The sequence below is a fragment of the Pelagimonas sp. KU-00592-HH genome (assembly GCF_040369695.1).
Lineage (GTDB): Bacteria > Pseudomonadota > Alphaproteobacteria > Rhodobacterales > Rhodobacteraceae > Shimia.
In genome coordinates this window covers 54,361-112,031 of record NZ_BAABWM010000004.1, presented here as the reverse complement: position 1 = coordinate 112,031, position 57,671 = coordinate 54,361, and the positions used below count along the sequence as shown (strand labels likewise).

Annotated in this window: 44 protein-coding genes and 2 pseudogenes (2 of these 46 only partly in view); 26 read left to right on the top strand and 20 right to left on the bottom strand. The window is 60.0% G+C overall.

Going from position 1 to position 57,671, the window contains the following annotated elements; genetic code table 11:
* Positions 1 to 4,083 carry the 3' portion of a beta strand repeat-containing protein gene (locus ABWV42_RS15875; protein ID WP_353341036.1) on the top strand. It extends 993 nt beyond the left edge of the window, so the window shows 4,083 of its 5,076 coding nt (coding positions 994-5,076); its start codon lies off the left edge, out of view; the stop codon is at positions 4,081 to 4,083.
* 65 nt (positions 4,084 to 4,148) lie between these two features.
* Here the strand turns inward: ABWV42_RS15875 and ABWV42_RS15870 are convergent, their stop codons facing one another.
* The 3 genes from ABWV42_RS15870 to ABWV42_RS15860 all read right to left on the bottom strand — a co-directional run bounded on the left by ABWV42_RS15870 (position 4,149) and on the right by ABWV42_RS15860 (position 8,418).
* The gene (locus ABWV42_RS15870; RefSeq protein WP_353341035.1) at positions 4,149 to 6,494 is read right to left on the bottom strand and encodes a calcium-binding protein; all 2,346 of its coding nucleotides are present in this window, start codon (positions 6,492 to 6,494) and stop codon (positions 4,149 to 4,151) included.
* Positions 6,495 to 6,616: 122 nt separating this feature from the next.
* The gene (locus ABWV42_RS15865; RefSeq protein ID WP_255109066.1) at positions 6,617 to 7,270 is read right to left on the bottom strand and encodes an ABC transporter ATP-binding protein; all 654 of its coding nucleotides are present in this window, start codon (positions 7,268 to 7,270) and stop codon (positions 6,617 to 6,619) included.
* A 17-nt stretch (positions 7,271 to 7,287) separates the two neighbouring features.
* Positions 7,288 to 8,418, bottom strand: a complete 1,131-nt coding sequence (locus tag ABWV42_RS15860; RefSeq protein ID WP_353341033.1) for a KpsE/RkpR family capsule polysaccharide export protein — start codon at positions 8,416 to 8,418, stop codon at positions 7,288 to 7,290.
* A gap of 309 nt (positions 8,419 to 8,727) precedes the next feature.
* On the opposite strand from ABWV42_RS15860, the gene ABWV42_RS15855 reads away from it, so the two are divergent.
* Positions 8,728 to 9,531, top strand: coding sequence for an ABC transporter permease (locus ABWV42_RS15855; protein ID WP_255109062.1), 804 nt, complete (start codon positions 8,728 to 8,730; stop codon positions 9,529 to 9,531).
* Here ABWV42_RS15855 and ABWV42_RS15850 read toward each other — a convergent pair.
* Positions 9,528 to 10,514, bottom strand: a complete 987-nt coding sequence (locus ABWV42_RS15850) for a glycosyltransferase (RefSeq protein ID WP_353341032.1) — start codon at positions 10,512 to 10,514, stop codon at positions 9,528 to 9,530. The genes ABWV42_RS15855 and ABWV42_RS15850 overlap by 4 nt on opposite strands.
* A gap of 132 nt (positions 10,515 to 10,646) precedes the next feature.
* On the opposite strand from ABWV42_RS15850, the gene rfbC reads away from it, so the two are divergent.
* The 8 genes from rfbC to ABWV42_RS15810 all read left to right on the top strand — a co-directional run bounded on the left by rfbC (position 10,647) and on the right by ABWV42_RS15810 (position 19,287).
* Positions 10,647 to 11,216, top strand: a complete 570-nt coding sequence (gene rfbC / locus ABWV42_RS15845; RefSeq protein WP_353341031.1) for a dTDP-4-dehydrorhamnose 3,5-epimerase — start codon at positions 10,647 to 10,649, stop codon at positions 11,214 to 11,216.
* A complete protein-coding gene (rfbB, locus tag ABWV42_RS15840; protein WP_353341030.1) occupies positions 11,213 to 12,250 on the top strand; it encodes a dTDP-glucose 4,6-dehydratase in 1,038 nt (345 codons plus the stop codon). The genes rfbC and rfbB overlap by 4 nt, the downstream gene beginning before the upstream one ends.
* 50 nt (positions 12,251 to 12,300) lie before the next feature.
* Positions 12,301 to 13,149, top strand: a complete 849-nt coding sequence (rfbD, locus tag ABWV42_RS15835; RefSeq protein WP_353341029.1) for a dTDP-4-dehydrorhamnose reductase — start codon at positions 12,301 to 12,303, stop codon at positions 13,147 to 13,149.
* A 3-nt stretch (positions 13,150 to 13,152) separates the two neighbouring features.
* Positions 13,153 to 14,025 carry a glucose-1-phosphate thymidylyltransferase RfbA gene (gene rfbA, locus ABWV42_RS15830; RefSeq protein ID WP_353341028.1) on the top strand — a complete coding sequence of 291 codons (873 nt, stop codon included), beginning with the start codon at positions 13,153 to 13,155 and terminating at the stop codon, positions 14,023 to 14,025.
* An 85-nt stretch (positions 14,026 to 14,110) separates the two neighbouring features.
* Positions 14,111 to 15,433 (top strand): UDP-glucose dehydrogenase family protein, encoded by a 1,323-nt coding sequence (locus tag ABWV42_RS15825; RefSeq protein WP_255109050.1) that lies wholly within the window; start codon positions 14,111 to 14,113, stop codon positions 15,431 to 15,433.
* 22 nt (positions 15,434 to 15,455) lie between these two features.
* Complete coding sequence (locus tag ABWV42_RS15820; RefSeq protein WP_353341026.1) at positions 15,456 to 16,265, top strand: NAD-dependent epimerase/dehydratase family protein; 810 nt, start codon at positions 15,456 to 15,458, stop codon at positions 16,263 to 16,265.
* Positions 16,262 to 16,879 (top strand): sugar transferase, encoded by a 618-nt coding sequence (locus tag ABWV42_RS15815; protein WP_353341025.1) that lies wholly within the window; start codon positions 16,262 to 16,264, stop codon positions 16,877 to 16,879. The genes ABWV42_RS15820 and ABWV42_RS15815 overlap by 4 nt, the downstream gene beginning before the upstream one ends.
* Positions 16,880 to 17,070: 191 nt before the next feature.
* Positions 17,071 to 19,287, top strand: a complete 2,217-nt coding sequence (locus ABWV42_RS15810; protein ID WP_353341024.1) for an NADP-dependent isocitrate dehydrogenase — start codon at positions 17,071 to 17,073, stop codon at positions 19,285 to 19,287.
* Positions 19,288 to 19,342: 55 nt separating this feature from the next.
* Here the strand turns inward: ABWV42_RS15810 and ABWV42_RS15805 are convergent, their stop codons facing one another.
* Both ABWV42_RS15805 and ABWV42_RS15800 read right to left on the bottom strand, forming a co-directional pair.
* The gene (locus ABWV42_RS15805; RefSeq protein ID WP_353341023.1) at positions 19,343 to 22,735 is read right to left on the bottom strand and encodes a translocation/assembly module TamB domain-containing protein; all 3,393 of its coding nucleotides are present in this window, start codon (positions 22,733 to 22,735) and stop codon (positions 19,343 to 19,345) included.
* Entirely contained in the window at positions 22,735 to 24,519 is a 1,785-nt protein-coding gene (locus tag ABWV42_RS15800; protein WP_353341022.1) for an autotransporter assembly complex protein TamA, read from the bottom strand. Before ABWV42_RS15800 ends, ABWV42_RS15805 begins: the two co-directional genes overlap by 1 nt.
* A gap of 215 nt (positions 24,520 to 24,734) precedes the next feature.
* On the opposite strand from ABWV42_RS15800, the gene ABWV42_RS15795 reads away from it, so the two are divergent.
* The 3 genes and pseudogenes from ABWV42_RS15795 to ABWV42_RS15785 all read left to right on the top strand — a co-directional run.
* Positions 24,735 to 25,448: a lysophospholipid acyltransferase family protein gene (locus tag ABWV42_RS15795; RefSeq protein WP_353341021.1), complete on the top strand. Its 714-nt coding sequence runs from the start codon at positions 24,735 to 24,737 to the stop codon at positions 25,446 to 25,448.
* An 82-nt stretch (positions 25,449 to 25,530) separates the two neighbouring features.
* A complete protein-coding gene (locus ABWV42_RS15790) occupies positions 25,531 to 26,352 on the top strand; it encodes a flagellar motor protein MotB (protein WP_353341020.1) in 822 nt (273 codons plus the stop codon).
* Positions 26,353 to 26,439: 87 nt separating this feature from the next.
* Positions 26,440 to 27,705 (top strand): annotated as a pseudogene (locus tag ABWV42_RS15785) (flagellar hook protein FlgE); the annotation flags it as partial.
* On the opposite strand, the pseudogene ABWV42_RS15780 reads toward ABWV42_RS15785, so the two are convergent.
* From ABWV42_RS15780 to ABWV42_RS15770, 3 genes and pseudogenes are all read right to left on the bottom strand, one after another.
* A pseudogene (locus ABWV42_RS15780) lies at positions 27,693 to 27,833 on the bottom strand (flagellin N-terminal helical domain-containing protein); the annotation flags it as partial. The pseudogenes ABWV42_RS15785 and ABWV42_RS15780 overlap by 13 nt on opposite strands.
* Before the next feature lie 200 nt (positions 27,834 to 28,033).
* Positions 28,034 to 28,393: a flagellar biosynthesis protein FlgN gene (locus ABWV42_RS15775; RefSeq protein ID WP_353341019.1), complete on the bottom strand. Its 360-nt coding sequence runs from the start codon at positions 28,391 to 28,393 to the stop codon at positions 28,034 to 28,036.
* Complete coding sequence (locus tag ABWV42_RS15770; RefSeq protein ID WP_353341018.1) at positions 28,380 to 28,661, bottom strand: rod-binding protein; 282 nt, start codon at positions 28,659 to 28,661, stop codon at positions 28,380 to 28,382. The genes ABWV42_RS15775 and ABWV42_RS15770 overlap by 14 nt, the downstream gene beginning before the upstream one ends.
* 112 nt (positions 28,662 to 28,773) lie before the next feature.
* Between ABWV42_RS15770 and ABWV42_RS15765 the strand changes: the two genes are divergently transcribed.
* From ABWV42_RS15765 to ABWV42_RS15755, 3 genes are all read left to right on the top strand, one after another.
* Positions 28,774 to 30,837 (top strand): flagellar hook-length control protein FliK, encoded by a 2,064-nt coding sequence (locus ABWV42_RS15765; RefSeq protein ID WP_353341017.1) that lies wholly within the window; start codon positions 28,774 to 28,776, stop codon positions 30,835 to 30,837.
* 9 nt (positions 30,838 to 30,846) lie between these two features.
* Positions 30,847 to 31,491 carry a flagellar hook capping FlgD N-terminal domain-containing protein gene (locus ABWV42_RS15760; RefSeq protein WP_353341016.1) on the top strand — a complete coding sequence of 215 codons (645 nt, stop codon included), beginning with the start codon at positions 30,847 to 30,849 and terminating at the stop codon, positions 31,489 to 31,491.
* 106 nt (positions 31,492 to 31,597) lie between these two features.
* Positions 31,598 to 32,434 carry a phosphotransferase gene (locus tag ABWV42_RS15755; RefSeq protein ID WP_353341015.1) on the top strand — a complete coding sequence of 279 codons (837 nt, stop codon included), beginning with the start codon at positions 31,598 to 31,600 and terminating at the stop codon, positions 32,432 to 32,434.
* On the opposite strand, the gene ABWV42_RS15750 is transcribed toward ABWV42_RS15755, so the two are convergent.
* From ABWV42_RS15750 to ABWV42_RS15730, 5 genes are all read right to left on the bottom strand, one after another.
* Positions 32,404 to 33,729, bottom strand: coding sequence for an NAD(P)/FAD-dependent oxidoreductase (locus tag ABWV42_RS15750; RefSeq protein WP_353341014.1), 1,326 nt, complete (start codon positions 33,727 to 33,729; stop codon positions 32,404 to 32,406). The genes ABWV42_RS15755 and ABWV42_RS15750 overlap by 31 nt on opposite strands.
* Positions 33,726 to 34,550, bottom strand: a complete 825-nt coding sequence (locus ABWV42_RS15745; protein ID WP_353341013.1) for an ABC transporter permease — start codon at positions 34,548 to 34,550, stop codon at positions 33,726 to 33,728. Before ABWV42_RS15745 ends, ABWV42_RS15750 begins: the two co-directional genes overlap by 4 nt.
* The gene (locus ABWV42_RS15740; protein ID WP_353341012.1) at positions 34,547 to 35,437 is read right to left on the bottom strand and encodes an ABC transporter permease subunit; all 891 of its coding nucleotides are present in this window, start codon (positions 35,435 to 35,437) and stop codon (positions 34,547 to 34,549) included. The genes ABWV42_RS15745 and ABWV42_RS15740 overlap by 4 nt, the downstream gene beginning before the upstream one ends.
* Positions 35,438 to 35,440: 3 nt before the next feature.
* Positions 35,441 to 36,565 carry an ABC transporter ATP-binding protein gene (locus ABWV42_RS15735; protein ID WP_353341011.1) on the bottom strand — a complete coding sequence of 375 codons (1,125 nt, stop codon included), beginning with the start codon at positions 36,563 to 36,565 and terminating at the stop codon, positions 35,441 to 35,443.
* Positions 36,566 to 36,633: 68 nt separating this feature from the next.
* A complete protein-coding gene (locus tag ABWV42_RS15730) occupies positions 36,634 to 37,719 on the bottom strand; it encodes a polyamine ABC transporter substrate-binding protein (protein WP_353341010.1) in 1,086 nt (361 codons plus the stop codon).
* Between the two features lie 150 nt (positions 37,720 to 37,869).
* Here ABWV42_RS15730 and ABWV42_RS15725 point away from each other — a divergent pair, with 150 nt between their 5' ends.
* The 6 genes from ABWV42_RS15725 to ABWV42_RS15700 all read left to right on the top strand — a co-directional run bounded on the left by ABWV42_RS15725 (position 37,870) and on the right by ABWV42_RS15700 (position 45,317).
* On the top strand, positions 37,870 to 38,577 hold the full coding sequence (locus ABWV42_RS15725; protein WP_353341009.1) for a GntR family transcriptional regulator: 708 nt from the start codon (positions 37,870 to 37,872) through the stop codon (positions 38,575 to 38,577).
* Positions 38,578 to 38,665: 88 nt separating this feature from the next.
* Complete coding sequence (locus tag ABWV42_RS15720; RefSeq protein ID WP_353341008.1) at positions 38,666 to 40,054, top strand: aspartate aminotransferase family protein; 1,389 nt, start codon at positions 38,666 to 38,668, stop codon at positions 40,052 to 40,054.
* A gap of 413 nt (positions 40,055 to 40,467) precedes the next feature.
* Positions 40,468 to 41,568 (top strand): ABC transporter ATP-binding protein, encoded by a 1,101-nt coding sequence (locus ABWV42_RS15715; RefSeq protein WP_353341007.1) that lies wholly within the window; start codon positions 40,468 to 40,470, stop codon positions 41,566 to 41,568.
* 92 nt (positions 41,569 to 41,660) lie between these two features.
* The gene (locus tag ABWV42_RS15710; RefSeq protein WP_353341006.1) at positions 41,661 to 42,737 is read left to right on the top strand and encodes an ABC transporter substrate-binding protein; all 1,077 of its coding nucleotides are present in this window, start codon (positions 41,661 to 41,663) and stop codon (positions 42,735 to 42,737) included.
* Between the two features lie 78 nt (positions 42,738 to 42,815).
* Complete coding sequence (locus ABWV42_RS15705) at positions 42,816 to 44,066, top strand: ABC transporter permease (protein ID WP_353341004.1); 1,251 nt, start codon at positions 42,816 to 42,818, stop codon at positions 44,064 to 44,066.
* A gap of 6 nt (positions 44,067 to 44,072) precedes the next feature.
* On the top strand, positions 44,073 to 45,317 hold the full coding sequence (locus ABWV42_RS15700; RefSeq protein ID WP_255109004.1) for an ABC transporter permease: 1,245 nt from the start codon (positions 44,073 to 44,075) through the stop codon (positions 45,315 to 45,317).
* An 86-nt stretch (positions 45,318 to 45,403) separates the two neighbouring features.
* On the opposite strand, the gene ABWV42_RS15695 is transcribed toward ABWV42_RS15700, so the two are convergent.
* Together ABWV42_RS15695 and ABWV42_RS15690 are read right to left on the bottom strand one after the other, a co-directional pair.
* Entirely contained in the window at positions 45,404 to 46,759 is a 1,356-nt protein-coding gene (locus ABWV42_RS15695) for a lytic murein transglycosylase (protein ID WP_353341003.1), read from the bottom strand.
* Between the two features lie 229 nt (positions 46,760 to 46,988).
* Positions 46,989 to 47,678 (bottom strand): helix-turn-helix transcriptional regulator, encoded by a 690-nt coding sequence (locus tag ABWV42_RS15690; RefSeq protein ID WP_353341002.1) that lies wholly within the window; start codon positions 47,676 to 47,678, stop codon positions 46,989 to 46,991.
* A gap of 90 nt (positions 47,679 to 47,768) precedes the next feature.
* Here ABWV42_RS15690 and ABWV42_RS15685 point away from each other — a divergent pair, with 90 nt between their 5' ends.
* Complete coding sequence (locus ABWV42_RS15685) at positions 47,769 to 48,491, top strand: glutathione S-transferase family protein (RefSeq protein WP_353341001.1); 723 nt, start codon at positions 47,769 to 47,771, stop codon at positions 48,489 to 48,491.
* Here ABWV42_RS15685 and rnr read toward each other — a convergent pair.
* From rnr to dapE, 3 genes are all read right to left on the bottom strand, one after another.
* Positions 48,488 to 50,737 (bottom strand): ribonuclease R, encoded by a 2,250-nt coding sequence (gene rnr / locus ABWV42_RS15680; protein ID WP_353341000.1) that lies wholly within the window; start codon positions 50,735 to 50,737, stop codon positions 48,488 to 48,490. The genes ABWV42_RS15685 and rnr overlap by 4 nt on opposite strands.
* Before the next feature lie 59 nt (positions 50,738 to 50,796).
* The gene (locus ABWV42_RS15675; protein WP_353340999.1) at positions 50,797 to 51,396 is read right to left on the bottom strand and encodes a TIGR04282 family arsenosugar biosynthesis glycosyltransferase; all 600 of its coding nucleotides are present in this window, start codon (positions 51,394 to 51,396) and stop codon (positions 50,797 to 50,799) included.
* 91 nt (positions 51,397 to 51,487) lie between these two features.
* Positions 51,488 to 52,633, bottom strand: a complete 1,146-nt coding sequence (dapE, locus tag ABWV42_RS15670) for a succinyl-diaminopimelate desuccinylase (protein WP_353340997.1) — start codon at positions 52,631 to 52,633, stop codon at positions 51,488 to 51,490.
* A 309-nt stretch (positions 52,634 to 52,942) separates the two neighbouring features.
* On the opposite strand from dapE, the gene ABWV42_RS15665 reads away from it, so the two are divergent.
* Together ABWV42_RS15665 and ABWV42_RS15660 are read left to right on the top strand one after the other, a co-directional pair.
* A complete protein-coding gene (locus ABWV42_RS15665) occupies positions 52,943 to 54,508 on the top strand; it encodes a Hint domain-containing protein (protein WP_353340995.1) in 1,566 nt (521 codons plus the stop codon).
* A 14-nt stretch (positions 54,509 to 54,522) separates the two neighbouring features.
* Entirely contained in the window at positions 54,523 to 55,608 is a 1,086-nt protein-coding gene (locus ABWV42_RS15660; protein ID WP_353340993.1) for a Hint domain-containing protein, read from the top strand.
* On the opposite strand, the gene ABWV42_RS15655 is transcribed toward ABWV42_RS15660, so the two are convergent.
* Positions 55,609 to 55,977, bottom strand: coding sequence for a DUF8846 family protein (locus ABWV42_RS15655; protein WP_353340991.1), 369 nt, complete (start codon positions 55,975 to 55,977; stop codon positions 55,609 to 55,611).
* A 419-nt stretch (positions 55,978 to 56,396) separates the two neighbouring features.
* Between ABWV42_RS15655 and ABWV42_RS15650 the strand changes: the two genes are divergently transcribed.
* On the top strand, positions 56,397 to 57,671 hold the 5' portion of the coding sequence (locus ABWV42_RS15650) for a choice-of-anchor L domain-containing protein (RefSeq protein WP_353340990.1). It continues 252 nt past the right edge of the window; the window shows 1,275 of its 1,527 coding nt (coding positions 1-1,275); its start codon is at positions 56,397 to 56,399; its stop codon lies beyond the right edge, outside the window.

The window sequence follows — 57,671 nt, the reverse complement described above, 5'->3', positions numbered from 1 at the left end:
GTGGGCTCAACAACCGGCGGTATTCTCAGGATCGGCTACAGCGGCTCTCAGGGGTCGGTTAATGCCAACCTCAACACTGGTGTGGTTTCTCACCAGGTGAACGGTTCCGCGGGTACCGATACCATTTCTGGCTCGGGCGCCCGGGTCGAACTCCAGGCGTCGGATTTCAATGACAGCATTCTTGGTAGTTCGGCGAACGAACGTTTCATCCTTCGTCGGGGGCAGGACACCCTGGATGGTGGCGGCGGCTTTGACCTTGTGCGCTATGACAGGAGCGGTGTTACCGCCGTCAACGTGGACCTTCAGGCCGGAACCGCGACCGGTAATTGGGGCGGTCAGGCATTCTCGCACCAGATTAGCAATGTCGAGTCGGTTCGCGGATCGCGCAATGATGACGATGCTCTGGCGGGCGACGGCAATGCCAACCAGCTTGACGGGCGTGGTGGCAATGACTTCCTGACCGGTCGTGGTGGTGATGACACGCTTATCGGCAACAGCGGCAACGACACGGTCCGTATCGACGATGACTTTGGCGATGCGACGATCACCGGAAGTGGCGGCAACATCACGATCTCTTCGGCAGATGGTACCGATGTGCTTTTCGATGTCGAGAAAGTGCTGTTCAACGATCTGCTTCTGGACACTGCAACCATGACCACATCGGTTCCTGCGGGTGGGGGCACTCCGGGTGACGATAGCCTGACGGGCACCTCGGGCGACGATTCAATCAACGGCCTTGCCGGCGATGACACGATTGATGGTGGCGCGGGCAACGATACGCTGCGTGGCGGTGAAGGTTATGACCGGCTGATCGGCGGCGACGGAAACGATTTCCTTGATCCGGGTACTAACGCTGAAGATTGGGATCACCTGCGGCCGGGAGCTGGCAACGACACGGTCGACTTTGCCAGCTTCGACAGCCAGTCGGGCGGTGGCATCTATCACCACGACCTGAATGCCGCGATTACGGCGAATGTGAATGGCGATGCAGGCACCGCTTCGATCAACAAGGGTGCAAATGGAACCACCAGCGTTCTGAACGTCACCAAACCGCTTGAGGCCTGGGGTTTCGAGATTGGTGGCACAGACTTTAACGATGTGTTCAACATTGCCTTGCACAGCAGCAACGGCAGCTGGCACGGGTTGTTTGGTGGCGCGGGTAACGACACGTTCAATGTGAATGACGGCGCGGGCACCATCCGGATTGCCTATAATGACAGCAATGGGGCTACGGGCATTGTAGCCGATCTTGGTGCGGGTACGATCCAGGACGGCCTTGGTGGCACAGACACGATCACCGGAAGCTTTTCGGAGCTACGGGGTTCGTATTTTGCCGATAGCATCCTTGGGTCAAATGCGAACGAGCGGTTCATTCTTGAGCGTGGCAATGACACGCTGGATGCCGGAGGCGGCTGGGACACCCTGCGCTATGACCGTTCGGGTGTTGAGAACCTGGTTGTTGATCTTTCGACCAACACCGTCACCGGTACCTGGCACGGGAATGCGTTCACGCACACGGTTTCCAACGTTGAAGAAGTACGCGGTGCGCGGTCGACGGGCAGCAGCCTGACCGGCGATGGCAACAACAACCATCTGCGTGGTGGCACCGGGAATGACACCTTTAACGGCGGTGACGGGAACGACACCATCGATGCGAATTCGGGCAGCAACACCGCCAATGGTGGTGCCGGTACGGATACCATGCGGTATTATGGCAATAGCAGTGACTTTACCGTCAATACCTCGGGTAACATGGTCACCGTGACCTCGGCACAGGGTACGGACATCCTGACAGACATCGAGTGGCTGGATTTCTGGGACACCGATATCTTTGTAGGCTCGTCCACGCCGACCAATGGCGCCGACAACCTTGTCGGGACGGGTAGCAATGACACCATTGATGCCCTTGACGGCAATGACACGGTTGACGGTCTTGGCGGGAATGACTCGCTGATCGGCGGCGCAGGCGATGACCAGTTGATGGGGAATACCGGCAATGACACCCTCCTGGGTGGCGATGGTAGCGATACGCTGGTAGGCGGCGGTGGTGCCGACTACCTCGATCCGGGTTCAAACACGAACTACGATACGCTTGAAACCGGCCTGGGCAACGATACCGTTGATTTTAGCAACGCCACCTCCGGCTTCTTTGATGTTGCTTTCTGGGATCTGGCGAACTCGATCAATGTGGCGATCGACGGCAATGCCAATACCGGCACAATCTCCAAAACCGGCGGTACTGTCACAACGCTCGTGGACGTGGCCAATGCCTTCGCACTTGATGGTCTGGGTATTTACGGCACGGACGCGAACGATACGTTCAACGTGACTGTTGCCAACAATGGCTGGATGTCGGTGCGTGGTGGTGACGGCGTTGACAGCTATAATATCGGTGCCTCGACGGATAGCACCCTGCGCCTCGATTTCCGCAATGACTCGGCCACGCAGGGTGTTCATATCAACCTGAACAACGGCAACATCTTCAATGATGGCTATGGCAATGCCGAGACCTTTAGTGGGACTGTTCAGGAAGTGCGCACCAACATGTCGGACGACAGCGTGCGCGGATCTTCAGGTGACGATCGCATTATCCTGATGGCGGGCAACGATACGGTGAATGGTGCGCTGGGCAATGATACTCTGCGCTATGACCGGAACGGTGTGACGGCTGTCAATGTCGATCTGGATAGCGGAACCGCGACCGGTGTCTGGCGTGGCAAGGCCTTTACCCACACGATCTCTAATGTAGAGAACGTTCTTGGGTCACGTAGTGACGACGATACCCTGATCGGCAGCAGCGTTGCCAACAGACTTGAAGGTCGCGGTGGCAATGACACGATCTCTGGCCTTGCTGGCAATGACACGCTGAAAGGTGAAGATGGCAACGACAGCCTGCTGGGCGGTGACGGTAACGACATCCTGATGGATGGTGACGGCAACGACATCGCGCGTGGCGGTACGGGCAATGACCTGTTCATCATGGGCAGCGGTGAAGACACCTTTGTCGGTGGCGGTGGATCGGACACTGTCTATGTCGATCTCTCGAACGCAACGCCGCAGTCGTTCCAAGTGGAAGCCAACCTGATAACCGGTGATGCCGGGGGCGTGGGGATTGCCGCAAACCGGGATGTCCTGAGCCAGATCGAAAACTATACGCTGGTTGGGAACTTCGACACCTTCCTGACGGGGAATGGCGTGGCCAACCACTTCATCACCGATGCCGGTGCTGACTCGATCAGCGGTGGAGCCGGCAATGACACCATCGAATCCGGCAAGGGCAAGGACACCATCAATGCTGGCGACGGCTTTGACAGTGTGGATGCTGGTGACGGTGCCGACCTTGTCAATCTTGGCAAGGGCAATGACATCTTCCAGGATACCGCGGTGACCGGCGTGGGGGGCCAAGACACTGTCAACGGTGGCGGTGGCAATGACACCATCAACGGCGGCGGCGGCAACGACCGTTTCAATGGCCAAGAAGGCAATGACTCGCTTCGTGGTGGCCTTAACAACGACACGCTGCTTGGAAGCAACGGCAACGACACCCTGAAAGGTGAGAAAGGCAACGACAGCCTGAATGGTGGCGGCGGCAAGGACAGCCTGCTTGGCGGCGGTGGTAAAGACACGCTGCAGGGGGGCAATGGCAATGACACTCTTTCCGGTGGTGATTTTGCCGACAAGCTTTACGGCGGTGCACAGGGCGATGTTCTGCGCGGTGACAAGGGCAACGATCTTCTGGAAGGTGGCCAAGGCAACGACACTCTGATCGGCGGATCGCAAGTCGATACACTGAATGGTGGCGCTGGCGATGACCGGCTGACTGGGGGGCTAGGCGCTGACCGGTTTGTCTTCAAGGGAACTGCAATTGGCGACGATACGGTGACGGACTTTGCCACCGGACTTGATCAGCTGCGTCTGGATGATGCCCTTTGGAGTGGCGGCAAGACCGAGGCACAGGTGGTGGCGGATCACGCGGATGATTCCACCGGCACAGTCGTTTTCGATTTTGGTGCCAATGGCTCGTTCACCCTGAACGGTGTGACCTCGGTGACCGGATTGGATTCGGATATCATCCTGATCTGATCGGAGTTTGCCACAGTACATTTGACCGCTGCCGGAGCTTCTTCGGCGGCGGTTCCTTTTGGGCTTCAGAACAGGATGTCGCCTCGTGTGAAGTCGCCCGGCTCCAACCCTTCGAGCAGAACTGAGCCGCCATCCCAACTGATGCGCAGGCCGGTGCCGGTGTCGGTTAGGTGTGTATCCTCTTGTGTCAGGTTCGCGATCTGAAGCGCCAATTGGTCAGTGTTAGGGGCGAAATCCGTGATCCGCCGGTCTCCGGTGCGGCCCAGAAAAACGAAACTGTCCGCACCTGCGCCACCTGTTAGAACATCATGGCCCCCTCTTGATTCAAGCGTGTCCCCGCCATTGCCTCCGACCACGGTATCCCGGCCAAAGGCGTCTGCTTGCAGATCGTCGGTCCAGAGGTTGTTGCCATCCCCAAGCCATGCGTGGTCGGGGCCCTTGCCTCCGGAGACGGTGTCATGACCGCCACCAGCCCAGATCTGATCAGCCTGCTTGTTGCCATTGAGAACGTCATTGCCGAGACCTCCGAACAGGCGGTCATTTCCGGCACCGCCAAAGAGCGTGTCATTGCCTAGCTCTCCATGAAGCAGGTCGGCACCGGTGTGGGCAAACAGCCTGTCATTCCCGTCGCCGCCAAGAAGCGTATCAAAGCCGAGGTTGCCCTCGAGATGGTCAGCACCCTGTCCGCCCAACAGGCGATCTCGTCCCACGCCGCCTGTGAGGTGATCATCGCCATCGCCACCAAGGAGCGTGTCGCTGCCTTCGTCTCCGCTCAGGTGATCGGCGCCGAGGTTGCCGTAGAGGTGGTCACCTCCGCGCGCGCCAGAAAGGGAATCCGCGCCCCAGCTGCCGCGGAAAACATCGTCGCCTGCGCCACCTGTCCACTCCTGGTTCACCACAAGGGGCGGGCGGTCTGGTCCGGTGACCAATGCGTTTGCGATGTCGCTCCATTTCAGGCTCTTGTTGCCTGATCTGTAGATCTCGGTGACTTCGTCGCGCCAGGTGACGATCGCACCGTTTGAGAGGACGGTCACGGTAAGTTGGGCCGCGTCGTAGAACATGGTGTAAGCCGAGAAGTCGAGGCGGTCGGTGCCGGGCTTGAAATCCGTGATGACATCACGCGCGCCATCTTCCTCTAGAACAAAGGTATCGATCCCGTCGCCACCTGTCAGAGTATCGGTGCCGGGGCCGTCTTGGATCGTGTCGTCGCCCGACGCGCCGGCCAGTGAGTCATTGCCCTTGCCGCCAAAAAGAATGTCTCCTTTGCCCGAGCCAGTCAGGCTTTGCCCACTTTTCTGCGCCCGAAGGATGTTGCCCTGATCCTCGAGTGAATAGGAAAACTGCGAGATGCCCGACGTTTCGGAGGCCGCGACCACCTGGAGTTCGTTGCCAAGGCGGGCCGATCCAAGTGCAGAGACGTTTTCGAGTGGAGCGACCTCGCCATGCGATAGCGTGTCGATCAACAGAAGGCGGCCGTTTGGCAGGAGGCGAAACATGCTCAGGCCATCGTCGCCGCCGCTGGCAAAGACAAAGGCCTGATCGCCGGATTCGGTGACGGAAAGAGACTGAAGCGCCCCAAAACGTGTTTGTATCGTATCGAGCAGGTGGTCGGTCGCGGTCAACTTACCGTCCGGTCCGATGCGGATCACGCTCAGGGCCGAGGCCGTGCCGTTGCTGGAGGAGGAGGCCACCAGCGCATAGCATTCTCCGAAGGCAGAGAAGGTCTGCAGGTCAACCAGTTTCGGCAAAAGGCCAAGTCCATCCCGGATACCAAGGCTATCAACTGGCTCCATGTCGCCGGTATCGGTGTTGAGACAGTAACTTGTGAGGCCGGTTTCCCCCTGGCTTGCCGCGAGAACGATACACCCAGCAGACGTGTCGTGGCTGGCCAGGCACACAACATCCGTTAGGAGGGTTTCTTCGGTGTCCGTGATGGTGTCAGACAGGTTGAACCCAGAGCCGGACGACGTGTAGTTGCCAATGCTGGATGCGCCTTGGGCTGCAAGAAAAACGAAACCCTCCTGGCTATCGTGCAGCGCCGAGACCGACCCCGACGATGGGGCGAGGCCATCCAGCTCGACCGCGTTTCCAAGAGTGCCGTCGGCGTTCAATACATAGCCAACGGCCCCCTGACCGGACTGCCCGATCACAAGCACATCCTGATTGCCAGTCGTCACGATCGAGATGTCGCCCGTCAGGTTGATGTCGAGAGCCGTAGGGAAGAGCGTGGTGGAAACCGACTCGGCCGCGTGACCGGCAGAGAGCTGATAGCTCGCCAGACCACCGTGAATACCTGTGAGGGAGATGGCAAAAACTCCCTCGTCGGTCTCGATGATGCGGATGTCCCGGATATCGGTTTCCAGCGCACCGCCGGGCCCCGAGCCGCCTGTTACCAACTGCAATCGTGCCATTGAGATCACCCCGATTTCCACCGGGGTCTAGTGTTGCCTGATGGCTTGAAATGGCAGTGCCGCCAATATGGCCAAATCAGGGAGATCGCCTTGGCTTGTCAGAGAATTTTAAAGAGTTTCATCTATTCCATAAGCTCTTCGTGGAAGCGAATGGCTTCTTCGAGATCTTCGAAGTAATTCAGCCCGCCATCGTGGAGAACCACACCTGCATCGCAGAAGCTGCGGACCTGCGCCATATCGTGGCTTACAAGGATGGCGCTGCTGGTCTTCATGCGCTCTCGGAAGACGGCCCTACTTTTGCGTTTGAAGCGGGCATCGCCCACCGCCGTAACTTCATCCACCAGATAGGTGTCAAAATGGATACCCATCGAGGCACCGAACGCCAGACGCGACCTCATGCCCGAGGAATAGGTGCGGACCGGCATGAAAAAGTGGTCACCCAGCTCGGCGAAGTCCTTGACGAAGGCGACGAGGCTGTCGGTATCGACGCCATAGATCCGTGCGATAAAGCGGATGTTCTGAGCCCCTGTCAGTTCCCGGTGAAACGAGCCGCCGAACCCTACGGGCCAAGAAATCGTGCCATCAGAGCCGATTGAGCCGGAATCCGGGCGCAGGGTGCCGCCGATCATCTGAAGCAGGGTGGACTTACCCGCACCATTGCGACCGAGAAGGGCCAGCGATTTTCCACTGGGCAGCGTGGCGGTGAGGTTCGTGATCACCGGATGGTAGTGTCCGTTTACCCAGAACCCCTTTTGCAGGTTGTTGAACTGAATCATCCAAAGGACTCCGGGTCTTATTTCCGGTCGCGGATACTGTAGTAAACGAGGATCAGGATACCCCAGACCAGGAAGATCAGCAGCGACATCAAGGCGGTTATGACAAAGCGTTGGGGATACTCTGCGGTTTCCGGAAAAGTGGGGCGGATGAACGTCGCCAAATACCGGCTTTGGCGGATCGCGTTTGCCTTTGCCACGTCAAGAGCTGTCAGGGCAGCGCGATAAGCCTCTTCGGCAAAGTTCAAATCGACGGTCAGGCTCTCAAACTCGGCGATCAGGGTTGGGTAGTCCTCGCCGACCGAACCGATCTCGTCACTATCTGTCGCAAAGGTTTTGCGTTCGTGGGCGATGCGTGCGCGGATGACGTTGATTTTCTGGTTCGCCTGAATCAGGCGTGGATCGGATTCCGAGGTGGTTTCGAGGAGAATGTCTGCCTCGACCAAAGCCTCTGCCAATTGTTGCTGAAGGTTGTTCAAAACCCCAAGTCGCCCCTCGATGTCTGTCTGGGGATCGACGATCTGGGTGCGGGTCCGAAATCGGGTCAGAGCCTCACGCGCGTCCTTGAGGCGCTGAATGGATTGCTCAAGGTCCTCGGTGGCATAGCGCATGGCGTCTTCGCGCGCGGTGGTGTTCAGCGCGTTGATCATGGCCTGGCTTTCGTTGACGATTTCCTGTGCAATCCGCTGCGCCGTTACCGCGTCGAATGCCAGAACCTGGAGATCGATGAGGCCTGATTTCTGATCGTAGGAAATTCGGACGAAGCGTTCCCAGTACCAATGCAGGTCTTCAATGCTTGCGTCCGGCCAAATCGAGAAGACAGGGTCGTTGGTCCAATTCGCGGAATAGTGTTCTACGAGATCGATCTTGGCGTTCACACGTTCGACGATCTCCTGGCTCTGGATGAACTCATAGAGAATATCGGCATCTGTTTGTGTGCCGCCCCCGGTGAAGGCTGCGATGCCTCCAAGCAAGTCAGTGGCGCTGCCACTTTCCTCGGAGCGAACTGTAAAGCCGGATTGAGAGCTGTATTGATCAACGGCAATCGTCCAAAGGTAGAACACGATGACAGCGATAGGGAGAACCACCATCAGAAGGCCACTCAAGAGAATGCCCCAGTGCCGACGTTGAGCGGTGACTGGCTCTGCCAAGGGTCTTACGACAACGCGGGGTCCCTGCTTTTTGCCAGCACCTCCCTTGCCACCTTGAGTCGGGGATTGGTTCTTACCTTGAGCCCCCCCTGAGTTCTTACGGCCACCTTTGCCGGCGCCCGGACCGCGCACAGGTTCTCCGGTACCCTGATTGGTGAGGTCGTCTGATGAGGTCGAGCTATTCTCTAGGGACGCTTGGTTTTGCTTTGAGTCGGTCAAGGGAAAGTCTCTTAATAATCTGATTTGCCTCGGGCAGTTTCTTTCTACATACTCTGCAACTGAAACAATAGCATGGGAAATTTTTGCCCGATGACGTTCCCGGCAAGCAAGCCGCGCCGCAACCGCCTTCAGCAGTTTGTGTCAGCGCGTATCACCTTTGCCTTGATCCTACGCGAAATGGCAACCCGGTACGGACGGTCACCAGGCGGGTACGCATGGGCGCTGCTGGAGCCGTTGGGCGGGATCATCATCCTGAGTGTAGCTTTCGAGCTGCTCGTGCGGAACCCCTCGCTTGGGCACAGTTTCCTTTTGTTTTTCGCGACCGCCTATTTGCCTCTGACGATGTATCTGGCGACTTCCAACATGGTACAGCGTTCGATCATCTTTTCGCGCCCGCTTTTGAAATACCCGGTGGTGTCATGGATCGATGCCGTGATGGCGCGTTTCCTGCTGAATGCCCTGACCACTTCGCTTATCGCCATCATCCTGTTGTATGGCATTCTGGAGTATGTCGGATCCCGCACTATCATGGATATTCCGACGATGATACGGAGCGGTGCTCACGCCTTGTTCCTGGCCTTTGGTGTGGGAACACTGAACTGTGTGGCCACCGGGTTCTTCCCGATTTGGGCCAATTTCTGGGCCGTGCTGACGCGTCCTGTTTTCCTCTTGTCAGGTATTTTCTACATCTACGAGGATCTGCCGCAACTGGCGCAGGATATCATTTGGTTCAATCCTCTCATCCATATCACCGGGCTTATGCGTGACGGGCTTTATAGCAACTACAGGCCCCAGTACATCAGCGAGGCCTATGTCTTTGGATTTGCACTTGTGACGACAGCCTTGGGCTTGCTGCTGATCCGGCGCTACAACAAAGAGTTGCTGAACCGCTAGGGCGATTTTGACCATTCGACAACGTCATCATGAGCAACGTTCGTGTGGCGGCGTAGCCCATGCGAAATCGCCCGCCACATGTAGCGCGTGAATGCGCGCGTCTCGCCAGAATGGTGGCGGACTTTCAGCGCCCACTTGGGAAGAAACACGAGCAGGACAAGCCCGAAAAGAGGGCCGGATGCGGCGCGATAGAGAAGCAGCAGGTTGCGGTGGTAGTAGTAGAGTTTCCACAACGGGCGAAAGCGGCGATCCTCGTTCTGGAAGGTCTGGAACGCGTGTTCGAATTTGATCTGCGGATGAAAGGCGATTGCGCCCCCCGCCTTGCGAAGCGACAGCGAATAAAGCGCGTCATCTCCGTAAACGAACAGCGAGGGGTCGGGATAACCGTTTCGCTTTACGGCTGCGCCGCGAATGAAAAAGCCCACGAAAGACGTGATGTCGATGTCGACGGGTTGGGTTCCCGCATAGTCTGAGGGTTTCAGGTGAAACCCGCTGCGGCCGCCAAGACGCAGGCTGGTGCGCAGGAACACTCTCGGGTTCCAGAACGGGTTGCGGGACGGGCAGTTCATGTCACAGATTTCGCCCTTGTCGTCGTAGACGGCTGCGGCGATGGCGTCCCATTTTCCCAGGTCGAGGTGATGGAATGTCTTCAACGCGTCGGCTTGCGGGCGTCCATCGTCGTCCATCAGGACAAGCCAATCCGGATCGAACTCGTCCATGGCAATGCGCATTCCGGTCTCGAAACCGCCGGCGCCGCCGGCGTTTATTTCGCTACGATGGATACGCAGGCGTGGATCGTCTTGTGCTGCCAGCCAAGTGGCTGTGTCATCGGTGCTTGCGTTGTCGACGATGACCACGGTGTGAAGGTGTTCCGGGGCGCTGTTGAGGAGATGGTCAACCGTGATCTGAAGCTGGGACAGGCGGTTGTACGTCACCACGACTGCAACGAGGTTTCCCTGTGTCTGATCCAATTCCTCGCTCACCCGCTATCTCCAAAAGACCTTTGCGTTCTAAGGGTCACAAATCCCTGCATGTGTCAAACCGCGAGGGGACGGGGGGTTCCATTTAGAAAGATATGTGGCACAACGCTCGCAGGAGAATACTGAGGGATTATTATGCAAGTCGTTTCCACCAAGCTTGAAGGTGTGGTTGTCATTGTCCCGGCGCGGCACGGAGATGCGCGCGGGTTCTTTTCAGAGAGCTGGAACCGTCGAACGATGGAATCGCATGGGCTTTCGATAGATTTTGTTCAGGACAACCATTCGGTCTCGGCCCGCAAAGGGACGGTGCGGGGGCTGCATTATCAGTCTCCTCCGCATGCGCAGGCCAAGCTGGTGCGGTGTGGGCGTGGCGCGTTGCTTGATGTGGCGGTGGACATTCGCAAGGGATCACCGACCTTTGGCCAGTGGGTCGCGGAAGAGCTGACGGCCGAGAACGGTCGGCAGCTTTTGGTGCCTGAGGGGTTCGCGCATGGGTTCGTGACGCTGAGCGATGATACCGAGATTGTCTACAAGTGTTCGGACTATTACGCGCCAGAGTGTGATCGGGCGATCAGGTTTGATGATCCGGCGATTGGTGTGGACTGGGGGATCGATCGCGAGGCCGCGGTTCTGAGCGAGAAAGACGCTGGCGCGCCGTTGCTGGCTGACGCGGATTTGCCTTTTGTTTGGGAGGGTTGCGCATGAAGCTCTTGGTGACGGGTGGTGCCGGATTTATCGGTTCGGCGGTGGTGCGGCAAGCGGTGGCGCAGGGGCATGAGGTGGTGAACCTTGATGCGTTGACCTATGCGGCATGTCTTGAGAACGTGGCATCTGTTGCGGATCAAGAGACCTATGCGTTCGAGCATTGCGATATTCGTGAAGCCGCTGCGGTTGAGGCCGTGTTTGAGCGTCATGCGCCGGATGCGGTGATGCATCTTGCGGCCGAGAGCCATGTGGACCGGTCAATTGACGGGCCGGGATTGTTCATCGAGACCAATGTGAATGGCACCTTTAACCTGCTTCAGGCGGCGCGGGCGCATTGGGAGCGGCAAGGGCGGCCGGAAGGGTTCCGGTTTCACCATATCTCGACCGACGAAGTCTATGGATCGTTGGGGGCAGAAGGGCAGTTCACCGAGGACACACCCTATGCGCCGAACTCGCCTTATTCGGCGTCCAAGGCGGCCAGTGATCACTTGGTGAGAGCCTGGGGCGAGACCTATGGATTGCCGGTGGTGATCACCAATTGTTCCAACAATTACGGGCCTTTCCACTTTCCTGAAAAACTGATCCCCGTGGTTATCCTGAATGCTTTGGCAGGCAAGGAGATCCCGGTTTATGGCAAGGGCGAGAACGTGCGGGACTGGCTGTTTGTCGAAGATCATGCCGATGCGCTTTTGACTGTTCTGCAAAGGGGCGAGGTGGGGCGTAGCTATAATATCGGGGGCGAGAACGAGGCGCGGAATATTGATCTCGTTCGGATGATTTGTGCAATTCTGGATGAGTTGAGACCCCAGGAGAGACCGTATTCCAGCCTGATTTCCTTTGTTCAGGACCGTCCGGGCCATGATATGAGATACGCGATCGACCCCAGCAGAATGCGTGGCGAACTTAATTGGCGACCTTCGGTGACCCTTGAACAGGGGCTACGCAAGACGGTGGAATGGTACCTCGAGAACGAGGTCTGGTGGCGTGCTTTGCAAGATCGGGAAGGCGTTGGCGTAAGGCTTGGAAAGGCGTGAAACGGCCTGTCTGTATCACGTCGGTATTGCGGAGGTGCGACATCGCACAGATGAAGGTTTTGGTTTTTGGACATTCCGGGCAAGTGGCACGGGAGTTGGTGGCCAAGGGAGACGGGGGTTCGATCCTCAGCTTGCCGCGCTCCGAGGCGGATCTGTCCGATCCGGCAACCTGTGCCGGTATCATTTCAGGCATGAACGTGGACGCGGTGATCAATGCCGCGGCCTATACGGCGGTCGACAAGGCCGAAGAGGAAGAGGCGCTTGCCAAGGTGATCAATGGCGATGCACCCGGAGCGATGGCGCGGGCGGCGGCAGACAGGGGCATTCCGTTTCTGCATGTCTCCACCGATTATGTGTTTGACGGGTCGGGCGAAACGCCGTGGTGCGAGGGTGATCCCGTTGCGCCGCTGAATGCCTATGGGCGTAGCAAGCTGGCGGGAGAAGAGGCGGTGCGTGCCGCCGGCGGACACCATGCGATCCTGCGGACCAGTTGGGTGTTTTCGGCGCATGGTGCGAATTTCGTGAAAACCATGCTGCGCCTTTCCGAGACGCGCGATGCGCTGGGCGTGGTGTCGGATCAGGTGGGCGGGCCGACGCCTGCGGATACCATTGCAACAGCCCTGCTTGGCATGGCCCGGCAGATGGCTGACGGTCAGGCAGGTGGCACATATCATTTTGGCGGGCAGCCGCCGGTCAGTTGGGCCGGTTTTGCCCGCGAGATTTTCGAACGGGCCGGGCGGCAGGTGACGGTTTCGGATATTCCGACAAGCGACTATCCTACCCCTGCACAGCGCCCGTTGAACTCTCGGTTGGATTGCGGGGCGTTGCAGCGGGATTTTGGAATCGAGGCCCCGGATTGGCGGGCCGGACTGGACCGGGTTCTCCGGGCATTGGGTTAAGACATGACGAAACGCAAAGGGATCATTCTCGCGGGGGGATCGGGGACGCGGCTGTATCCGATCACGATTGGCATCTCGAAACAGTTGCTGCCGATCTACGACAAGCCGATGATCTATTACCCGCTGTCGGTGCTGATGCTGGCCAATATCCGCGAGATCGCGGTGATCACCACGCCGCAGGATCAGGAGCAATTCAAACGCACCCTTGGCGATGGTAGCCAGTGGGGGCTTGATTTGACGTATATCGTGCAGCCCTCGCCGGATGGGCTGGCGCAGGCCTATATCCTGGCCGAAGAGTTTCTGGATGGCGCGCCTTCGGCGATGGTTCTAGGCGACAATATCTTTTTTGGTCATGGCCTGCCGGAGCGCTTGCAGGCGGCGGATGACAGCGCGGGTGGTACCGTGTTTGGCTATCGCGTGGCCGATCCGGAACGCTATGGCGTTGTGGGTTTTGACGCGGATGGCAATGTGCAGCAGATCATCGAAAAGCCCGAGGTGCCGCCTTCGCCCTTTGCCGTGACAGGGTTGTACTTTCTGGATGGCACCGCGCCGGAACGTGCGAAACAGGTGAAGCCATCGCCACGCGGTGAGCTGGAGATCACGACGCTTCTCGAGATGTATCTGGCGGACGGGCAATTGAGCGTTCAGCAGATGGGGCGCGGGTATGCCTGGCTGGATACCGGGACACATGCGAGCCTTCTGGATGCGGGGAACTTTGTTCGGACGCTGAGCGAACGGCAGGGGCAACAGGTGGGCAGCCCCGAAGAGATTGCCTTTGGCAAGGGATGGATTTTGGAGGATGAGCTGCGTGCGCGTGCCGAAACCTTTGGAAAAAACGACTATGGTGCCTATTTGCTGCGTCTTCTGGACGGTTAGGGGCCACCTTGGGGCCTGCGCGTTGACAGGGCGCGTTGCACAGGTCATGACGAAGAAAACAAATAGCTGAGCGGGAGCAGTTCAGATGAAGATTGCGATGATCGGGACAGGTTATGTCGGGCTGGTCTCGGGAGTTTGTTTCTCGGATTTCGGCCACGAGGTTGTTTGTGTCGACAAGGATCTGACCAAGATCGAAAAGCTGAAGGCTGGCGAGGTTCCGATCTACGAGCCGGGGCTGGATGTCCTGATGGCCAAGAACGTCGAGGCCGGGCGGTTGAGCTTTACCCTTGATCTGGAAGAGGCGCTGGATGGGGCCGAGGCGGTGTTCATTGCCGTTGGCACGCCGACCCGTCGCGGGGATGGCCATGCCGACCTGTCTTACGTGATGGCCGCCGCAGAGGAAATTGCGCGGACCGCGAAGGACTATATCGTCATCGTCACCAAATCGACCGTGCCTGTTGGGACGAACCGTCAGGTGAAGCAGACGGTCAAGAAGGCCAACCCGCAGCTGGAATTCGACGTGGCATCCAACCCTGAGTTCCTGCGTGAAGGCGCGGCGATCGAGGACTTCATGAAGCCCGACCGTGTTGTGGTGGGGGTTCAGAATGATCGTGCCGCCGAGGTTATGAACGAGATCTATCGCCCGCTGTACCTGCGGGAATATCCGATTGTCACCACTGACCTCGAAAGCGCGGAGATGATCAAATACGCGGCGAATGCGTTCCTCGCCACCAAGATCACTTTCATCAACGAGATTGCCGCGCTGTGTGAGCGCGTTGGCGGCGATATCAAGGAAGTGTCGCGGGGCATCGGGCTTGATAACCGGATCGGGAACAAGTTCCTGCATGCGGGGCCCGGCTATGGCGGGTCGTGTTTCCCGAAGGATACCAAGGCGCTTGCCCGGATCGGGCAGGAACATGCGGTGCCGATGCAGATCACCGAAACCGTCATCAAGGTGAACGAAGAGATCAAGCGCCGGATGATCGACAAGGTGCTGGACCTGTGCGGTGGCAGCGTGAACGGCAAGATCATCGCGGTGCTGGGTGTGACCTTCAAACCGAACACTGATGACATGCGGGACGCCCCCGCCCTGACCATCGTGCCTGCGCTTGTAGGGGGCGGTGCCAAGGTGCGGGTCTGTGATCCGCAGGGTCAGCACGAAGGCGAGGCCCTGTTGCCCGGCGTGCACTGGGTTGAGGATGCCTACAAGGCGGCGAACAATGCCGATCTTGTTGTGTTGCTGACGGAATGGAATGAATTCCGCGCGCTGGATCTCAAGCGGATGGCGAAGAAGATGAACCTGCCGCATATGGCGGACCTGCGAAACATCTATTCGCCGCGCGATGCCAAGCGGGCGGGCTTTACCGCCTATGCCTCGATTGGGCGCGGGGAGTATTTTGACGACTGAGGCCAGGGGCCGGGAGGGTCGTGTGACATCTGCCGAGCGGACATTGCTGGTAACGGGGGCAGGCGGAAAACTAGGCCGCCTGCTGCGCCGGTATTGGGACAAGTCGGCACCCAAGGGCTGGCGGGTTGTGTGGCTGTCGCGGGCGGACGGGTCGTGGCCGTTGCAGGCACCGGTTCGCGCCGATGCGGTTCTGGCGCTTTGGGGCGTGACGCCGGGTGGTGCTGATCTTCCGATGAACGTGACGTTGGCACAAGATGCCATGACGCTTGCACAGCAGTGCGGTGCGAGCCGGGTGCTGCAGTGTTCGTCGTCGGCGGTCTATGGCCCGGGGGTGTCGCTGTCGGAAGGGGGCGAGACCATACCGGTGACGGACTATGGCAAGGCCAAGCTGGCGATGGAGCAGTGGGTGCAGTCCAACCCGGTTGGCGGGATCGAGACCTGCCTGATGCGGATGGCGAATGTCGTGGGGGCCGAGAGCCTGTTCGGGGCGATCGAACGGCCCGGTGTCCTGACGCTCGATAGGTTTGCGGATGGGCAGGGGCCAAGGCGCAGCTACCTTTCGGTGAGCCGGTTTGCAGAGGCTGTTCTGGCCTTGTTAGAGACTGTTTCCCTGCCTGATGTGGTCAACGTGGCGAACCCGACGCCGGTGGCGATGGAAGCCCTTGTGCAGGCGGCGGGCAAGGCGATGCAGTGGCGTGATGCGCCGGACGGGGCGGTGCCTGTTGTTGTGTTGGAGACGGCAAAACTCGACACTGTTCTTGGGGGATCAGAGCCTTTAGGTGCGGATGAGATGATTGCAGAGTGGCGCGCCCTTGGAGGAGAAACCGCATGAGCCGGGTGATGGATATTGTTTTGGTGATCCTGATGGCGCCGTTTCTTGTGCCGGTGATCATCATCGTGACTATTGCGGTGCTGATCCTTGACGGGCGTCCCGTGTTCTTTCGACAGGAGCGGATGACGCGGGGGTGCAAGCCTTTCATGCTCTACAAGTTCCGCACCATGACCCATGACGACAATGACAGCGGGGTTGCCGGTGGTGACAAGGTGGCGCGGATCACACCGATTGGCCGCTTCATGCGCAGGACGCGGGTGGATGAGCTGCCGCAGCTTTGGAACATCTTCAAGGGTGACATGGGTTATGTCGGGCCACGCCCTCCGTTGCGCCGGTATGTAGAGCGGTTTCCCGACTTGTATGGAGAGGTTCTCAAGGATCGCCCTGGTGTGACGGGTCTCGCCACCGTGGTGTTTCACAAGCGGGAAGAGGCGCTGATCGCGCCCTGTACAACGGCAGAGGAAACCGAGGCCGTATACGAGCGGCGCTGTATTCCGACAAAGGCGCGGCTGGACCTGATCTATGCTCGGCATCGCAGCGTCTGCATGGATCTGCGGATGATTCTGGCCACGTTGAACCGCCGGATGCGGGCGATGCCGAAAGTGCAGAAGTAGAATTGCATACCATTGCATACCGTGGCATTGTGTCTCCCCATGAAGGGCAAAGCGTCAATTGAAATTCGCGTTGTCGTGTTTTAAACGGGCGGCATACAGTTTGTCGCTGCACGGCGGCATCGCAAGAGAGTTGGTAGCCTCGCTACGTAAGTCACCAGAACTTCCTGAAACTCTGAAAGGTAGGGAATAAAATGGCCGATACATCGAAACCCGATATTTTGTATACAATTGTAGACGAAGCGCCCGAGCTGGCATCGGCTTCGTTTCTCCCGATCATCCGCAAGTTCGTTTCCGCCGCCGGAATCACCGTTGGCACCCCGGACATTTCGCTGTCTGGCCGTATCATCGCGACCTTCCCCGAGAACCTGACCGACGCACAGCGCCAGTCGGACGATCTGGCCGCGCTGGGCGAACTGGTGAAAACCCCGGACGCAAACGTCATCAAGCTGCCGAACATCTCGGCATCGGTGCCGCAGCTGGTTGCTGCCATCGAGGAACTCCAGGCGCAGGGCTATGACATCCCGGCCTATCCGGAAGATCCGCAGACCGACGAAGAAAAGGCGATCCGCGCCCGTTACGACACCATCAAGGGTTCGGCCGTGAACCCGGTTCTGCGTGAAGGCAACTCGGACCGCCGTGCCGCCCGCGCGGTGAAGAACTATGCCCAGAACAACCCGCACTCGATGGGCGAATGGGTTGCCGACAGCAAGACCAAAGTGTCGTCGATGCCGGGCAATGATTTCTATGCCAACGAAGTTTCGGCCACCATCGCCGCCGGTCAGGCAGGCGACGCGAAGATCGAATTCGTCGGCAAAGACGGTTCGGTCACCGTTCTGAAAGACGGCTGGCCGCTGGAAGAAGGCACCGTTGCAGACGCGACCTTCATGTCGGCCAAGGCGCTTGGCGCGTTCCTGGCAGACGCCATCGAAGACACCAAGAATGACGGCACCATGTTCTCGCTTCACATGAAAGCGACCATGATGAAAGTGTCGGATCCGATCATCTTTGGCCACGCGGTCAAGGCATGGCTTGGCCCGGTCTGGGACAAGCACGGTGAGGCAATTGCCGCCGCCGGTGGCGCGCCGAACTCGGGCCTTGGTGCGGTTCTGGCTGCCATCGACAGCCTGTCGAACGCAGACGAGATCAAGGCAGAGATCGCGGCGCTCGAGCGTCCGTCGATGTACATGGTCGACAGCGACAAGGGCATCACCAACCTGCACGTGCCGTCGGACGTGATCATCGACGCCTCGATGCCGGCCGTGATCCGCGCAGGCGGCAAGGGCTGGGACGAGACCGGCGCCAAGGGCGACACCAACTGTGTCATTCCTGACCGCTGCTATGCGACCGTCTATGACGAGACCATCAATTTCTTCAAAGCCAACGGCGCGCTGGACGTGACCACCGCCGGTGCCGTCGCCAACGTCGGCCTGATGGCGCAGAAGGCGGAAGAATACGGTTCGCACCCGACCACCTTTGAAGCCCCCGCAGATGGCACCATCCGCATTGTTCTGGCCAATGGCGAGACCCTGCACAGCCACGACGTGGAAGCCGGTGACATCTGGCGTTCGTGCACCGTGAAGAAGGCCCCGATCGAGAACTGGATCGAACTGGCGATGGACCGTCAGCGTCTGACCGGTTCGGAAGCGATCTTCTGGCTGGACGCAAACCGCGCCCACGATGCCCAGCTGATCGAATACGTGAAGCCGGCGCTGGAAGCGGCTGGTAAAGCCGACCTGTTCCAGATCATGGCACCGCGCGAGGCAACCGCGCAGTCGCTGAAGACCATCACCGCGGGCAACGACAGCATCGCCATCACCGGCAACGTGCTGCGTGACTACCTGACCGACCTGTTCCCGATCCTGGAACTGGGCACCTCGGCCAAGATGCTGTCGATCGTGAAGCTGATGAAAGGCGGCGGTCTGTTTGAAACCGGTGCTGGTGGGTCTGCGCCTAAGCACGTTCAGCAGCTGGTGGAAGAAAACCACCTGCGCTGGGACTCGATGGGTGAGTTCTGTGCCCTGGGTGAATCGCTGAACTTCCTGGCGGACGTCAAAGGCAACGCGAAAGCGGGTGTTCTGGGCCGCGCGGCGGAAGAAGCGACGCAGGGTATCCTCGACAACAACAAGTCGCCGTCGCGCAAGGTTGGCCAGCCGGACAACCGTGACAGCCACTACTGGTTTGCACGCTACTGGGCCGAAGCCCTGGCGGCACAGGGTGACGACGCCGATCTGGCGGCCGAGTTCGCGGGCATTGCCAAGGCGCTGGCCGATGGTGAAGAGGCGATCCTGGCCGAGCTGGCAGCCGCTCAGGGCCCGGCAGCGGACATCGGTGGTTACTACCGTCCGAGCGTTGAGCTGAAGGCGAAAGTGATGCGCCCGTCGGCAACGCTGAACGCGATCATCGACTAAATCGCGCTGAAATAGAGACTGGAAAGGGCGTCCCGTGCGGGCGCCCTTTTTCGTATCAGTAGTCTTTCTGGTAAAACAGTCCGATGCCGGTGTTGGCGTCGGCCCCGACCTGTCCCTTGACGGTCAGGCTGCGGGTGACATCGAGGTTGAGGCTGATCGAGGAGTTGCCCTCACCGTCGATCCCGATCTCGGAATAGATGTTGTCGTTGATATATTTGCCTGCCGTGATCTCGGTTTGACCATTGGCGTCGGTAGAGACATCGAGATCGTCGATGCCAACCGAATTGCGCAGGCCGCCGAACAGGTTGCCGCCCCCACCGCCGGACATACTGGCAACCGCATTGGCGAGGCGGGCGGCCTGAAGCGGGGAAATTTCCGAGGCGGACGAGCCGAAGAGCAGCTGGGCCAGCGCTTCGTCCTCGGCCATCTCGGGGGAAGATGTGATCGAGATTTCAGGGGCGTCTGCACTGCCTTCGAGGATGATGTCGAACGTCGCATCCGCGGATTCGGTGGACGCGACCAGGCGAATGTCGGGTGTGAAACTTCCTGCGAGGGTTACGAGGCCTTCGGTCAGGTCGAAACGGCGGGCGAGGAAGTTGAGGCGGCCCCGCAGGAGTTCGAATTCACCTGAGGCGATGGGATTGGCCGTGGTGCCGGTCAATGTGAGCGCGCCGCCAAATTCCGAGTCGAGGCCAAGGCCGCGCACGAAGAAACGGTTGGGCGCGGAAATGGCGAGGTTGAGGTCAAACGGGGTAGATGCGCCACCGGAGGCGGTGGCAATGACGCCGGCCCGATCTCGGGTGCGACGCACGCTGGCGGGCTCGCCGATATGGGTGATGGCGGTGCCCGCGCTGCCGGAACCGCTGGTGGTGGAAACGCGGATCTCAGTGGGATCAAGCAGGATGTCCCCGGCGATCAAGGCCCCGCCAGTCAGTGGCCCTGATAGGGTGACCTCGCCGTTGAGGATGGTTTCGGCGAGGGCTTCGTATTTGACCCGGACCGCCTGAAGAGATGTCGAGATATTGCCGTTGAAGGGCGCGGAAAGCGTGGTGTTGCCGCGCACAGTGATCGCCCCGCCCGCGGCGACATCGCCATCGACAGAGAGGTCGGCCGCTCCATTCGCAAGGGTGATCTGCGAGCGGAGATTGTTCAGGGCCATCTGGAGATCGGGCAGGGACAGGCGTGTGTTGTCGGTCTGAATGGTGCCGCGCAGGTTCTCTGGTGACAACGCTCCATCAAGCGCAAGGTCGAAAGCGGCGGTGCCCTGAATGGCGGTCGGTTTCAACATGCGGTTTAGCGCGGCGAGGGGGAAATCACCCTTGGCAACAAGTGAGCCTGTTGCGAAATCCGCAGAGAGGGTGCCGGCGCTTTCAAGGGATGTGCCTGCCGGCCCTGTACCGTTGGTTTGGAAGCGCCAGCCCTCTGCGGTTTGCGAGATGTCGGCCTGAAGCGCGGAATTGCCTTTCAGATCAGGGAACAGGTCCGAGAGGGCCTGGGTTACCGCGTCGATGCGGGCGTTGATGAGCGACTGTCGCGTTGTTGCGGTCGCCGATAGACGGGTGGCTCCGGGGCCAGTGGCTTCGAGGGTGGCATCCCAGCCCAGATCAGTCTCTGTTCCGGCAGAAATCAGCGAAACCGGGCCGCTGATGTCAGGCACGATGCGGGCCAGTTCATCCAGTGCAAGCGAGATGTCATAGCGGCTTTGTCCGGTTCTGAGCAGGGCATTTCCCGTGACCTTCACGGCGTCTGACTGAACGTCCAGTTCAGGAATCGAGACGCCGGTTTCGTCGCGTTTGGCGCTGACCGAAATACGGGAGGTGCCTTCGAGAAGCGCGTCAGCCTGGGGGTGATCGAGTTTGAGGTTGTTCCCAGTCACTTGCGCAGCAAGGTCAAAACTCCCTGCGAGAGGCATGAGGGTGCCGTTCGCATTTGCGCTGATCTGTCCGGACAGGGCGCGTTGGGCAATAGGACGGAGCCCCGCCAGATCCGAGATATTGGCGAGGATTGAGGTGTCGATCGTCGGGTTGGTGGCGGGACCGTTGATGGAGGCTTTGGCGCGCAGCGTGCTGTCGGAGGTCTCAACGCCGAGGCGTTCGATTTCCAGCGGGCCGCCCTCGCGCCATTGGCCGCGCAGGGTGAAGAGGGCGGTGTCACCGATGGCCGCGGCGACGGCGTCATTGGCGGGATCGGTTGCCGTGATGCCTGTGGCATTGGCCGAGATCGCGGCGCTGACAGCTTTGGGGGTGTTCTGGGCAATCACGCCCTGACCGGCCAATACGGTCTGGCCGATGGTCAGGTCGGGTTGCACGAGGTTTTGGATATCGCCCGACAGAGTCCAGGTATTGCCGCGTTCCGCATCAAAGCGCGCCTTGAGATTGGCGCTGCCGAGGGAGGTGCGGACGCCGGGCAGCGGGAGCAGGATGCTTTCGGCCGTCGGATCGGCCAGCGCGATGTCGAGGGCGAACCGCTGGGGCAGGCGGTCGGGCGCCAGAACCAGATCGCCGGACAGGTTCAGGGCGCGGGAGGTCAGGAGCAGCTGATCGAGCCGGGTGCTGCCGTCTGGGATCTGGCGAAGGACCGAGGTAAGCGAGATGTTCTGGCCGAAGAAGGCCCGATAGTCGGGCGCGAAAAGCGGGGCAAGATCGCCGCCAATGTCGACGTGAAGGGCGCTGATGCCAGTCTCTTCGTCGACCTGTTTTGCCACGGTGCCCTGTAGGCGGGGCTGGCCGTCGGTGGCGAGGGCGATGCGGGTTTCGATGGTCTGGATCGGGCCGCTGCCCTCGACGCTCAGGTTAAGGGAAGGTTTGCCGGGAAGGTTCGCGAGGTTGGCAATCAGGCCATCTTGCGCCTCGGTGACCTTGAGGTTGATGTCGAGATTGCGGGTCTCGTTGGCAAAGCCGCCAAGCAGCGAGATTTCACCAGAGACGTTATCCGTGCGGAGAATTTGCAGGCGGGTTGTGCCTTGCCCGTCGGCAAGTGCAATGGATCCCGTGAGGCGCGCCTCGAGCGGATGGCCGAGGACGTCCTTGCCCAGCGTGATCTTGTCGATCTGTAGGGTTCCGATGTTGACGGAAACCGGAAGTTCGGGCAGCGCGAACGGCGTGGCTTCGGGAGAGGGGGCGGAGGGTTCAGAGGCCGGGAGGCGCGGCAGGTAGATTTCGGCGGCGGACAGGCGGTTGATCTCGATCCGGCCCCGCAAGAGGGCGGCGCGGTTCCAATCAAGCGTGGCATCCTTGAGGGTGAGCCAGACACCGGTGTCGTCGGAGATCGTCATCTGGGACAGCGTGGCCTGCGCGCTGAGGGCGCCCTTGAAGCCATCGATCACGACCTCGCGGCCTGCACCTGACAGGGCGTCCTGCAACATGCGGGTCAGGGCACCCTTGTCGTCTTCCTGAGCCAGGGTGGTAATCGGCCACAGTAGGGCGAAGATAAGGAGAAGGGCGCGCATCAGAAGGCCTGTCCTATGCCGATGTAGAGTTGCACGCCGCCGGAGTTGCTTCCGGAGACGGGGCCGGCGATGTCAACGCGGATCGGGCCGATGCCGGTATGGTAGCGGATGCCCACGCCTGCGCCGGAATGCCATTCTCCGCCCGAAGTAAAGTTGGTGCTCTCGCCGATGAAGCCCGCATCGTAGAAGGCAACCGTGGAGATGTTGCGGGTGGTGCGGATGCGCATTTCTCCGGAGAAGCCGAGGAACGAGAGGCCGCCGCTGTCATTGCCGCCGGTGGTGATGAAGTTCGACTGGAAGGGTTGGCCGCGCACGGTGCCGCCGCCGCCGGAAAGGAAGAGGAGGTCGGGCGGGGTATTGGCAAGGTCGGGGCCAAAGACGGCACCCAGTTGAAAGCGCCCGGCGGCCACAACGCGTTCGCCCAGGCTGCGGTAGGCGCGGGTGTCGGAGAGGAGGTAAGTGCCGGATTCGGTGCCGCTGTAGCCCAGATAGGGCATCAGGATCACGCGGGAGTAGAGGCCCGATGTCGTGTCCAATTCGTCATCGCGCGCGTCATAAGTGGCAACAAGGGGCAGGCCGAGGAACTGGAAGCTGCGGTTGCCGAAGTCATCGGTGACATCGTTGGTTTCAAGTTGCAAACCGGCATAGACGGTGAGCTTGTCCGACACGAGGCGGTTGAACCCGATGCGGGCCGAGGCGCTTTCCAGGGTGTAGAGCGGATCGTTGATCCGTTCCGCAGTCAGCCCGATGGCGAGATCGGTATCCGCACCAAGGGTGGCAGGGCGGATCAGTTCGGAATCGAAACGATAGTCGGTGCCGCCGGTCTGGGCACCGATCCCCGAGGCCTCGCCCTCGATGCGCAGGCGTTCGCCGCCACCCAGAAGGTTGCGATGCAACCAGTAGGCAGAGACAGAGACGCCATCACGGGATTCAAACTCGGCACCGAAGCCGATGCGCCGGGGCTTGTTGTCCTGAAGCGCGACGTCGATGTCCATTTCGTTTTGCAGTGAAACAGTCTCTGATTCCGTGATTGAGACCGAGCGGAAGACACCGGTGCGGCGCAGACGTTTTGAAATGCGGTCGAGCTCTTCCGGATCGAAGGTCTCGCCAGTGGGCAGAGAGATGATCTTGCGCAGGCGGCGTTCGCTTACGGCGGAGTCACCCGAAAGGGTGAGGTTGCCAAAGCGGAGTTTCTGACCTGGCGAGAGGCGCAGATCGGCAGAGAGCGTGGCGCTGCGGTGGTTGGCGCGTATGTCCTGTTGCGAGACGCGGGCCTTGGCGTGGCCTGCGGCGCGCCATGCGTCTACCCCGGCCTGTGAGGCGTTGCGGATGGCCGCCGTATTGGCGGTTTCACCGGTGGCAAAGCCTTCCGGAAGCTCCGTTGCAGGTGCGAGTGGGGCGATGCGGGTGGTGCCAAAGACGAACTTCGGCCCGGGCTCGACCCGGTACTCCACGCTGGTGACCTGTTTCAGGGGCTGGAAGGGCGGAAAGGACGCGACCTCGCGACCGTTGAGGCGAATGTCGATTGTCGGCCCGAAATACCCAAGGTCGTAAAGCACCGAGAGGATGCGGCGGTAATCGGCATTCGCCATCGCCAAGATGTCTTGCGGTTCGGTGATGCCCTCGGCCTTGGCTGTGAAGACAAGCGAGGCGGATTCAATGCGTCGGATCAGATCTTCGGGGGCGTCAACGCGGGTTTCGAAGGCCAAAGCGGCAGGCGCTGGCGCGCTCAGGGCCAGGCCGAGCGTGGCGCAGGCAAGCAACTGGCGCAGACGCGGGCGCATTGGGCAATCTCCAAAACCGAAACTCTCTTGCTGGCAAATTAGGCGAGACACCATCGGGAGACCATAGCGCGTGGCGGGATTTCATCAGTTGTTTGCAAAATGCGCGATGAATGGCCGAAGGTTGCTCTCTTGAGGCGCGCAATGGATAGTGTGACCTGATAGCCTGCGCCGAACCGGGGGTGGGAAACGCGAATTTGAAACGGGTATTCTGGGGCATGTCATCAAGCCAAACCGCCACTTTGGGTATCCAGTTGCGAAGCACGGGGTTTTACGTGCTTTCCGTGCTGTGTTTCCTGCCGTTCCTGTTGTGCTTTCCCGTGTTGTGGATGCCGCGCCGCTTTCTCGTGGGGTTGGGATGTCGGTACCTGCGCCTTCAGATGTGGCTGTTGCGCGTCGTCTGTGGCGTGCGTCACGAGATATTGGGGCGTGAGAACCTGCCGGCGGCGCCATTCCTGATTGCGTCACAGCATGAATCCTCGTGGGAGACCCTGTTCTTTCAGGAGTTGCTGCCTGACCCGGTGATGTTCGCCAAGAAAGAGGTGTTTGGCTATCCGATTGTCGGGATGGTGGCGCAGGGAGTCGGGCATATTCCGGTGGATCGCGGCGGATCGGTGGATGGCATGCGCGAAGCGCTGGACAAGGGTGTGGCCGTGGTCAGGGGCGGGCGGAACCTGTTGATCTTTCCCGCCGGTACACGGCGACGGCATGACAAGGGCCGCATACAATCGGGGATCGGGGTTCTTTATGCCAAGGCACAGGTGCCGGTGGTGCCTATCCTTCTGAACTCCGGCGTTTGCTGGCCCTCGGGGACGCTGTTGAAATATCCCGGAACCATCACGGTGCGTGTCTTGCCACCGATTCCCCCGGGTCTTGACCGACAGAGTTTCCTGACGCGGTTGTCGGAAGACATGGCACCGGACCATCCCTGAATTTCTGTTGCATTTGAACCGTTAAACAGTTGGTAAGACGCCGGGTGATAGGCCTGTTAGCGGGTGAGTAACAGGTGGTGAGATGAGTACGCAAAGCAATGCGGCTCCGGTCATCATCAAACGGAAGAAGAACGTTGTGGGCGACGGGCATCATGGGGGCGCCTGGAAAGTGGCCTATGCCGATTTCGTGACCGCAATGATGGCGTTCTTCCTGTTGATGTGGCTGTTGAACGCAACAACCGAGAAACAGCGCAAGGGGATTGCGGATTATTTCAATCCGACGGTGGCCGTCAATCGGGTGTCGGGCGGTGGTGAAGAGATGTTCGGCGGCAATAGTATTTTCGACGAGCAGCTGCTTGCGCGGTCGGGTACCGGTGGGGTGGCCATCGTGTCGGAAAACGAGGCGGACGGCACGGCCCAGTCGGGAGAGGACAGCCGGCTTGAAGAGGTGGAAGAGTTGCTGCTTGGGCAGGGCGGCGAGAGCATGGCGCTCGACAATGCCCTGAAGCACGTGGTGACGCGCCAGACCGATGAAGGGCTGGTGATCGAGGTGTTCGATCTGCCTGATCGGCCCCTGTTCGAGACACGTTCCGACAGGGAAACCGGCGATCTCAGGATCATTCTGGGCATCATTGCAGAGGCGGCAAATCTGGTGCGCAACCGGATGGCGATCGAGGGCCATGTGACATCCGAGGCCAAGGCCGTGGCGCATGATATGTCATGGCCCCTGTCCTCGGCGCGGGCCGATCGCGTACGGAGTTTGATTGAAGAGGGCGGAGTCGTGGCAGAGCGTATCGCGCGGGTGGCGGGACATGCGGACCGGGAACTGGTGGATCGTGATCCGCGCGCGGCGCGCAACAACCGGATCGAGGTGATCCTGCTGCGTGACCCCCAGGGGAAGTGAGGAAGATTTTATCTATTAGCCGGGTGTTAAGTGCGGCTGGCCTAACTGTTGTGTCGACACCAATCGACGCAGCAGAAAGGCGTGTTCATGACCATTTCTTCCTCACTAAACGCAGGGGTCGCGGGACTTTCGGTCAACGCGAGCAGACTTGCCGCCATCTCCGACAACATCGCGAACTCGTCGACCTTTGGCTACAAACGCATGGAATCCGATTTCCATTCTATGGTCATTTCCGGCAATGGCGGCACCTATTCCGCGGGTGGCGTTCGGGTCACGAACCAGCGCCTGATCGATCAACGCGGCGCCCTTCTGTCGACATCCAATCCAACCGACCTTGCGGTGCGCGGACGTGGCATGCTGCCGGTGGCGCTGGCGTCAGAAGTGGCGGTCGGCAATGGCTCCGAGCAGATGCTGCTGACGACAACCGGCTCGTTTCGCACGGATGCCAAGGGGTATCTGACGTCAGAATCGGGGCTTGTTTTGATGGGCTGGCCGGCCAATCCCGACGGCACTGTGCCGACCTTTCCACGCGATACCAGTGATGGCCTGAAACCGGTGCAGATCAACGTGAACCAGTTGACTGGCGATCCGACCACACAGATGACACTGGGCCTGAACCTGCCTGCGACCTCGACGGATGCCTCTTCGGCCGGGACCAGCGAAGAGCTTTCGGTCGAGTATTTTGATAACTTGGGCCGGTCGCAGAACCTTGCCTTTACCTTTACGCCAACCGTGCCAGCGACGGGTGAATCCAACGAGTGGACCATGGTGATCACCGATTCCGCCTCGGGAGGGGCAGTTGTGGGCGAATACACGATGGTGTTCGAAGACAGCCGCACCGGCGGCGGTACGCTGATGTCGGTGACAACCACGTCGGGCGGCACCTATGATCCCGCCACTGGCAGCCTGATCGCCACCGTCGCAGGCGGGCCAATGGAGATCAACATCGGGCGGCTGGGCGAAAGTGATGGCCTGACACAGCTGTCGGATTCCTTTGCGCCGCTTCAGATTGCCAAGGACGGCTCGCCGGTGGGCAACATGACCTCGGTCGAGGTTGATGAAAACGGCTTTGTGCATGCCTTCTTTGATACCGGCATCACGCGGACGATTTTCCAGGTGCCACTGGTGGACCTGCCCAATCCCAACGGAATGGTGGCGATGGATCACCAGACCTATCTGCCTTCGCCAGAGAGCGGATCGTATTTCCTGTGGAACGCGGGCGACGGGCCGACCGGTGACATTGTCGCCTATGCCCGTGAGGAATCGGCCACAGATGTCGCGGGCGAGTTGACCGACATGATCCAGACCCAGCGCGCCTACAGCACCAATGCCAAGGTGATCCAAACCGTGGAATTATCCTGGGCGTCGCCAACGCGTTTGCCGGTTGAAATCTGGGTTTGCGTTGTCGAGAGGCTGGAATTCACGGCCTTCAGGGTCTGCAGCGCAACCATTGCGCTGGTGTTGGTAAGAATGCTGGACATGGCACTTCCTTTTCAGGGAAAGGGCGCTTTTGCGCCCGTTGAACAAACCCGCCTTTCGGCGGTCACGAGTGTCGTTCTGACAAGTGCCGGCCCATGTTTGGGTACGGCGCCATCCGCACGGGATGCCCCGCGACAATGGCGCTCAATTCGCTAATGGAGTGCTAAGCCGCTCATGCAGAAAAAGCCGGATTTGAGACAAATCAGGCGCGCTTCTCCAGTTTGCGGGTCGTGGAGATGGAGAGATCGGATTTCTCTCCGTTGGAATTGTAGGTTTCCAAGGTTGTTCTGACGCGCCGCAAGGTGGCCATACGGTCGGCCACCTGCCGAACGCCGCGCAGGGCGCTGTTGAGAAGCCGCTGGTTCACCGACACCTTCTCATAGAGACCTGCCAGATCGGGGCGGGAGGTGTCATCAAGCGCCTCCAGCTGTTCAAGAAGGCCAGATTTCTGGTCGAGAATCAGCTTGATGTCTCCCAGCGCGCCATTGGCCAGAGCTTGCTTTTCCTGGTCGAGAAGGGTTTCGAGCTTTTCAAACAAGGCATGTGTTTCAAGGGCGCTCATCCGTACGCTCCTTCAGAGACTGATAGATGTTTTCCGCAAGCCCGATGCCCCCGGCACGGACCATGACCATTGCCTGTTCCTGCAAGAACAGAGACTGAAAATGTTCTTCTCCTTCGGACCCACCCATGCTTTCGGGGAGTTTCCCAAGTCCGGAGTGTTTCAGCATTTCCGCAAGAAAGCTGGCTTCGAGTTCCTGTGCAGCTTGCATGAGGCGCGGATCGGTCGGGGTGTGATGGATGGGCAGGATGGCTTCGGCAACAGCCCTCATGGCGATACCTCCAATTTGATGCGGTTTCATCCAATCTGACTTGTAAGCGGTAAAGAAGTGGTAACCTTGAGAGGTGAGTGTTGCGGCGACTGACTTGACCGGAGAATCCGAGATGATCCATCTGCTGCTTTCGCAAGTGACGGGCGCCCCTTCTGAAAACGGGAAGGGTGGGGTGCCACTCTCAAGCCACGCCGGTAGCACCGGAGAACCGGCTTTTGACGAGATCTGGGAGATAGGCTCCGTGCCGGAGTGTGCGAATGAGACCGCCCTTTCTGGAGTTGCCGAGGACAAAGAAGTACTGCATGGCCACCCGTCACTTGACCAAGGTGCAGCGGACGAGGAGGTCACTTTGATCGCGGAGAATGGCCCTCTGAGGGGGGGGACGAGAGATGAGACCTTTTCGGAGTTCGGGCCAGTAGTTGTTTCGGATTTTTCGTCTGAGGTGGAGACTTCGACAGGTCGAGACATCGCTGTGCTTCCGGTGCCTGTGAAGGTGTTTGCGGAAGGCAGTGCCCAAGTCACCAATCCGCTGTCGCGCCAGACGCAGGGAGCGGACGCATCGTTGGCCAAAGCAGAGTACGACGCACAGGGTGGTGCTGATTCAGGTCCGGCGACGTTCAAGAACCTGCAAGTAGAGAGGGGCGTTGAGGGGAAGGTTCGAGTACCACTCCCGACCGTGCCGCAAAGTGAGTTGGAAGCAGCGACAGGGCCGAAGAAAACCTTGCCACCTGATCCGGAAGGTCGTCGCGCCGCACCTTCGTCTGGGATACATGCGGTCGGGGATGATCTGGGCCCGGTTCGCGACGGGGCACCCTCAAGCAGTTTTTCGACGGTTTTTGCCGATGAAACAGGGCGTATGATGCAGATTTCTGAAACGAAACCGAAAGGCAATGTGGAAGGTGATGCTCGGGCTCCCGTATCGACAGAGTTGGGTGCGCCAAAACAGGGGGATGCCAAGCAAGAAAGTACAACGAACGGCGCATTAGATAGCGGCAGCCCCAAAAGACTTCGGACTGTTGTGGCAGATGCCTTGGTTGCACCGAGAACTGCTCTCCCAACAGAGAACACGCCTCGGGGGGCTGTAGATATTCCGCGAGGGGGCGAGCCGAAGGATGCGGTGGCTGAAATTCGAGTGTCGCGGGGGGACGTAGGTACCCCGGCTTCCGGCGCTAGATCCATTGTTTCCTCTGGTTTCGAGGCTGGCGACAGTGAAAGGGGGCTGATCGGCGAAGCGCTGCATAAGGCTCTTGCCTCCAAGGGAGCCGAGTTAGCTAGGGCAATCCCGATCACCGGTGCACAGTCATCGCCAATGGTCCGAGAAGGTGTTCCCGAAAGTACCAGCCAAGTTCCCGTGTGCCAGAGAGTTACGTTTAGCGGGTTGACCGGGAAAGCGCCTGCGCCGCCGAGCGTCGACCATGAAAGCCCCAAGCCTGCTGAGCCAGCATTGGGGAGCAAAGTCACCGTGTCACTCAGTCGCTCTCCAATTGAGGGCTCACCAAAAGCGGCCTTGATTGGTGCATCGAAGGCGATGTTTGATGGCCACGCCTTTCAGGGACAGGAGACCCGGTTGCCCACTGCGCACGCTTCGGCAGGGGCACAGGTTCAGATCACCGAGCGAGAGACATCCGTTCCGCTGGTGCCTGTAAGCAAGGCCGCTGATTTTTCTACTGATTTACCTGTCCGGTCTGAAGAAGACCCCGTTAGGGTAATTGAAGGGCCGGTTCAGCCACGCATCGAGGCGAGTGGGGTCAGAATACCATCCGCGTCCATCTCACATGATCCTGCCGCTGGCCGCCTTGTTGCGCAGCAGCTTGCGGAAACAATTCAGACGCGTGGCAATGGTGTTGTCGAACTGGCGCTGCGGCCCGAGGAACTGGGCAGGGTGCGAATGGTTCTTGCCGGAAGCGAAACCCAGATGACCGTGGTCATCCAGACCGAGCGTCAGGGTACGGAAGAGCTTATCCGGCGGCACCTTGAGCAGCTGCAGCAGGATTTGCAGGACATCGGCTATAGCAGCATTTCCTTTGCCTTCGGGGATCGCGCACCGGAAGGAGACGCGCAAGTCAGGTCTGCCGGCCTTGGTCCCGAGATTGAAGGTGACATGGCGGATGAGGAATTGCTTGTGTCCGCCCCGCCCCGGCATGTGGCCGGCGGTGGTATGGACATTCGGATGTGAGGCAGGGTCATGGAGACAGCAGCCATAGGGTCGATTTCGCAACCGGTGCAGCGCGGGGCGGAAAATTCATCGGACTATGAAACATTTCTCAAGATGCTCACCGTCCAGATGCAGAATCAGGACCCGTTGAACCCGGTCGAGGCCTCGGATTTTGCGGCGCAGCTTGCGAATTTTTCCGCGGTGGAACAGCAGGTTTTGACCAATGACCTGCTGACATCCATCGAGGCGCGGCTTGCGTCTACCGGGGTTTCGCAACTTGCGGGATGGGTTGGCATGGACGTGCTTTCCCATGCACCGGTCTATTTCGAGTCCGGCGAGATTTCGGCCGAGTTGCCGGAGAACGCATTTGGTGATCGTCGCGAACTCGTGGTGCGGGACGCAAATGGTGCCGAAGTCTACCGCGCCCTCGTCCCGTTTGAGGCAGAAACGGTTACCTGGAACGGAGGCCTGACATCGGGTGCAACTGCGGATCCCGGTCTTTTCCGCCTCGAGGTCGAGGATTTTACCGGTGACAACCTGTTGGGCGCCGAGACCTTGGCGCTGCACAGCAAGGTAAGGGAGGCGCGGATAGGTGCCTCTGGGGTCGAACTTCATCTGGAAGGCGGGGCGGTGACACGGGCTGAAGACGTTTTGGGTGTGAGAATGCCGATCTGAGGCTTGCGGGACGAAACCAACTGACTTAGCGTCCCACATCCTCAAAAAGTGGATCGGGACCCTGAAGACCATCGGACAAAATCCGCCAGCGGCTCTTGTCGCGTCTGTGGCCAAAATTGCACCCGGGGCGGCGGTCGCGGAATGGGAATTCCTGTCCGGAGGGCGTACGAATTCCGCTTGGCGGTTGCACTTGCAGGATGGCGACCTCGTCGTGAAACTCTATTCCGGCGTGGCAGAGAATCCCTTGTTCCCTAATGCGCCCGATGCAGAGGCGCGTTTGTTGCAAGAGCTTGAGGGATCGGGGCTTGCACCCCGGCTTGTGGCGCAAATCGGAACCCCGGCGGGTGCCTGCAACATTTATGGCCACATTCAGGGGCAGGTCTGGTCGGAAGATACGGCTGGGCCGGCACGGCTCATGAAGACGTTGCATATGCGTGCGCCATTGCAGGGGTTGCGATCTGTTGCGGACGGGTCTGAAGCGGTGATCGAACACACGCGAACGATCCTGTCGAAATGCGTTTGGACCGACCATATCGACATGCCGCCAATTGAAGATCCAGTTGCGCCATCTGGGCGTTCTTGCCTGCTGCACTGTGATATCGTTCCGGGGAACCTGATCCACAATGCTGGTGGATTGCATTTGATTGACTGGCAATGCCCGGCGGTAGGAGATCCCTGCGAGGATATCGCGATCTTTCTGTCGCCTGCGATGCAAAGCCTGTATCGCGGCAAGCCGCTGAGGGATGCTGAAGTCGCAGCCTTCATGGAGGCCTATGACTGTCCCGAGGTGACGGCGCGCTACGCGGCGCTTGCCCCTTTCTACCATTGGCGCATGGCTGCCTATTGCCAGTGGCAGGCCGAACGTGGACGTACGGAATACGAAGAGGTTCAGGGGCTTGAAATCGCCGCAGCCTACAAGTCGGCCAGCGCGAATCCAAGGTAAGCGGGCCACATTGCCAACCTGCGAAAGCGCCCGCCCAGCATGCGACGGGGAGGCGTCTCGATCACCGCAGAAGAGGGCAGGGTCGCGCGGCCGAGAATCCGGTTGGCCAGCAGCGCACCGCAATAGCTGCCCATCGCGACGCCGTTGCCATGATAGGCAAACCCGGCAAACAGACCGTCCGTACCCGGGACGGGACCGGCGAAGGGGGTGAGGTCGGGCGAGAGACACACGAACCCCGACCAGTACCACGGCGTTTCAACATGCGCCCAGGCCGGGAACATGCGCTCAAAATCGCCGCGGATCTTGGCCCTGATCTTGTGGTGCACGCCTGCCGAGGTCGCCAGCCCGCCGCGCATCCCGAATAGGAACTGGCCGTTTGGCATCAGGCGGAAATAGTGCAGGAGATTGCGGGTGTCGTAGCACATCTGATGTGTGGTCCAGCCCTGCGCCTCGCGTTCTTCGCTGCTTAACGGGCGGGTGACGATCACGCTTGATTGCGCGGGGAGATAGCGGCCTGCCATCCAGTTCGGCAGGGTTTCGCTGGAATATCCATTGGTGGCAAGGATCACCTTCTTTGCCGCAATGCGCCCCTTGGGCGTGGTGAGCGTATGCGTGCCATTGACTGTTTCCATACCAGTTACGGGCGTATTCCCGAAAATGCGCGCGCCTGCGGCCAAGGCACCGTCCATCAAGCCGATGACATATTTTCGCGGGTTGAGGGCAAAGCCGATGGGGGTGGTCATGGCCCCGTGAAAATCGCCCCCCATTCCATGTTCGGCCAGTTCGGCTTGCGGGATGACCTGCGGCTTTTGACCATGCAGATGGGCAAGATTCTCGGCATAGGTGGCGAACCCCGCATAGTCGCGTTTGCGATGGGCCAGAATGGTTTCGCCGTTCGAGTGGCGATCAACCTCCAGACCCAGCTGGTCGATTGTTGCGTCGACCAGATCGACGGCGTCACGTTCAACGAGGGCATAGTCCTTAGCCGCGCCCTCGCCGTGGCGCTTGATCATCTCTTTTGCGCCCAGCATGGAGCCACCGAGGCAGCAGAACCCACCGTTGCGACCGGATGCGCCCCAGCCGGGCTGTTTCTCGTCCACAACCACGACATCGACGCCCGCTTCGGCCAGATGCAGTGCCGCAGAGAGGCCGGTGAATCCGGCGCCGATCACGGCGACTTCGGCGTTTATGTCCTCTGAAAGGGATGCGAGGCCCGGATCGGGCACCGTTTCGTTCCAGAAACAATGCTCAACCGGGCCATCGCCATAGGAGAAAGGGTGACAGAGGCGGGTCATTCCGCCTCTGCGCGTTCCGCAGCCTGTTCCTCGCGCTGTTGTTTGACGGCGCCGCGCTTGGAGATGATCGAGGCGCTGATCACGCCAAGGGTCACGACGGCAATCATCAGGGTCGAAAGCGCGTTGATTTCAGGGCTGACACCCAGACGTACCGAACTCCAGATCTTCATCGGCAGGGTCGTTGCCGACGGACCGGCCGTGAATGATGCGATCACCAGATCATCAAGCGACAGGGTGAAGGCCAGAAGCCACCCGGAGATTACTGCGGGCGCGATGATGGGCAGGGTTACGAGGCGGAAGGCCTGGAACGGTGAGCATCCCAGATCAAGCGCCGCCTCTTCGAGCGACTGGTCAAAGCTGACGAGGCGCGAGGACACGACCACCGACACGTAGCACATCGAAAAGGTCGTATGCGCAAGAACGATGGTCAGCACACCGCGATCCAGCCCGATGCCAATGAACAAGAGCAGCAGTGACAGACCGGTGATCACCTCTGGCATCACCAGAGGCGCATAGATCATGCCCGAGAACAGGGTGCGCCCGTAAAACCGCCCTGCGCGGATCATGACAATCGCCGCAATCGTGCCCAGAACCGTTGCAAGGGTTGAACTCATCACCGCCACCTTCACCGTGACCCATGCCGCATCAAGGAAGGCATCGTTCTGGAGCAGCTCGCCGTACCACTTGGTCGAGAATCCGGCCCAGACGGTGACCAGCTTTGACGCATTGAAGCTGTAGATCACAAGGATCACCATCGGCAGGTAGAGAAAGGCGAACCCGAGGGTCAGAGAGGTTACGTTGAACCAGCTGAAGCGTCTCATCCGTCAATCTCCCTCTGCTTTTGTTCGTTGCGCTGGAAGAGAATGATCGGGATCACGAGGATCAGCAGAAGCACCACAGCCACCGCGCTTGCCACCGGCCAGTCGCGGTTCGAGAAGAATTCTTCCCAAAGCACCTTGCCGATCATCAGCGTCTTGGAGCCACCAAGGAGCGACGGGATCACGAATTCACCCAAGGTGGGGATGAAGACGAGGAATGATCCGGCAATGACCCCCTGTTTCGAAAGCGGTGCCGTGACCAGCCAGAAGGCGGAAAGGCGGGAACAGCCAAGGTCTTCGGCGGCTTCCAGAAGGCTGCCGTCAAGCTTTTCCAAGGCCGAATAGATCGGCAGGATCATGAAGGGCAGATAGGTGTAAACGATGCCGATATAGACCGCGACATTTGTGTTGAGAATGATCAGCGGTTCGGAGATCAGGCCAAGCGACATCAGCAGCTGGTTGAGGTAGCCTTCCTGGCTGAGAATGCCCATCCACGAGTAGACGCGGATCAGGAAGGAGGTCCAGAACGGCAGGATCACCAGCATTAGGAGGGTCGCCCGCCATTCGGTCGGCGCACGGGCCATGCCATAGGCGATCGGGAAGCCCACAAGCAGCGTCAGGATGGTCGAGGTCAGGGCGATCTTGAGGCTGGAAAGATAGGCTTTCCAGTAGAGATCATCCTCGGTCAGCCAGACAAAGTTTTCGAAATCCAGTTCCGAGAAGAAATCGGTGATGCCCTTCCAGCCGGCCGCCAGATCAAGGGTTGGCGTATAGGGTGGAATGGCAAGCGCCGTGTCCGACAGGGAGATTTTCAGAACGATGACAAATGGCACGAGGAACAGTGCCAGAAGCCACAGGTAAGGGATTGATATCAGGGCGAAACGGCGCATGGATCAGGTCTCCAACAGGACACCGGCCGTGTCCGTGAAGCTAAGCCAGACATTGTCTTCCCAGGTGAAGCTGCGGCGCGAGATGCGGCGATTGTTGGCGGTTTGCGCCTTGATGATCTGCCCGCCAGCAAGTTCGACGTGGTAGGTCGAGATATTGCCGAGATAGGCGATGTCATGCACCTTGCCCGGAATGGCGTTGGGGCTGTCGGGCTTCTCGGAGGAAATCGCCACCTTCTCGGGGCGGATTGCGAAATGCACCGTGTCGCCGTTGGCAAACTCGCGGTTTGGCGTGCCGACGATCTCGGGTTGCCCCTCGGCCCATGCAATGCGCAGGCGGTCCCCGTCTTTGCCCGATGCTTTGCCGCGGATCAGGTTCACGTCGCCGATGAAATCCGCCACATAGGTCGAGTTGGGCGCTTCATAGATGTCGGCGGGGGTGGCCACCTGGATGATCTTGCCGTGATCCATCACCGCAACCCGGCTGGCCACGGTCATTGCCTCTTCCTGATCGTGGGTCACGATGACAAAGGTGGTGCCGGTTTTTTCCTGGATGTCCATCAGTTCGAACTGGGTTTCCTGGCGCAACTTCTTGTCGAGCGCGCCGAGCGGTTCATCGAGCAAAAGGAGCGTGGGCGCCTTGGCGAGAGAACGGGCGAGGGCCACGCGCTGACGCTGACCGCCGGAAATCTGGTGCGGCTTGCGGCGGGCGAATTTTTCGAGGCGCGTGAGGCGCAGCATCTCTTCGACGCGCTGGGAGACCTCGTCCTTGGGGCGTTTGTCGCGGCGCAGGCCAAAGGCGATGTTGTCCCAGATCGAAAGGTGCGGGAACAGGGCGTAGGATTGGAACATCATGTTCACGGCGCGCTTGTTTGGCGGCACCGGAGCAATGTCCTGACCCGAAAGCAGGATGGTGCCCTCGGTCGGGGTTTCGAAACCGGCCAGCATCCGCATCATCGTGGTCTTGCCACAGCCGGACGGGCCAAGCAGGGCGAAGAACTCGCGCTCGTAGATGTCGATGGTCAGATCGTCGATTGCGGTGAAATCACCAAAACGCTTGGTGACATTCTTGAATTGGATGATCGGTTTTTCGTTGGGATCAGTCCAAGGTGCGAACACGTCTTGCGGCATCGGAACCTCGTAAATTTGCAAAAAGAACCCGCGCACTCACAAGAATGCGCGGGCGATCTGTGTTGGGCTCAGGTGCCCGACTTGATCTTGGTCCACATGCGGGTGACGACCCGCTGTACCTTCGCCGGATAGGGCGTGGTGGTGTAGAGGTTCTTGAGGGTGGCTTCATCCGGATAGATCGCCGGATCGCCGATCACGTCTTCCTCGAGCAGCGGTTGCGAGGCGAGGTTGCCGTTGGCGTAGTACACATAGTTCGACGCATCCGCCATGTTCTGCGCGTCCATGATGAAGTTCAGGAAGGTGTGCGCGCCTTCGGGGTTCGGAGCGTCGGCAGGGATGGCCATCTGGTCAAACCACATCAGGGCGCCTTCCGACGGCGCGTTATAGGCGATCTCGACACCGTTTTCCGCTTCGGCCGCGCGGTCGCGTGCCTGAAGGATGTCACCCGACCAGCCGATGGCCACGCAGATGTCGCCGTTGGCCAGAGCGTTGATGTACTCCGACGAGTGGAACTTCTGAACATAGGGGCGCACGGCGGTCAGGATCGGCTCGGCTTTGGCGATGATGTCCTTGTCGTGGCTATCGGGATCTTCACCGATGTAGGCCAGAGCCGCGGGGATGATCTCGGCCGGGGCGTCAAGGAAGTGCACGCCACATGCCGCCAGCTTTTCCATGTTCGCCGGGTTGAAGACGAGATCGAGCGAGCCGATCGGTGCATCCGCGCCGAGGACTTCCTGAACCTTGCCCACATTCACGCCGATACCGGTGGTGCCCCACATGTAGTTGATCGAATAGGCGTTCTCTGGATCGTATTTCTCGGTGCGCGATGCGATCACATCCCAGAGGTTGCCGTGATTTGCGAGCTTGCCAGTGTCCAGTTTCTGGAAGGCACCGGCCGTGATCTGGCGCTGCAGGAAAGTGCCCGATGGCACAACTACATCATAACCCGAACCGCCGGCGAGCATCTTGGTTTCAAGAACTTCGTTCGAATCGAACACATCGTAGATCAGTTTGAGGCCGGTCTCTTCCTCGAACTTGGTCAGCAGGTCTTCATCGATATAGTCCGACCAGTTGTAGACACGCACTTCGTCGGCGCTGGCGGCCATGGCACCGAGCGCCACGCTGGCGGCCAGAGTGAAAAGGGTCTTGTTCATATCATTCTCCCGTTGGATTGCCGGATTCTTGTCCGAGCTCTTGATCACGAGAATAATTTGATCATTTTTTTGTCGTATGGCAACATTCGATTGTGACAAAGGCGCAAAATAGCTTTCGATCACCCTATTGAAGAGGTAAAAAACGCGTAAATGGCAGGCACTCCAAAGGCAGTAACCGAAATGCCCTATGATGATGAAAACGCTCAACGACTTCCTGCGCACCAGCAGGTTTACTTCGAATTGCGAGAGCGTGTTCTGTTTGGAGAGTTTGCCCCGGGCCAGCCCGTCACGATTCAGGGGCTGGTAAAGGATCTGGGCGCGGGAATGACCCCGGTGCGCGAGGCGATTCGCCGTCTGACAGCGGAAGGCGCGCTTGAATTTCAGGGAAATCGCCGGATTTCGGTTCCCACTCCGGATGCAGCCAGCATTGACGAGTTGATCTATGCCAGAACGGCGCTGGAGCCCGAACTTGCTGCGCGGGCGGCGATCAACGCATCCGACGCGGATATCAATGATCTTGAGGCAATCGATCTCGAGCTCGACAGGGCTATCGCCAAGGGGGATGTTCCGGCCTATCTGAAGAAAAACTATGCTTTCCACGCAAAACTTTATGCGATGGCGCAGTCCCCGATTCTCACCGAAATTGCAGATGGTCTGTGGCTTCGCTTTGGCCCGTCGCTGCGCGTGGTGTGTGGACGTCTCGGGACACAGAATCTTCCCGACCAACACAAGGAAGCGTTGACGGCGCTGCGTGCGAGGGATGCGATCCGTACCGCGTCTGCGATACGGGATGACGTTGTTCAGGGCATGGAACAGGTGCGCCGCGCGTTGGAAAAATCGTCTTCTTTGACAGACTAGATTGACAGCCAAAAATTTGATCATATTCTGATCGCAAACGGTACATGATCAAATTTGTGTACCCAGATTCAATCTTGTGAGGTCAGACATGAACATGATCACCAACCACATGCCCACTGCCGAATTGCAGGCACTGGATGCAGCCCACCACATCCATCCTTTCAGCGCGCAGGGCGAACTTGCCAAGAAAGGTGCGCGGGTCATCATGCGTGCAAAAGGTGTGACGCTGACCGACTCTGAAGGTGAAGAAATCCTTGATGGCATGGCCGGCCTTTGGTGCGTGAATATCGGTTATGGCCGCGACGAACTTGCCGAAGTTGCCGCGCGACAGATGCGCGAGCTGCCCTATTACAACACGTTCTTTCAGACCACGCACGTGCCGGTCATTGCGCTCTCGGCAAAGCTGGCCGAACTGGCGCCCGGCGATCTGAACCACGTGTTCTATGGCGGCTCGGGGTCCGAGGCCAATGATACCAACATGCGTCTTGTTCGCACCTACTGGGCGCAGAAGGGCAAGGACAGCAAGAAGGTCATCATCAGCCGCAAGAATGCCTATCACGGGTCGACCATGGCCGGGGCAAGTCTTGGTGGGATGTCGGGGATGCATGCGCAGGGCGGTCTGCCTCTTCCGGATGTGCACCACATCAATCAACCGAACTGGTATGCCGAGGGCGGTGACATGACGCCGGAGGAGTTCGGCTTGCAGCGCGCGCGTGAGCTTGAAGAGGCGATTCTGGAGATGGGTGAAGACCGCGTGGCGGCGTTCATCGCCGAGCCGGTCCAGGGGGCGGGCGGCGTGATCGTTGCGCCGGACACTTATTGGCCCGAGATCCAGCGCATTTGCGACAAGTACGAAATTCTGTTGATCGTGGATGAGGTGATCTGCGGTTTTGGACGCACCGGAAACTGGTTTGGATGTCAGACACTGAACATCCGCCCCGACATCATTACGGTCGCCAAGGGGCTAAGCTCGGGCTACGCACCGATCGCGGCCTCCATCGTCTCGGACGAGGTGGCCGAAGTGATCGGCGGATGCGAGTTCAACCATGGCTACACCTATTCTGGTCACCCGGTTGCTGCTGCCGTGGCGTTGGAGAATCTGCGAATCCTCGAAGAAGAGAAAATCGTCGATACCGTACGTGAGGACACTGCTCCCTATCTGAAAGAGAAGTGGGAAGCGCTTGCCGACCACCCTCTTGTCGGCGAAGCAAAGATCGTCGGTATGATGGCTTCTGTGGCCCTGACCCCGAACAAGGAGACCCGCGCACCGTTTGCGGCAGACGTGGGTACAGTCGGCCTGATCTGTCGCGAGCATTGCTTTGGCAACAACCTCATCATGCGGCATGTAGGGGACCGCATGGTCATCTCGCCGCCCCTGGTCATCACCAAGGACGAGATCGACACGCTGATCGAGCGAGCACGCCGGGCGCTGGACCTGACGCTCGCGCAGCTCAAAGAGGAAGACCTCCTGAAGTAACTCAAAACCTGAAGAGATTTCTGTCTTTTCCAGAACCCGGCGGTTTTTTCGCCGGGTTTTTTGGTTTCGAAAAAGGGCGATGCGCCGACAGATTCTGGGCAGTCCTAGGGTGAGTCGTTTGCACCAATTTCACGCATTCGCCAAAAAGTTTTGCTTTTTTTATGAGGGATCAAAGGACCAAAAAACGGCCGACTCGTTGCATCTTGCGCCAGATGAGAAGACGTAATTCGTTCTGAAAGGGTCGGTTTTTGACGAAAAATCGACCCAAACCGTCGCAAATTTCTTTCGGCTTTCCCGATGCTCGACTTAGGCTTTTCCTCATCATCGCGGTGTTGCACTTCCTTCGGGTCATGTGCTTACATCCTCGGGAGAAGCGCAGAACAATCTGCCGGACTAAAACAGGGAGCCGTTAATTGGCTGATTCCGTATCCAACGACGCGTTCGTGGAATTCGAACGCGTGCAGAAAAGCTATGATGGTGAAACGCTCGTCGTCAAAGACCTGAACCTGACCCTGCCAAAGGGCGAGTTTCTGACAATGCTGGGCCCGTCCGGGTCAGGGAAAACCACCTGTCTCATGATGCTGGCGGGGTTTGAGACCGCGACGCACGGCGAAATTCGTCTTGATGGCCGGCCCATCAACAACATCCCCCCGCACAAGCGCGGCATCGGCATGGTGTTCCAGAACTATGCGCTGTTTCCGCATATGACCATCGGCGAAAACCTGAGCTTCCCGCTCGAGGTGCGCAAGATGGGCAAGTCGGACCGCGAGGCCAAGATCAAGCGTGCGCTCGACATGGTCGAGATGGAAGCTTTCGTCAATCGCCGCCCCGCTCAGCTTTCGGGTGGTCAGCAGCAACGTGTGGCCCTTGCCCGTGCGCTGGTGTTTGAACCGGAACTGGTCCTGATGGATGAGCCGCTGGGCGCGCTGGACAAGCAGCTTCGCGAGAAGATGCAGTTCGAGATTACGCACCTTGCACACAGCCTTGGTATCACCACCGTTTACGTGACCCACGACCAGACAGAAGCCCTGACGATGTCTGACCGTGTGGCCGTGTTCAACGATGGCGTGATCCAGCAATTGGCGCCGCCGGATGAGCTTTACGAAGCGCCGCAGAACAGTTTTGTTGCGCAGTTCATCGGTGAGAATAACACGCTCGAGGGCACCGTAAAGGAAATCAAGGACGGTATCGCGCTGGTGCAGCTTGATGATGGCGAACTAATCGACTGTAAGCCAATCAACGTCAGCAAGCCCGGCGAACGGACCCGTGTTTCGATCCGTCCCGAGCGTGTAGAGTTCAACAAGGACCGCCTGCAAGAAGGCGCGCACACCCTTAAAGCGGAAGTTCTCGAATTCATCTATATGGGTGACATTTTCCGCACCCGTCTTCGCGTTGCCGGCAACGACGAGTTCATCGTCAAAACCCGTAACGCCCCCGACCAGGTTCGTCTTGAACCCGGCACGCAAATCGAAATCGGCTGGCTGCCGGAAGATTGCCGCGCGCTTGACGCCTGATCTCGACACCAAAAAGCGAACCGCTTCGGCCCGGAGGGGCCGGGGCATACAAAAAGCAAAAAACCAAACTGAACTATCAGGAGAGGAAAACCATGAAACTTTCGAAAGTACTTATGGCCACCACGGCTCTGGCTTTCTCGGCAGGTGCCGCACTGGCATCTGAATCGATCACCGTCGTCAGCTGGGGCGGTGCCTATACCAAGAGCCAGGTAGAAGCGTATCACAAGCCCTGGATGGCCAAGACCGGCAACCAGGTTGTTTCGGAAGACTACAACGGTGGTCTTGCTGAAATCAAAGCGCAGGTGGAAGCCGGTACCGTGACCTGGGACCTGGTTGACGTTGAACTGTCGGACGCGATCCGCGGCTGTGACGAAGGTCTGCTGGAAGAGATCGACCACTCGATCCTGCCCGCGGCTCCGGATGGCACACCGGCGTCTGAAGACTTCATCGAAGGCGCTCTGAACGACTGTGCAGTTGCCAACATCGTCTGGTCGACCGTTTTCGCCTATGACAGCTCGAAAACTCCGGGCGTTGACAGCATCGACGACCTGTTCGACCTCGAAGCCTTCCCGGGCAAGCGCGGCCTGCGTAAGAACCCCAAGTCGCTGCTGGAAATGGCTCTGATGGCTGACGGTGTTCCGGCGGCTGACGTTTATGCCACCCTGGAAACCGACGAAGGTGTGGACCGCGCCTTTGCCAAGCTCGACACCATCAAGGACAGCGTTGTCTGGTGGGAAGCCGGTGCACAGCCGCCGCAGCTTCTGGCAGACGGTGAAGTTGTCATGACCACCGCCTACAACGGCCGTATCTTCAACGCGGCAGCAGGCGAAGGTAAGCCCTTCGAAGTTGTCTGGGACGGTCAGATCATGGACTTCGACCTGTGGGTGATGCCGAAAGGTGCGCCGAACAAAGAAGCCGCGCTCGACTTCCTGGCGTTTTCGACCGACACCCAGCGTCTGGCAGACCAGGCGTCCTGGATCTCCTATGGTCCGGCACGTAAGTCTTCGGGTCCGCTTGTTGGTCTCTACAACGACGGCAAGACCGAAATGGGTCCGCACATGCCGACCGCAGAAGCCAACCTGGCAAACGCTCTGGTCAACAACTTCGAGTTCTGGGCAGACAACCAGGACGAGCTGAACGAGCGTTTCAACGCTTGGCTGGCCAAGTAATCGCAGATTGCGCACATGAGAAGAGGCCCCTCGCGGGCCTCTTCCACCCCCTGAACGAATCCTGTCGAGGCCTGTCTTATGACTGACACTTCCGGGCCGCTGCTTGCCGCGGACGGCACCCCCCTTAAAAAGCGATTGGCACAAGCGATGTTCCGCAGCCGTGCCCGTGCTTTTGGGCTCGCCTTTCCCCTGATCGCATTCATCATTGTGGTCTTCATCCTGCCCATCATCTTTCTCTTGTGGCAGGGCATCTACGATGCGCGCTATTCCAAGTTGATGCCAGCCTCCACGGCCGCGATGGCGGATTGGGATGCGGTTTCGCCGCCCACCGAGGAGATGGCGGCCGCGATGGTCGCGGATCTGGTGAAAGCCCGCGAAAACAAGACCATTGGTCAGGTTGCGACCCGTGTGAACCGTGAGCTGTCGGGCACCCGCAGCCTGTTCACCAAGTCCGCCCGTAGCGCCAAGAAGATGGAAGCGCCCTACATGGAAGCGCTCATCAAGAAGGACAAGGACTGGGCCGATATCGAGGTCTGGAAGGCGATCAAGATTGCCTCGGTCAAATACAACCCCGGCTATGTCGCCTCGGCGCTTGACCTGAAATACAACGCTGACGGTTCGTTCGAACGTCAGGACGAAGATCGCCGCATCCACCTGATGCTGTTCTGGCGCACCATCGAGATTTCCTTCCTCGTGACGGTGTTCTGTCTGATCCTCGGGTATCCGGTCGCTTTCCTGCTGTCGACCTTGCCCACGAAAACATCGAACCTTCTTCTGATCCTCGTGCTTTTGCCGTTCTGGACGTCGCTCCTGGTGCGGACGACCGCATGGATTGCAATGCTGCAGGCGCAGGGTGTGATGAATGACCTTTTCGTCGTCTTCGGCCTTGCCACGGATGAAGACCGGTTCAGCCTGATCTACAACAAGACCGGTACGCTGATTGCCATGACGCACATCCTGTTGCCGTTCATGATCCTGCCGCTCTACTCGGTGATGAAAACCATTCCGCCGTCTTATACCCGTGCTGCCAAATCCATGGGGGCAACCAACTGGACGGCCTTCTGGCGGGTGTACTTCCCGCAGTCGGTTCCGGGCATTGGTGCAGGCGCTCTGCTCTGCTTCATCCTCGCGATCGGCTATTACATCACGCCTGCCCTTGTGGGTGGTCAGGATGGCCAGATGATCTCGAACATCATCGACTTCCACATGCGTAAGTCACTGAACTGGAACCTTGCTGCGGCGTTGGGGCTCGTGCTCCTGGTGTTCGTGCTGTTCCTCTTCTGGATCTACGACCGCGTGGTCGGCATCGACAACATGAAACTGGGGTGATCCGATATGAGCACTGGTGAATACAGATATATCCCGCCCCAGCCGCCACTTGGCTTTACCCTTGGAATCCTTGCCGGATTCGGCGCCCTTGCCGGGTTGCTGACAGCACAGGGCGCATTCAGCCTGTTCCTGCCTTACATGATCGTCGCGGCGGCCATCTTTGCAGGGGCTGGGTTCGCGGTGATCAAGGCCACGGACAAGCCGCTTGTCGCCGGTCTTGGAACGGCGCTCCTGTTCCTTGTTTTGGGTACGGTCCTGATTGCATTCCCCTATGGTGTGCTGATGATGTTCATCGGCTATATCATTGGCCGCATGGCGCTTTGGCTGAACACGGGGAACTACCGTCTGAACCTGCCGCCCTATGCCTCGTCGCGTGAGGTGCTGTGGTTCTATTGTTTCCGGACGATCTGTGGCGCGATCTTTGTCTTCCTGATCACGCCGATCATTATCCTGATCCCGCTGAGCTTCAACCAAGAGCCCTATTTCAGCTTTACGCCGGGTATGCTGGCGCTGGATCCGGATGCCTTCTCGACCCGCTGGTACTGGGATATCCTTGCCAACGGTATGGCGGCTCCGGATGCGATTGCGGGCTGGTGGTCGGATATGTGGAACAACGCGCAATGGGTGCGTTCGGTTCGCAACTCCTTCTTCATCGGGATCTGCGCAACGCTGGTATCGACGTCTCTGGGGACGCTGGCGGCCATCGGTATCAGCCGCTCCGAGATGCCCTGGCGTCGTCCCGTCATGGCGCTGTTGATTTCGCCGATGATCGTACCGCTGGTGATCACCGCGTCTGGCCTGTTCTACTTCTTCTCGGGGGTCGGGCTGGCCAAGACCTATATGGGTCTGATCCTTGCGCACGCCGCGTTGGGGACGCCTTTCGTGATCATCACCGTGACTGCGACGCTGAGCGGGTTTGACCAGAGCCTGACCCGTGCTGCGGCCAATATGGGTGCAGGTCCGGTGACGACCTTCTTCAAGATCCAGATGCCGCTGATCCTGCCGGGTGTTATCTCGGGTGGCCTGTTCGCCTTTATCACCTCGTTCGACGAAGTGGTTGTCGTGCTGCAGCTGGCGGATGTGAAACAGCGGACCATTCCGCGCCAGATGTTCTCGGGTATCCGTGAGCAGATCAGCCCGACCATCCTTGCGGTGGCGACGATCCTTGTGATCATCTCGATCGGGTTGCTGACGGCGGTGGAGCTGTTGCGGCGCAGGTCGGAGCGCCTGCGTGGGGTAACACCAAGTTAACCTTGGTTAACCAACTGTTAATGAAAAAGAAAAAGGGGCGTGCTTCGCCCCTTTTTCAATGTCGGTATCTGATTCGTGTTCCGTCTTCAGTTCCTGCGGAGCCGTTTCAGCAGGGTCAGGGACGGGTAGCCATCCGGTGTGAGGCCCTGTGCCACCTGATACGAGCGCACCGCGTTGATGGTGAGCGGGCCGATCTTGCCGTCGATCTTCTGCGTGTCAAAACCGGCGCGTGTCAGGCGGCGCTGAAGCTCCATGCGTTCCTTGAAGGTCAGCGCGCGGTCGCCGCGGGGCCATTTGCTTTTGATCGCAGGGCCGCCCTTGATCCGGTCGGACAGGTGGCCGACGCCGATCACATAGGCATCTGCGGTGTTGTACTTCTCGATAGCGGAAAAGTTCGAAAAGATCATGAACGCAGCGCCATTGCCGCCCGCCGGCAGCAGGATCGAGCCCTTGCCGTGGCTGTTGGGCACGGCGCGGCCGTTCATGTCGCGGATACCAATCGCCGCCCATTCGGAGGGGGCTTTGATGATCTTGCGGTTGGCGAGGCTGTAGTTGAAGCCTTTGGGCAGTTTCACCTCGACGCCCCAGGGCTTGTTCCGTTTCCAGCCCGATTTCGCCAGATAGGCGGCGGTAGAGGCCAGCGCATCGGAGGGATCGTCGCTCCAGATGTCGCGCTTGCCGTCGCCGGTGAAGTCCACGGCGAAGGTCTGGTAGGACGTGGGGATAAACTGGGTGTGGCCCATGGCGCCGGCCCAGCTTCCGGTCATGTTGCGGGCAGAGACATCGCCGTTTTGCAGGATCTTCAATGCCGCAAGCAGCTGGGATTCAAAGAACTTTCCGCGCCGCCCGTCATAGGCGAGGGTGGCTAGCGCCTCGATTGTCGGGATGTCGCCGCGATATGACCCATAGGCGCTTTCGAGGCCCCAGACGGCAACGACGACTTCCTTGTCGACACCGTAGCGGCGTTCGATGGCGTCCAGTTTGCGGTTGTGCTTGCGCAGGGCGGCCTTGCCATTGCGGATGCGCGTCTCCGAGGCAGCGCTGTCGAGGTATTCCCAGATTGTCTTGGTGAATTCGGACTGGTTGCGGTCGCGTTGAATCACGTTGGTGTTGTAGCGCACGCCCTTGAAGGCCCGGTCGTAGACCGAGGCCTGAATGCCTGATCTGAGGGCCTTTTTCCGGAAGGATTTCTGCCACCGCTGAAAGCCGAGATTGCCTGCGGTTTCCGTGGCTTGTGGCACGGTGGTGATGGATTGTGCCGGCCGCAATACGGGCCGCACGGAGGCCAGCGGCGCATTGGCCGCCACGCGGATTTCGGGGGTGTCCCCGGTCAGCGTGGAGGGGCGCTCAACAGGGCGCAAAGAGGTTGTTGGCGCGCCGGCCTCGGCAAGGGTGCCAAGAGAAAAGGCGCATAGGGACATGGCCAGAACAGAAGGTCGCATCGGTTGCCTCGGTGTTTTTGTTTGGCCAAGTGTACCGCGATTGTTTCCATGCAGGAAGCAATCATGCGGATAGGTACGGGAATTCGCTGAGCAAAGACCCGCCGAAGTGGTTAACGGGGTGAAACAGGCCGAAAACGCGTGTCGGTGCCACGTCGGTATTATGTCGGTATTACGGAGGTGCGGATTTCCGGATGGGCTAGGTTAACGCGGCGCGCGGGTTAAGGCGGGATTAACAGTTCTCGGCCCGCAGGCGGGCCTGAAACTCGCGCAGCATCGGGATGCGGCGCGGCCGGAAAGAGGTATCGGTGACCTCGAGGTCGCGCATCCGGTCGAGGCGGAACACGCGGTAATCCTCGCGCAGGTGGCAGCGGGCCAGAAGGCAGTGGCTTGACTGCATGAAGACAATTGACAGCGGATCGGCGGCCCGCGAGGTATGCGCGCCGGTGGCATCGGCATAGTTGAAGCGGATCGTGACCTCGTCCCATGCGGCCTGACGCAGGATGCCCGCGTCGATGCCGGGGGGCGGCGGGGGATCAAAGCGTTTGGCCGTAAGGACCGCATGGCGCAGGCGGTGGGCCTGGGCTTCGGGCAGGCGGGCCTTGAGCTTGGAGAGCGCGGAGTGGGCGGCATTTGCCAGCGCGGGATCGCCGATTTCCATCACCTCGCGCAGGCCGACAACCAGCGCCTCGATTTCCTCGGGGACAAAACCAAGCGGCGGCAGGGTGGCGTCTTCGATCAGGGTAAAGCCAAAACCGGCCTCACCGTCGATCACCGCGCCAAGCGCGCGCAGCGTGTCGATATCGCGATAGATGGTGCGTTCGGACACGCCGGTTTCCTGCCCCAGCGCCAGCGCGGTGGCGGGCGGGGGCAGGTCGCGCAGGGCCTGCATGAGCTGAAAGAGACGATCGGTGCGGGGCATGGTGGGGGTATAGTGCCTCCTCCTGACAGAAACTGGCAAGAGGGCTTGTTACTCCATCCGGTATCGAAACCCCATTTGGAGACCCCGATCATGAAGCTGATTGTTTTTCACGGCGATGCCCAGTTCCCCACCTATTCCCCGTTTTGCCTCAAGGCGATGTGCCTGCTGGAAATGGCGGGGCAGGCCTGGGAGCCGGAATACGCCCTTGACCTGTCGACGATGCCGCTTGGCAAGGTGCCGGTGTTGCGGGTGGGAGAGCGCCTTATCCCGGACAGCCATTTTATCCAGGCCTATCTGGAAGAGGAGGCCGGGGCCAATTTCCATTCGGGGCTGAGCGAGGCGCAGAAGGCCGAGAGCCATGCCCTGATCCGGATGGTCGAGGAAAGCCTGCGCCTTGGTCTCGTGCATGATCGCTGGCTTGATCCGGCGGTGTGGCCGGTGATGCGCGACGGGTTCTTTGCCGGGGTACCGATTGAGGCGCGCGAGGCCGTGGCCGCCGAAGTTCAGGCGCATGTGAAGGCGGGTCTGATGTCGGAGGGCATGGCGCGGTTTACGCCGCAGGACCGGTTGCGCCGTATGCTGCAGGATCTGGACGCGGTGCAGGTGACGCTGGGCGACAAGGCGTTTCTTTTCGGGGATCGCCCGACGGCAGCGGATGCGGCGATTGCACCGGTGCTGGACATGATCCTTGCCCTGCCCGCGCCGACCGACCTGCGCAAGGCGGCGGAAGGGCGCGCGGTGTTTGCGCCCTACGTGGCACGGGTGCGCGCCTCGATCTATCCGAAAGACGGCGCGCTGCGCGGGGCGGCCTAGCGGCGGTTGCGGCTGACCTTGCGCTTGGTCTTGGCGGCCTTCTTCTTGGCGCGGCTTTCCTTGCGGCGCACCGGGCCACCCCGTCCGCCCCGCCCTGATCCGGTGGGGCGGGCTTTGCCTTCGATGTCGAGGATTTCAAGCGCGATGCCGCCGGTCACTGGCGCGGCCTCGGTCAGGCGTACGGTGACGCGCATGCCGAGGCCGATGGTCAGGCCGGTTTCCGTGCCGCGCAGGGTGTTTTCCTCGGGGTCAAAGCGGAAGTATTCACGCCCCAGGGAACGCATCGGCACAAGGCCGTCGGCGCCGGTTTCATCCAGTTTCACGAAGACCCCGAAGCGGGCGATGCCCGAAATGCGGCCGGTGAATTCATTGCCCACCCGTTCCGAAAGATAGGAGGCGAGGTAGCGGTCGGTGGTGTCGCGTTCGGCCAGCATCGACCGGCGTTCGGTTTCCGAGATGTGGCTGGCGGTGTTTTCCAGCGTCTCGATCCCTTCGGGGGACAGGCCGTCATCGCCCCAGCCGTGGGCCGTGATCAGGGCGCGGTGCACGATCAGGTCGGCATAGCGCCGGATCGGCGAGGTGAAATGCGCGTAGGATTGCAGGGCCAGACCGAAGTGGCCGAAATTCGACGGGCTGTAATAGGCCTGTGTCATCGAGCGCAGGGTCGAGAGGTTGATCAGCTCGGCGTCTTCCGTGCCGGCGGCGGCGTTCAGGAGGGCGTTGAGGTGCTGGGTCTTGAGCACCTGCCCCTTGGCCAGCGTGAAGCCCGCAGCATTGGCGGTTTCGCGCAGGGCGTCGAGCTTCTCGGGGTTGGGTTCCTCGTGGACACGGAACAGCAGCGGGGATTTCGCTGCGATCAGGGTTTCGGCGGCGGCCACGTTGGCGAGGATCATGAACTCCTCGATTAGCTTGTGGGCATCGAAACGTTCGCGGAACATCACCGAGGCCACCTTGCCTTCGGGGGTGAGTTCGACCTTGCGTTCGGGCAGGTCCAGATCCAGCGGCTGGCGTGCGGCGCGGGCCTTGGTGAGGGCCTCGTAGGCGGCATAGAGCGGGTCGATCACCTCGTGCATCAGCGGGGCGCAACGTTCGTTCGGGGCACCGTCGCGGGCCTCTTGCACCTCGGCATAGTTCAGCGAGGCGATGGAGCGCATCATGCCGCGCACGAAGCGGTGGCCGATCTTCTGGCCCTTGGCGTCGATCTGCATGCGCACGGCAACACAGGGGCGCGGGACGCCTTCGTGCAGAGAGCAGAGATCACCGGACAGGCGGTCGGGCAGCATCGGCACCACGCGGTCGGGGAAATACGAGGAGTTGCCGCGCTTGCGGGCCTCGCGATCAAGCGCCGAGCCGGGGGTGACGTAGTGGGCAACATCGGCGATGGCGACCCAGATCACATGGCCGCCTTCGTTGCGCGGATCATCATCGGCGTGTGCCCAGCAGGCATCATCGTGGTCGCGGGCGTCGGCGGGGTCGATGGTGACAAGGGGCATGTCGCGCATGTCTTCGCGCGCGCCCAGCGGAGCAGGCTTGGCGGCATCGGCGCCTGCGATCACGTCATCGGGGAAATCATCGGGGATGCCGTGCTGGTGAATGGCGATCAGCGAGACCGCCTTGGGCGCCGACGGATCGCCAAGGCGTTCGACAACCTTGGCGCGGGGCAGGCCGAGACGGCCCTTGGGGCCGGTCTGCTGGGCTTCGACCAATTCGCCGTCGCGTGCGCCGTTGATACCCTCGGCCAGCACGATCCATTCTTTGCCGTCGCCCTTGTCGATTGGCAGGATGCGTCCGCCTTCGGTGGTCTTGCGGAAGAGGCCGAGGACACGGCGCGGGTTGGTGCCGATGCGGCGGATCAGGCGGCCTTCGTAGGCGTGATCCTCGCCTTTCACTTCGGTCAGGCGGGCAAGAATGCGGTCGCCCGCGCCAAGCGCCGGATCAGAGGCGCGCAGGATCAGAAGGATCGCGGGGGCCTCTCCCTCTCCATGCCATTCCAGGGGGCGGGCAAAGAGCTCACCATCGGCACCGGGGCCGGAGACCTGAAGCACGCTGACCGGCGGCAGGCGGTCGGGATCGCGGTAGGTTTTCTTGCGTTTCTGCAAATGCCCTTCGGCCTCGAGTTCCTTCAGGAGGCGCTTGAGATCAATGCGCGCAGCCCCTTTGATGCCAAAGGCCTTGGCGATGTCACGTTTCGAGGTGAGGGTCGGGTTTTCGGAAATCCATTCGAGGACTTCTTCTTTGGACGGCATATGCATGTTCCCGCCCTAGCATGGGGCAATCGCCGCGTCATGTGGAAAAGCGGGTGGGTTTAGGCGGTGCGATTGGGGACGGGGGGCAGATCGGCAACGGTATCGACGTCGCGCAGGGTGTCGGTGAGGGCGATGGAGAGGCCGGGCAGGGAGGCCATGCTGTCGGCCAGTGCGTGTTCGGTGGACCAGCGGACATTCTGGAAAAGGGTCGCGGGGGCGCGTGCGCCGTGGCGCAATCCGACCAGCCAGTAGCCGCCATCATCCGCCGGACCAAAGACCGCGTCGTGATCGCCAAGGGCGCGGAAGGCGCGGGCGATGTGGGCGGGCTGGATGCCGGGAATGTCGGCCCCGATGATCAGAGTCGGACCCGGCGGCATGGAGCGCAGCGCGCGGGCCATGCGGTCACCCAGATCACCGGCCCCCTGCGGAATGCGTGGCAGGTGGGCGGGCCAGACGCGGCTTTGCAGTCCGGCGTGATCCGGTGCCACCGCGAGGGTGAGATCCCAGCGCGGATCGTCAAGGCGACGCAGGAGGGCGCGGCATTGATGGCGGAACCACCACGCCGCGCGGGTCATGCCGATGTCACGGCCCAGTCGGGTTTTCACGCGGCCCGGGCGCGGGTCCTTGACCATGACAACAAGGCTTGGGCGTGGGGGCATCGGGCTGTCCTTTCAGGGCGGTTCGTGCCTGATTAGAGCCGCAATTCCCCTGTTGTCGAGGTCTGTCCGGTCACATCTGTGCGAGACGATTTCAGGCGAAATAGTCTCGAAGGATGCGGCTGTAGATCTCTTTCAGCTGGTGGATCTGATCGACGGGGACGTTTTCATCGACCTTGTGCATGGTCTTGCCCACCAGTCCGAATTCCACCACCGGGCAGTGGTGTTGGACAAAGCGGGCGTCCGAGGTGCCGCCGGAGGTGGAAAGCTCGGGTGTGCGGCCGGTTTCGGCGGTGACAGCGGCGGCCACCAGATCAGAGAGCGGACCCGGGGGCGTGATGAAGCTTTCGCCGGAAATCTTGACGGTCATGCCGATTTCGACGCCGGTGTCCTTGGCCACCTCATCTGCCAGCCCCTGCATCCAGTCGGTCAGCGAGGCGCCGCTGTGGGCGTCGTTGAACCGGATGTTCACGGTGGCGCGGCATTCGGCGGGAATCACGTTGGTGGCGGGATTGCCGGTGTCCATCGTCACCACGGCAAGGGTCGAGGCGTCGAAGTGGTCGGTGCCTGCGTCAAGGCTGTGCGAGGACATGCGATCCATCAGGCGGGCCATGGCGGGCAGCGGATTTTTCGCGCGGTGCGGATAGGCCGAGTGGCCCTGAATGCCGGTGAAGGTGAAATAGGCGGTGAGCGAACCGCGACGGCCGATCTTCATCATGTCGCCCATCTCGTTCGGGCAGGTGGGTTCGCCGACAAGGCAGACCGCCATCTTCTCGTCTTCGCGGTCCATATAGTCGAGCAGCGCAGTGGTGCCGTCGAGCGCGTCGCCCTCTTCGTCGCCAGTGATGGTGAGGATGATGGCACCTTCGGGCGGGGTGGTTTTCACGAAATCAATCGCGGCGGCGGCAAAGGCGGCGACACCAGATTTCATGTCGGTGGCGCCGCGGCCATACATGATGCCCTCTTTGATCTCTGCGCCGAAGGGCGGCATGGTCCAGGCGGCTTCGTCGCCGACGGGCACCACATCGGTGTGGCCGTTGAAGCCGAAGGTGCGGGCGTGACCCTTGGCCCCCCAGCGGGCAAAAAGGTTGGCAATCCCGCCGCGATCAACGCGGGTGCATTCGAAACCGGCATCGGTCAGCAGGCCTTGGAGAAGCACAAGCGCGCCGCCTTCTTCGGGGGTCACCGAAGGGCAGCGGATCAGGTCAGCGGTGAGGGCGGCGGCGTCGGTCTTGGTCATGGCGGTCTCGCAGAGTTGGGCTTGACCGGCTTTGTGGCACATGGATTTGGCACCGGAAAGCCACAAATCGCCCTGATTGCCCCGCTGCGGAGGCAGGAAGCCCTTAACAAGCGGGCGGGATTTGTGTTTAGTGAGGGCAATAACAAGACCGAGGCAGGTCAACAGCAGCAAGGCCGAAACAGGCCACCCAGAGTGCCCAACCCGTATCGAGCGGTTTTAGGGTCACATCGCAGGACAAAAGCGCCGGACGCACCGGTGCGCGCAGCTGTATGCAATGCCTTGGCATGAGAACATGTTGGGGCAGAAGCTATGGCAAGAATTCCGGTAGATCGCAACGCCAGCGATATGGAGATGGCGGAAACCATTTTTGGCGAGGGTGTCACCGTTGTGTCGGCGGACTATACCGGCGACAGGGATTCCTCGGGGGTGTATTCGAACGCGGACACGGTTTCGCCGGGGGTGGCCCCATCGGACACGGGCGTGATGCTGTCGACGGGCGACGTGCGCTACTTTGCCAACCGGAATGGCCAGTTCAACCAGGACACCAACCAGACCACCAGCTCCAGCGGGCCCAACAACCTGTCCGAGTTCAACGCGGTGGCGGGTGCCAGAACATATGACGCGGCCTATCTGGACGCGACCTTTATCCCGACCGGCGACACGATGACGATGCAGTTCGTCTTTGCCTCGGAGGAATATCCGGAGTTCGTGAACTCGATCTATCAGGATTTCGTGGCGGTCTGGGTGAATGGCGAGCTGGTGCCGATGGAGATCGGCAACGGCGATGTTGACCCGGGCAACGTGAACGGCGGCGAGAACCAGAGCCTGTTCGTGGACAACACGAACGATGCCTACAACACCGAGATGGACGGGTTCACCATCACCATGACCCTGACCATGCAGGTCAATCCGGGTGTCGAGAACGACATCCGCATCGCGATCGCCGATGTATCGGATTCGAACTATGACTCGAACCTGCTGATTGCGGCGAATTCGGTGCAGACCTCGGTGATTGCCAATACCGACACCGTGAATATCGGACTGGATGCCACCAAGACTGTGGACCTTCTGGCCAATGACACCAACACCGGCAGCACGCTGACGATTACCCATATCAACGGGCAGGCGGTGACGGCGGGATCTTCGGTGACGCTGGTGACGGGGCAGGTGATCACGCTGAATGCGGACGGTACGGTCACGATTGAATCCGACAGCGACGAGGAAGTGACCAACTTTACCTATAAGGTCGAGAACGATGTGGGCACCACGGATGTGGGGTTTGTCACCATCAACGCGGCCCCCTGTTTCGTGAAGGGCACCTTGATCCGCACGCCCATGGGGGATGTGCCGGTGGAAGACCTTGACGAGGGCGACCTTGTCGAGACCTTTGATGACGGGGCGCAGCCGGTGCGCTGGGTTGGTCAACGGACAGTGCCCGCCGAAGGGGCGCTGGCGCCGATCCGGATCGAGGCGAATACCTTTGGGGATCACGCGACGCTGGTGGTTTCCCCGCAGCACCGGGTGCTGCTGCGCGATGCAGCGGCCGAGATGCTGTTTGGCGAGTCCGAGGTTCTGGTGAAGGCAAAAGACCTGCTTGGACATGATCAGGTGTGCCGCGAGACAGGCGGCAGCGTGACCTATTTCCATGTCCTGTTCGACAGCCACCAGATCGTGTTTTCGCAAGGTCTGGAGACCGAGAGCTTTTTGCCGGGGCCGCAGATCAACAACATCTTCGAGGAAGAGATTGTCGAAGAAATCGGCACGCTGTTTCCGGAGCTGGATACAAAGACGGGCGAGGGCTATGGCCCGGCCGCGCGGCGGACATTGCGGACCTTTGAGGCAGATGTGCTTCTGGGGCGCAGCAAGGTGGCATAGGGGATCACGCCAAGATGACCTGGATCGCCATCGCAGATCGCGAAAACGCCCGGTTCGAAGCCCGAGGGCTTTCGGGTGCGCGCGCGGGTGCGGATGATCCGGGGCAGGAATTGCGGCGCGGAAGCCTGTTGCTGGAAACGCGGCTGTCGCCCGACGACCGGCCCCAGCTTCTTCTCGGGCTGGAGCGCGGGTTTGAACATGGCTTGAGTTTCATGCTCAAGGCGCTGCCGGGTGGTGGTGTCACCCTGGTGCACAGCCGGGGCGAGGCGATGCTACATGCCACGTTGCGCCATGACGCTGAGGCGCAGCGTACGGATGTGTTGCGCATCACCTATAGCTGGGATCGCGATCACGACTGGGCGCGGCTTGTGATCGAGCGGCCGGACATGGCCCGCAGTTTCCAGACCATTCTGCGCGGCCCTGTTCGCATGACGCTGGAAGACATTCGGGAAATGGTTCTGAACCCGGCGGCGGGATGGATGTCGGAAGACGTGTGTTTTCTTGCCGCCTCTGATCGGATCGAGCCGATCGGGCCGATGCCGGGTCTGACCGAGGAAACGCCTGTCCTGACATCGCTTGGCATCAGGGCGGTCGGGACGTTGCAACGGGGCGATCTGGTGGAAACGCTGGAAGGGTCGTTACAGCCGGTGCTGCACGTGGTGAAACGTACGGTTCCGGCGCGTGGCCTGTTCCGTCCGGTGCGGCTCAGGCATCCCTATTTCGGGTTGAAGGCAGATATCGTGGTGGCGCCTTACCAGCGGATCGTGGTGGGCGGCAGCCGGGTTGAATACCTGTTCGGCGCCGAGCAGGTTCTGGTGCCGGCCAGCCATCTTGTCAAAGGCAGTGCTGCGGTGCGGGAACGCGATCAGACCCTGGTGACCTATTGCCAGGTCGTTCTGCCGGACCATCAGGCGGTTCAGACGGCGGGCACCTATGTGGAAACCATGGACGTAGGCCGGATCAGGCGGAAACCGGATATCCTGAAATCAAGCCTGTTTGGGCACCTGCCGCGCAATATGTTGCCCGAGCACCGTGGCGCGGCCTATCCGGTTCTGGGCGACTATGAAGCCATCGTGTTGTCGGAACAGCGGGCGGCCTGATCAGTTGGCGATCTCGTCGCTGGCGTCCATGCTTTCCTCGCCGTTGTAGAACTCGGTCATCTGGGCAACGACGACGGAATTCTCATCCAGTGCACGCTGCATCAGCTCCTGTTCCTCGGTGGGAATGTCGTGGCCCTGTGCCTCGCGCTCTTCCAACGTGCCATAGCCGGTGACATCAAGCGGCGCGAGATCAGCCTGCTTGAGAATGGCCACGGTTTCGCGCACCGCCTCGGCTTCGTCGACGCCGCTGGCATAGATCATCAGCGCCGCGCCGGTTGCCCCTTCGGGCAGACCGTCGCCATCCTTGCGACCGACCTGAACCAGGAGGGTGTAAACCTGTTGGCGGGATTTCTTCTTGGGTTTTTCCATGCGCGGGCCTTAACGCGGGCAGGGGAGAGGCGTCAAGCGCCGTAGCTGTGCGGCCTATCCGAAAGGGTAGGATTTGTATCTATTGCCCGGCATTTTCCTTCCTTCGCGCAAGAGTTTTTCAAGACGCGTGCTGATAGAAAGGGATCGTTCATCCGGGACAGTCCAGAAGTTGGATGAGTGGAAGTTAAGGGTACTGTGGTAGAGCTTTATGAGTGCAATTGGCTGGCCCCGGGTGAACACGAACTCCAGCGTCTTATGGTGGTGATTGTTCGCGATTCCGCATCAGAGTGTTCCCGACTCAACCAATAGAAGAATCGCCCTGTTCATGCGATGTAGGCTGCAACGAGTAGTGTAAAAAGTATTGAGGTATGAGTATGGTAACGGCTTCCGAGCTGCCGATAAACACGTCCGCTTCTGCAATGGCGATGGCCGAGGCGATGTTCGGCTCAGGTATCACGATCAAATCAGCAACTTACACCGGCGCATCCGAGGCGTCGGGGATTTACTCAAATGGCGATACGGTTGCCCCCAACCTGACGCCATCGGACTCCGGCGTGATCCTGTCGACCGGCAAGGCGACGGACGTGACGCGCGACAGCGGTGATCCGAACCAGCAGGCGAACGAGTCGACCGATTGGAAACTGGCGGGCGATTCCGACCTCGAGGCGATTGCCAGCGCCAAGACCTATGATGCCGCGATCTTCGAGGCCACTTTTGTGCCTCAGGGCTCTGTTCTGACGATGCAGGTGGTTTTTTCGTCCGAAGAATACCTTGAGTACGTGAATTCCGGTTTCAACGACGCGGTTGGCATCTGGGTCAATGGCGAAAAGGCCGAGCTGACGGTTGGCGATGGCGATATCACCATCAACAACATCAACACCGGGTCGAACGAGAACCTCTATATCGACAACCCGCAGAACGCCGAAGTTGCCAATACCGAGATGGACGGTTTCACCGTTACCATGACGCTGAAGGCGAATGTGAACCCCGGCGAAGAGAACACCATCAAGATCGCCATCGCCGACGGTGGGGACGGGATCTATGACAGTAACCTGCTGATTGCCGGCGATTCGATCCAGACCGCGCTGGTGGCGGGGGATGATGACCTGACCGTCGGCAAGACCGGCGAATACACCTTTGACCTGCGTGACAATGACACCAGTTCGACGGGCGCGACGCTGAACATCACCCATATCAACGGCGAAGAGGTCGTGGTGGGGACACCGATCATCCTGCCGACCGGCGAGAGCGTGACCTTCAATGCCGACGGTACGGTGACGATTGAATCGGACGGGGAGCTTGGCACCAACGTGTTCTCCTATACAGTTGCGGATGATCTTGGAAACACCGACGTCGGTTTTGTGAACCTGACCACGGCACCCTGTTTCGTGGCGGGCACCAAGGTGATCACCGACAAGGGAGAGGTGAATGTCGAAGACCTGTCTGCCGGTGATCTTGTTCTGACCCGCGACAACGGGTTCCAGCCGCTGCGCTGGATCGGGCGCACCACGCGCAAGGCCGATGGTCTGGATGCGCCGGTCTGTTTCGAAGCGGGGGCGCTGGGCCATCATGGTCGGGTCGAGTTTTCCCCCAATCACCGGGTGCTTCTGACCTCGGCACGGGCCAGCCTTCTGTTTGGCGAGAGTGAGGTTCTGGTCAAGGCCAAGGACCTGGTGAATGACAGCACCATCCGC

Coding starts and splice junctions, on each gene's coding strand:
- rfbD (WP_353341029.1), top strand. CDS start 12,301: ATGAAGGTTTTGGTTTTTGGACATTCCGGGCAAGTGGCACGGGAGTTG.
- ABWV42_RS15685 (WP_353341001.1), top strand. CDS start 47,769: ATGAAGCTGATTGTTTTTCACGGCGATGCCCAGTTCCCCACCTATTCC.
- rfbC (WP_353341031.1), top strand. CDS start 10,647: ATGCAAGTCGTTTCCACCAAGCTTGAAGGTGTGGTTGTCATTGTCCCG.
- rnr (WP_353341000.1), bottom strand. CDS start 50,737: ATGCCGTCCAAAGAAGAAGTCCTCGAATGGATTTCCGAAAACCCGACC.
- ABWV42_RS15730 (WP_353341010.1), bottom strand. CDS start 37,719: ATGAACAAGACCCTTTTCACTCTGGCCGCCAGCGTGGCGCTCGGTGCC.
- ABWV42_RS15725 (WP_353341009.1), top strand. CDS start 37,870: ATGGCAGGCACTCCAAAGGCAGTAACCGAAATGCCCTATGATGATGAA.
- ABWV42_RS15675 (WP_353340999.1), bottom strand. CDS start 51,396: ATGCCCCCACGCCCAAGCCTTGTTGTCATGGTCAAGGACCCGCGCCCG.
- ABWV42_RS15795 (WP_353341021.1), top strand. CDS start 24,735: ATGTCATCAAGCCAAACCGCCACTTTGGGTATCCAGTTGCGAAGCACG.
- ABWV42_RS15870 (WP_353341035.1), bottom strand. CDS start 6,494: ATGGCACGATTGCAGTTGGTAACAGGCGGCTCGGGGCCCGGCGGTGCG.
- ABWV42_RS15810 (WP_353341024.1), top strand. CDS start 17,071: ATGGCCGATACATCGAAACCCGATATTTTGTATACAATTGTAGACGAA.
- ABWV42_RS15705 (WP_353341004.1), top strand. CDS start 42,816: ATGACTGACACTTCCGGGCCGCTGCTTGCCGCGGACGGCACCCCCCTT.
- ABWV42_RS15720 (WP_353341008.1), top strand. CDS start 38,666: ATGAACATGATCACCAACCACATGCCCACTGCCGAATTGCAGGCACTG.
- ABWV42_RS15690 (WP_353341002.1), bottom strand. CDS start 47,678: ATGCCCCGCACCGATCGTCTCTTTCAGCTCATGCAGGCCCTGCGCGAC.
- ABWV42_RS15770 (WP_353341018.1), bottom strand. CDS start 28,661: ATGAGGGCTGTTGCCGAAGCCATCCTGCCCATCCATCACACCCCGACC.
- rfbA (WP_353341028.1), top strand. CDS start 13,153: ATGACGAAACGCAAAGGGATCATTCTCGCGGGGGGATCGGGGACGCGG.
- ABWV42_RS15775 (WP_353341019.1), bottom strand. CDS start 28,393: ATGAGCGCCCTTGAAACACATGCCTTGTTTGAAAAGCTCGAAACCCTT.
- ABWV42_RS15655 (WP_353340991.1), bottom strand. CDS start 55,977: ATGGAAAAACCCAAGAAGAAATCCCGCCAACAGGTTTACACCCTCCTG.
- ABWV42_RS15790 (WP_353341020.1), top strand. CDS start 25,531: ATGAGTACGCAAAGCAATGCGGCTCCGGTCATCATCAAACGGAAGAAG.
- ABWV42_RS15660 (WP_353340993.1), top strand. CDS start 54,523: ATGACCTGGATCGCCATCGCAGATCGCGAAAACGCCCGGTTCGAAGCC.
- ABWV42_RS15825 (WP_255109050.1), top strand. CDS start 14,111: ATGAAGATTGCGATGATCGGGACAGGTTATGTCGGGCTGGTCTCGGGA.
- ABWV42_RS15815 (WP_353341025.1), top strand. CDS start 16,262: ATGAGCCGGGTGATGGATATTGTTTTGGTGATCCTGATGGCGCCGTTT.
- dapE (WP_353340997.1), bottom strand. CDS start 52,633: ATGACCAAGACCGACGCCGCCGCCCTCACCGCTGACCTGATCCGCTGC.
- ABWV42_RS15735 (WP_353341011.1), bottom strand. CDS start 36,565: ATGCCGCAAGACGTGTTCGCACCTTGGACTGATCCCAACGAAAAACCG.
- ABWV42_RS15665 (WP_353340995.1), top strand. CDS start 52,943: ATGGCAAGAATTCCGGTAGATCGCAACGCCAGCGATATGGAGATGGCG.
- ABWV42_RS15750 (WP_353341014.1), bottom strand. CDS start 33,729: ATGACCCGCCTCTGTCACCCTTTCTCCTATGGCGATGGCCCGGTTGAG.
- ABWV42_RS15855 (WP_255109062.1), top strand. CDS start 8,728: ATGACGTTCCCGGCAAGCAAGCCGCGCCGCAACCGCCTTCAGCAGTTT.
- ABWV42_RS15805 (WP_353341023.1), bottom strand. CDS start 22,735: ATGCGCGCCCTTCTCCTTATCTTCGCCCTACTGTGGCCGATTACCACC.
- rfbB (WP_353341030.1), top strand. CDS start 11,213: ATGAAGCTCTTGGTGACGGGTGGTGCCGGATTTATCGGTTCGGCGGTG.
- ABWV42_RS15745 (WP_353341013.1), bottom strand. CDS start 34,550: ATGAGACGCTTCAGCTGGTTCAACGTAACCTCTCTGACCCTCGGGTTC.
- ABWV42_RS15865 (WP_255109066.1), bottom strand. CDS start 7,270: ATGATTCAGTTCAACAACCTGCAAAAGGGGTTCTGGGTAAACGGACAC.
- ABWV42_RS15760 (WP_353341016.1), top strand. CDS start 30,847: ATGGAGACAGCAGCCATAGGGTCGATTTCGCAACCGGTGCAGCGCGGG.
- ABWV42_RS15695 (WP_353341003.1), bottom strand. CDS start 46,759: ATGCGACCTTCTGTTCTGGCCATGTCCCTATGCGCCTTTTCTCTTGGC.
- ABWV42_RS15800 (WP_353341022.1), bottom strand. CDS start 24,519: ATGCGCCCGCGTCTGCGCCAGTTGCTTGCCTGCGCCACGCTCGGCCTG.
- ABWV42_RS15710 (WP_353341006.1), top strand. CDS start 41,661: ATGAAACTTTCGAAAGTACTTATGGCCACCACGGCTCTGGCTTTCTCG.
- ABWV42_RS15740 (WP_353341012.1), bottom strand. CDS start 35,437: ATGCGCCGTTTCGCCCTGATATCAATCCCTTACCTGTGGCTTCTGGCA.
- ABWV42_RS15700 (WP_255109004.1), top strand. CDS start 44,073: ATGAGCACTGGTGAATACAGATATATCCCGCCCCAGCCGCCACTTGGC.
- ABWV42_RS15765 (WP_353341017.1), top strand. CDS start 28,774: ATGATCCATCTGCTGCTTTCGCAAGTGACGGGCGCCCCTTCTGAAAAC.